53 protein-coding genes and 1 riboswitch (2 of these 54 running past the window's edge) are annotated in these 57671 nt (G+C 70.7%); of the genes, 22 read left to right on the forward strand and 31 right to left on the reverse strand.

Going from position 1 to position 57671, the window contains the following annotated elements:
* The 6 genes from OO54_RS14430 to OO54_RS14455 form a co-directional block, all read right to left on the reverse strand.
* Nucleotides 1-788, reverse strand: partial view of a shikimate dehydrogenase gene (locus OO54_RS14430; protein WP_033203276.1) — the 5' portion only. It extends 40 nt beyond the left edge of the window; 788 of the gene's 828 nt are visible here — the first part of the coding sequence; it begins with the start codon at nt 786-788; its stop codon lies off the left edge, out of view.
* Nucleotides 788-2563: an endolytic transglycosylase MltG gene (gene mltG, locus OO54_RS14435; RefSeq protein ID WP_033203277.1), complete on the reverse strand. Its 1776-nt coding sequence runs from the start codon at nt 2561-2563 to the stop codon at nt 788-790. Before mltG ends, OO54_RS14430 begins: the two co-directional genes overlap by 1 nt.
* A gap of 102 nt (nt 2564-2665) precedes the next feature.
* Nucleotides 2666-3130: a Holliday junction resolvase RuvX gene (gene ruvX / locus OO54_RS14440; protein ID WP_030693079.1), complete on the reverse strand. Its 465-nt coding sequence runs from the start codon at nt 3128-3130 to the stop codon at nt 2666-2668.
* 2 nt (nt 3131-3132) lie between these two features.
* On the reverse strand, nt 3133-5802 hold the full coding sequence (gene alaS, locus OO54_RS14445) for an alanine--tRNA ligase (RefSeq protein ID WP_033203278.1): 2670 nt from the start codon (nt 5800-5802) through the stop codon (nt 3133-3135).
* The gene (locus tag OO54_RS14450) at nt 5802-6158 is read right to left on the reverse strand and encodes a DUF6167 family protein (protein WP_033203279.1); all 357 of its coding nucleotides are present in this window, start codon (nt 6156-6158) and stop codon (nt 5802-5804) included. Before OO54_RS14450 ends, alaS begins: the two co-directional genes overlap by 1 nt.
* A gap of 6 nt (nt 6159-6164) precedes the next feature.
* Nucleotides 6165-6596, reverse strand: a complete 432-nt coding sequence (locus tag OO54_RS14455; RefSeq protein ID WP_026058769.1) for a DUF948 domain-containing protein — start codon at nt 6594-6596, stop codon at nt 6165-6167.
* A 169-nt stretch (nt 6597-6765) separates the two neighbouring features.
* On the opposite strand from OO54_RS14455, the gene OO54_RS14460 reads away from it, so the two are divergent.
* Complete coding sequence (locus OO54_RS14460; RefSeq protein WP_033203280.1) at nt 6766-8994, forward strand: ATP-binding protein; 2229 nt, start codon at nt 6766-6768, stop codon at nt 8992-8994.
* Nucleotides 8995-9043: 49 nt separating this feature from the next.
* On the opposite strand, the gene rpsD is transcribed toward OO54_RS14460, so the two are convergent.
* The 5 genes from rpsD to OO54_RS14485 all read right to left on the reverse strand — a co-directional run bounded on the left by rpsD (nt 9044) and on the right by OO54_RS14485 (nt 14156).
* Nucleotides 9044-9658, reverse strand: coding sequence for a 30S ribosomal protein S4 (gene rpsD, locus OO54_RS14465; protein WP_015032311.1), 615 nt, complete (start codon nt 9656-9658; stop codon nt 9044-9046).
* A gap of 363 nt (nt 9659-10021) precedes the next feature.
* Nucleotides 10022-11377, reverse strand: a complete 1356-nt coding sequence (locus OO54_RS14470) for a replication-associated recombination protein A (protein WP_033203357.1) — start codon at nt 11375-11377, stop codon at nt 10022-10024.
* Between the two features lie 42 nt (nt 11378-11419).
* Nucleotides 11420-12046, reverse strand: coding sequence for a vitamin K epoxide reductase family protein (locus OO54_RS14475; RefSeq protein ID WP_033203281.1), 627 nt, complete (start codon nt 12044-12046; stop codon nt 11420-11422).
* A gap of 131 nt (nt 12047-12177) precedes the next feature.
* Nucleotides 12178-13440, reverse strand: a complete 1263-nt coding sequence (hisS, locus tag OO54_RS14480) for a histidine--tRNA ligase (protein WP_033203358.1) — start codon at nt 13438-13440, stop codon at nt 12178-12180.
* An 8-nt stretch (nt 13441-13448) separates the two neighbouring features.
* On the reverse strand, nt 13449-14156 hold the full coding sequence (locus tag OO54_RS14485) for an MBL fold metallo-hydrolase (RefSeq protein ID WP_017242245.1): 708 nt from the start codon (nt 14154-14156) through the stop codon (nt 13449-13451).
* 164 nt (nt 14157-14320) lie between these two features.
* Here OO54_RS14485 and OO54_RS14490 point away from each other — a divergent pair, with 164 nt between their 5' ends.
* Both OO54_RS14490 and OO54_RS14495 read left to right on the forward strand, forming a co-directional pair.
* Nucleotides 14321-15121 carry a peptidylprolyl isomerase gene (locus tag OO54_RS14490; RefSeq protein WP_033203282.1) on the forward strand — a complete coding sequence of 267 codons (801 nt, stop codon included), beginning with the start codon at nt 14321-14323 and terminating at the stop codon, nt 15119-15121.
* 198 nt (nt 15122-15319) lie between these two features.
* Nucleotides 15320-16549, forward strand: a complete 1230-nt coding sequence (locus OO54_RS14495; protein WP_017242247.1) for a DUF349 domain-containing protein — start codon at nt 15320-15322, stop codon at nt 16547-16549.
* Between the two features lie 69 nt (nt 16550-16618).
* Here the strand turns inward: OO54_RS14495 and OO54_RS14500 are convergent, their stop codons facing one another.
* The 13 genes from OO54_RS14500 to OO54_RS14560 form a co-directional block, all read right to left on the reverse strand.
* A complete protein-coding gene (locus tag OO54_RS14500; protein WP_033203283.1) occupies nt 16619-19090 on the reverse strand; it encodes a RelA/SpoT family protein in 2472 nt (823 codons plus the stop codon).
* A 201-nt stretch (nt 19091-19291) separates the two neighbouring features.
* The gene (locus tag OO54_RS14505; RefSeq protein WP_033203284.1) at nt 19292-19843 is read right to left on the reverse strand and encodes an adenine phosphoribosyltransferase; all 552 of its coding nucleotides are present in this window, start codon (nt 19841-19843) and stop codon (nt 19292-19294) included.
* Nucleotides 19840-20916 carry a protein translocase subunit SecF gene (gene secF, locus OO54_RS14510; protein ID WP_033203285.1) on the reverse strand — a complete coding sequence of 359 codons (1077 nt, stop codon included), beginning with the start codon at nt 20914-20916 and terminating at the stop codon, nt 19840-19842. Before secF ends, OO54_RS14505 begins: the two co-directional genes overlap by 4 nt.
* Nucleotide 20917: 1 nt before the next feature.
* Nucleotides 20918-22678, reverse strand: coding sequence for a protein translocase subunit SecD (secD, locus tag OO54_RS14515; RefSeq protein WP_033203286.1), 1761 nt, complete (start codon nt 22676-22678; stop codon nt 20918-20920).
* Between the two features lie 145 nt (nt 22679-22823).
* Nucleotides 22824-23297: a preprotein translocase subunit YajC gene (gene yajC, locus OO54_RS14520; protein WP_033203287.1), complete on the reverse strand. Its 474-nt coding sequence runs from the start codon at nt 23295-23297 to the stop codon at nt 22824-22826.
* A gap of 165 nt (nt 23298-23462) precedes the next feature.
* Complete coding sequence (ruvB, locus tag OO54_RS14525; protein ID WP_051786951.1) at nt 23463-24563, reverse strand: Holliday junction branch migration DNA helicase RuvB; 1101 nt, start codon at nt 24561-24563, stop codon at nt 23463-23465.
* 53 nt (nt 24564-24616) lie between these two features.
* Complete coding sequence (ruvA, locus tag OO54_RS14530; protein ID WP_033203288.1) at nt 24617-25249, reverse strand: Holliday junction branch migration protein RuvA; 633 nt, start codon at nt 25247-25249, stop codon at nt 24617-24619.
* The gene (ruvC, locus tag OO54_RS14535) at nt 25246-25782 is read right to left on the reverse strand and encodes a crossover junction endodeoxyribonuclease RuvC (RefSeq protein WP_033203289.1); all 537 of its coding nucleotides are present in this window, start codon (nt 25780-25782) and stop codon (nt 25246-25248) included. The genes ruvA and ruvC overlap by 4 nt, the downstream gene beginning before the upstream one ends.
* Before the next feature lie 111 nt (nt 25783-25893).
* Nucleotides 25894-26646: a YebC/PmpR family DNA-binding transcriptional regulator gene (locus tag OO54_RS14540; RefSeq protein ID WP_017242256.1), complete on the reverse strand. Its 753-nt coding sequence runs from the start codon at nt 26644-26646 to the stop codon at nt 25894-25896.
* Nucleotides 26647-26708: 62 nt separating this feature from the next.
* Nucleotides 26709-27302 carry a pyridoxal 5'-phosphate synthase glutaminase subunit PdxT gene (gene pdxT, locus OO54_RS14545; RefSeq protein ID WP_033203290.1) on the reverse strand — a complete coding sequence of 198 codons (594 nt, stop codon included), beginning with the start codon at nt 27300-27302 and terminating at the stop codon, nt 26709-26711.
* Between the two features lie 6 nt (nt 27303-27308).
* A complete protein-coding gene (gene pdxS / locus OO54_RS14550; protein WP_026058774.1) occupies nt 27309-28223 on the reverse strand; it encodes a pyridoxal 5'-phosphate synthase lyase subunit PdxS in 915 nt (304 codons plus the stop codon).
* A 116-nt stretch (nt 28224-28339) separates the two neighbouring features.
* Nucleotides 28340-28882: a hypothetical protein gene (locus OO54_RS14555; protein WP_033203291.1), complete on the reverse strand. Its 543-nt coding sequence runs from the start codon at nt 28880-28882 to the stop codon at nt 28340-28342.
* An 11-nt stretch (nt 28883-28893) separates the two neighbouring features.
* Entirely contained in the window at nt 28894-29529 is a 636-nt protein-coding gene (locus OO54_RS14560) for an MBL fold metallo-hydrolase (protein ID WP_033203292.1), read from the reverse strand.
* Between the two features lie 358 nt (nt 29530-29887).
* Here OO54_RS14560 and ctaC point away from each other — a divergent pair, with 358 nt between their 5' ends.
* From ctaC to OO54_RS14580, 4 genes are all read left to right on the forward strand, one after another.
* Nucleotides 29888-30853 carry an aa3-type cytochrome oxidase subunit II gene (ctaC, locus tag OO54_RS14565; RefSeq protein WP_033203293.1) on the forward strand — a complete coding sequence of 322 codons (966 nt, stop codon included), beginning with the start codon at nt 29888-29890 and terminating at the stop codon, nt 30851-30853.
* On the forward strand, nt 30850-32586 hold the full coding sequence (gene ctaD, locus OO54_RS14570; protein WP_033203294.1) for an aa3-type cytochrome oxidase subunit I: 1737 nt from the start codon (nt 30850-30852) through the stop codon (nt 32584-32586). Before ctaC ends, ctaD begins: the two co-directional genes overlap by 4 nt.
* On the forward strand, nt 32583-32981 hold the full coding sequence (locus OO54_RS14575; RefSeq protein ID WP_033203295.1) for a cytochrome c oxidase subunit 4: 399 nt from the start codon (nt 32583-32585) through the stop codon (nt 32979-32981). The genes ctaD and OO54_RS14575 overlap by 4 nt, the downstream gene beginning before the upstream one ends.
* 122 nt (nt 32982-33103) lie before the next feature.
* The gene (locus tag OO54_RS14580) at nt 33104-34357 is read left to right on the forward strand and encodes a L,D-transpeptidase (RefSeq protein WP_033203296.1); all 1254 of its coding nucleotides are present in this window, start codon (nt 33104-33106) and stop codon (nt 34355-34357) included.
* A gap of 5 nt (nt 34358-34362) precedes the next feature.
* Here the strand turns inward: OO54_RS14580 and OO54_RS14585 are convergent, their stop codons facing one another.
* Complete coding sequence (locus tag OO54_RS14585; protein ID WP_017238855.1) at nt 34363-34764, reverse strand: DNA-binding transcriptional response regulator; 402 nt, start codon at nt 34762-34764, stop codon at nt 34363-34365.
* Between the two features lie 202 nt (nt 34765-34966).
* Between OO54_RS14585 and ctaE the strand changes: the two genes are divergently transcribed.
* The 6 genes from ctaE to OO54_RS14615 all read left to right on the forward strand — a co-directional run bounded on the left by ctaE (nt 34967) and on the right by OO54_RS14615 (nt 42169).
* A complete protein-coding gene (gene ctaE, locus OO54_RS14590; protein ID WP_033203297.1) occupies nt 34967-35587 on the forward strand; it encodes an aa3-type cytochrome oxidase subunit III in 621 nt (206 codons plus the stop codon).
* Nucleotides 35588-35662: 75 nt separating this feature from the next.
* Nucleotides 35663-36472, forward strand: a complete 810-nt coding sequence (qcrC, locus tag OO54_RS14595) for a cytochrome bc1 complex diheme cytochrome c subunit (RefSeq protein ID WP_033203298.1) — start codon at nt 35663-35665, stop codon at nt 36470-36472.
* Entirely contained in the window at nt 36469-37521 is a 1053-nt protein-coding gene (gene qcrA / locus OO54_RS14600) for a cytochrome bc1 complex Rieske iron-sulfur subunit (RefSeq protein ID WP_033203299.1), read from the forward strand. Before qcrC ends, qcrA begins: the two co-directional genes overlap by 4 nt.
* Nucleotides 37518-39140, forward strand: a complete 1623-nt coding sequence (qcrB, locus tag OO54_RS14605) for a cytochrome bc1 complex cytochrome b subunit (RefSeq protein ID WP_033203300.1) — start codon at nt 37518-37520, stop codon at nt 39138-39140. The genes qcrA and qcrB overlap by 4 nt, the downstream gene beginning before the upstream one ends.
* Nucleotides 39141-39270: 130 nt before the next feature.
* Nucleotides 39271-40335: an anthranilate phosphoribosyltransferase gene (trpD, locus tag OO54_RS14610; protein ID WP_033203301.1), complete on the forward strand. Its 1065-nt coding sequence runs from the start codon at nt 39271-39273 to the stop codon at nt 40333-40335.
* Between the two features lie 89 nt (nt 40336-40424).
* A riboswitch (SAM riboswitch) is annotated at nt 40425-40541 on the forward strand.
* Between the two features lie 227 nt (nt 40542-40768).
* On the forward strand, nt 40769-42169 hold the full coding sequence (locus OO54_RS14615; protein ID WP_017238850.1) for an aminotransferase class V-fold PLP-dependent enzyme: 1401 nt from the start codon (nt 40769-40771) through the stop codon (nt 42167-42169).
* Between the two features lie 72 nt (nt 42170-42241).
* Here the strand turns inward: OO54_RS14615 and OO54_RS14620 are convergent, their stop codons facing one another.
* Together OO54_RS14620 and OO54_RS14625 are read right to left on the reverse strand one after the other, a co-directional pair.
* Nucleotides 42242-42523, reverse strand: coding sequence for an Lrp/AsnC family transcriptional regulator (locus tag OO54_RS14620; RefSeq protein ID WP_017238849.1), 282 nt, complete (start codon nt 42521-42523; stop codon nt 42242-42244).
* A complete protein-coding gene (locus OO54_RS14625) occupies nt 42520-43254 on the reverse strand; it encodes a rhomboid family intramembrane serine protease (RefSeq protein ID WP_033203302.1) in 735 nt (244 codons plus the stop codon). Before OO54_RS14625 ends, OO54_RS14620 begins: the two co-directional genes overlap by 4 nt.
* Before the next feature lie 158 nt (nt 43255-43412).
* On the opposite strand from OO54_RS14625, the gene OO54_RS14630 reads away from it, so the two are divergent.
* The 5 genes from OO54_RS14630 to OO54_RS14650 all read left to right on the forward strand — a co-directional run bounded on the left by OO54_RS14630 (nt 43413) and on the right by OO54_RS14650 (nt 48841).
* The gene (locus tag OO54_RS14630) at nt 43413-43655 is read left to right on the forward strand and encodes a hypothetical protein (protein ID WP_017238847.1); all 243 of its coding nucleotides are present in this window, start codon (nt 43413-43415) and stop codon (nt 43653-43655) included.
* Between the two features lie 33 nt (nt 43656-43688).
* Complete coding sequence (locus OO54_RS14635; protein ID WP_033203303.1) at nt 43689-45053, forward strand: NYN domain-containing protein; 1365 nt, start codon at nt 43689-43691, stop codon at nt 45051-45053.
* Nucleotides 45054-45310: 257 nt separating this feature from the next.
* On the forward strand, nt 45311-46342 hold the full coding sequence (locus tag OO54_RS14640; RefSeq protein ID WP_033203360.1) for a C40 family peptidase: 1032 nt from the start codon (nt 45311-45313) through the stop codon (nt 46340-46342).
* 195 nt (nt 46343-46537) lie between these two features.
* Nucleotides 46538-47563 carry a C40 family peptidase gene (locus tag OO54_RS14645; RefSeq protein ID WP_033203304.1) on the forward strand — a complete coding sequence of 342 codons (1026 nt, stop codon included), beginning with the start codon at nt 46538-46540 and terminating at the stop codon, nt 47561-47563.
* 48 nt (nt 47564-47611) lie between these two features.
* Entirely contained in the window at nt 47612-48841 is a 1230-nt protein-coding gene (locus OO54_RS14650) for a lipoprotein (protein WP_033203305.1), read from the forward strand.
* A gap of 32 nt (nt 48842-48873) precedes the next feature.
* Here OO54_RS14650 and OO54_RS14655 read toward each other — a convergent pair whose 3' ends face one another.
* Both OO54_RS14655 and OO54_RS14660 read right to left on the reverse strand, forming a co-directional pair.
* On the reverse strand, nt 48874-50337 hold the full coding sequence (locus OO54_RS14655) for a DUF2079 domain-containing protein (protein ID WP_051786952.1): 1464 nt from the start codon (nt 50335-50337) through the stop codon (nt 48874-48876).
* Between the two features lie 54 nt (nt 50338-50391).
* Nucleotides 50392-51666: a glycosyltransferase 87 family protein gene (locus OO54_RS14660; protein ID WP_033203306.1), complete on the reverse strand. Its 1275-nt coding sequence runs from the start codon at nt 51664-51666 to the stop codon at nt 50392-50394.
* Between the two features lie 90 nt (nt 51667-51756).
* Between OO54_RS14660 and OO54_RS14665 the strand changes: the two genes are divergently transcribed.
* On the forward strand, nt 51757-52899 hold the full coding sequence (locus OO54_RS14665; RefSeq protein ID WP_033203307.1) for a glycosyltransferase family 4 protein: 1143 nt from the start codon (nt 51757-51759) through the stop codon (nt 52897-52899).
* On the opposite strand, the gene OO54_RS14670 is transcribed toward OO54_RS14665, so the two are convergent.
* Both OO54_RS14670 and OO54_RS14675 read right to left on the reverse strand, forming a co-directional pair.
* Nucleotides 52883-53419 (reverse strand): hypothetical protein, encoded by a 537-nt coding sequence (locus tag OO54_RS14670; RefSeq protein WP_063738285.1) that lies wholly within the window; start codon nt 53417-53419, stop codon nt 52883-52885. The genes OO54_RS14665 and OO54_RS14670 overlap by 17 nt on opposite strands.
* 116 nt (nt 53420-53535) lie before the next feature.
* Complete coding sequence (locus OO54_RS14675; RefSeq protein ID WP_033203308.1) at nt 53536-55332, reverse strand: AMP-dependent synthetase/ligase; 1797 nt, start codon at nt 55330-55332, stop codon at nt 53536-53538.
* Between the two features lie 255 nt (nt 55333-55587).
* On the opposite strand from OO54_RS14675, the gene OO54_RS14680 reads away from it, so the two are divergent.
* The 3 genes from OO54_RS14680 to OO54_RS14690 form a co-directional block, all read left to right on the forward strand.
* Nucleotides 55588-56355 (forward strand): metallophosphoesterase family protein, encoded by a 768-nt coding sequence (locus OO54_RS14680; RefSeq protein ID WP_078905203.1) that lies wholly within the window; start codon nt 55588-55590, stop codon nt 56353-56355.
* 89 nt (nt 56356-56444) lie between these two features.
* Nucleotides 56445-56885, forward strand: a complete 441-nt coding sequence (locus OO54_RS14685; RefSeq protein ID WP_017238840.1) for an SRPBCC family protein — start codon at nt 56445-56447, stop codon at nt 56883-56885.
* A 30-nt stretch (nt 56886-56915) separates the two neighbouring features.
* Nucleotides 56916-57671: the 5' portion of an ArsA family ATPase gene (locus tag OO54_RS14690; RefSeq protein ID WP_033203310.1), read on the forward strand. The gene runs 375 nt beyond the window's last position; only the first 756 of its 1131 coding nucleotides appear in the window; it begins with the start codon at nt 56916-56918; the stop codon falls past the right edge of the window.

Consider the following 57671-nt stretch of genomic DNA (forward strand, 5'->3'; position numbering starts at 1 on the left):
ACCGCGAGCGGGGCGGGCGTGCGGCCCGTGATCTGCTCGACCTGGAGGACGGCCTGGTGGACGAGGAGGTCGAGGCCGCCGACGACCTTGCCGCCGCGGTCGGACCAGGCGGCGGCGAGCGCGGTGGGCCAGGGGTCGTAGAGGACGTCGAAGAGGGTGCCGACGGCGTCCGGGACGGCGGCGGCGAGGGCGTCGGTGGTGCCGGCCGGGGTGGTCGCGACGACCAGCGGCGACGCGAAGGCCTCGGCCGCGCGCTCCCAGTCGGCGATACGGACGTCCACGTCGAGCCGCTCGCCCCAGCCGCGCATCTCCGCGGCGCGCGCCTCGCTCCGTACGTACGCGGTGACCGGGCCGCCGCAGATCCGGGCGAGCGCGGCGAGCGCTGAGGAGGCGGTGGCGCCGGCGCCGAGGATCGCCGCCGACTCCACCTTGTCCACGCCCCGCTCGCGCAGGGCTGCGATCATGCCGGGGATGTCGGTGTTGTCGCCGACCCGCCGGCCGTCCTCGCGGAGGACGACCGTGTTGACCGCCTCCACGGCGGCGGCCGTGTCGCTGACCTCGTCGAGGAGCGGGATGATCGCCCGCTTGAGCGGCATGGTCAGCGACAGGCCCGCCCACGAGCGGTCGAGTTCCGCGACGAAGCCCGGCAGGGCGGCCTCGTCGACCTCGAACCGCTCGTACGACCAGTCGTCGAGACCGAGCTCGGCGTACGCGGCCCGGTGCAGGACCGGGGAGAGCGAGTGGGCGATCGGCGATCCGAGGACCGCCGCACGGCGTGCTGCCGCCATCAGTTCTTCTTCCTCGACTCGTTGAACTTGTCGACCAGCTTCTGGTGCTCGGCGTTGGTCTTCGTGAACTGGGAGGTCTTGCCGTCGATCGAGATGAAGTAGTACCAGCCGTCGTTCGTCGGGCTGAGCACCCCCTGCACCGCCTCGACGCCGGGGTTGCCGATGGGACCGGGCGGCAGGCCCTTGACGAAGTACGTGTTGTACGGGTTGTCGTACTTCCGCAGCTCTTCGAGCGTGAGGTCGATCTCGCTCTGGTTCTTGATGTAGTTGTACGTCGAGTCGAACTCCAGCCCGCCGTAGGTCTGCGGGTTCGACGGCTTGAGCCGGTTGTAGACGACCTCGGCCATCTTGCGGAAGTCGTCGTGCGACACGCCCTCGGCCTGGACGAGGCTCGCGATCGTGACGAGTTCCCAGGGGCTCTCGACGCCGAGCGCCTGCGCCTTGGCCTCCAGGTCGAGCTTCCCGTACTCCTGGTTCGCGCGGCTCACCATCTTGCGGAGCACGTCCTCGGGCTTGTTGCCCTTGGCGACCGGGTAGCTCGCCGGGAAGAGGAAGCCCTCCAGCGGGTCCTTCACGTTCTTGTGGTTCTTGGCCCACTCCGGCAGGCCCAGGTCGTCCGCCTTCGCCTTCGCGACGCCCTGTGTCGTGCCCGGCTTGAGGTCGAGCTTCTTGTCGATCTGCTCGTACACCCAGACGTTCCGCCGACCCTCGGGGATGACGAAGTTGGTCTGGCTGGCCGGATCGAGCATCAGCGCGACCGCGCTCTCGGCCGACATCTCCTTCTTCAGCGTGTAGACGCCCGCCTGGATCGAGAGGCCGCGCGGGTTCTTCTGCTGCGCCGAGACGAAGGCGTCGACGCTCTTGACGACGCCCGCCCTCTTGAGGATGTTGCCGATCTCGTAGCCGCCGGCGGACTTGGGGATCTCGACCTGGACGTCCCCGCTGCCGCTACCCGTGTAGTCGGGTGCCGCGCCGAACTCGCCCTGCCAGAACTGGTAGCCGAAGTAGCCGATGCCGCCGACGCCGCCCGCGAGGACGAGCGCGACGACCAGGCAGGCCACGCCGTTCTTGCCTTTGCGCTTCTTCGCCTTGCTGCGGCGTTCGCGGTCGCCGCCGCGGGAGCCCCGGCCGGCCGGTTCCTCGTCGTACTCGTCGTCGTGGTCGTCCTCGCCGGTGAAGAAGGCGTGCTGCTCCTCCTCCGGCTCCGGGCTCGCCTCTTCCTCCGGGGCCCAGTCGATCACCGGCTCCGGCGGGGTCCGGCGGTGGCCGGGGGGCTGCGGCGGCGGGTAGGCCTCGGGGGTGCCGTAGAGGTCCGGGTTCTGGCCGCCGTACGGATCGGCCGGGGGCGCGCCGTACGCCATCGCCGCCTGGCCGGTCTCCCAGTTGCCGTCGTACTGCTGTCCGAGGCTCCCGGGCGTGTCGTAACCGCCCGGGTACCCCGTCCCGTACTGCTGCTGAGGCTGCTGCGCCTGCTGCTGGTGCTCCTGGTACTGCGACTGCTGCTGGTACTGCTGGTACTGCGGGTCCACGTAGCCCTGCGGCTGCTGCGACTGCTGCTGGTAGTGCTGCTGCTGCGACTGCTGCTGGTAGGGGTCGCCCTGGTAGCCCTGGCCCGCCTGGCCGTACGGGTCCTCGTAGCCGTGAGCGCCCTGGCCGTACTGGCTCGCCTGCTGCGGGTGCGGGTACTGCTGCTGGCCCTCCCACCCCTGGTCCCCGTACAGCGGGTCCCCGGGGTGCCACGGTTCGGAGCCAGGGCCCCGGCCATACTCAGTCATCGATCCCCAAAACAGCCGCGAGGCTTCCGGACGATCCGCCTCTACGTAGTGCGGCAACTATTCGAACACCGCCGCATCGCGCGGAACGTTACCGTATCGCGATCAGATGACCACTTCGACGCCCTCGCCGGGAGGATTACCTGATACCCGTTCGGACTCAAGAGCGTTCTGAAGGATGATCACAGCGGCGGCCTGGTCGATGACGGACCGCCCCTTCTTGGCCTTCACCCCGGAGGCCCGCAGCCCCTGGGTCGCGGTGACCGTGGTCATCCGCTCGTCGACGAGACGCACCGGCACCGGGGCGATGCCCTTGGCCATCTCCCGGGCGAACGCGCGGACCTTGGTCGCGGCCGGTCCCTCCCGCCCGCTGAGCGAGCGGGGCAGGCCCACGACGACCTCGATGGGCTCGTACTCCTCGACGATCTGGCGGAGCCGCCGGTGGGCGGCCGGGACGTCACGTCCCGGCACGGTCTCCACCGGCGTCGCGAGGACCCCGTCGGGGTCGCACGAGGCGACCCCGATCCGGGCGTCCCCGACGTCGACCGCGAGACGGCGGCCGCGGCGCATCGTCACGCCGTCTCCACCACGAGGCGCTCGACGGCGGCGATGGCCTCGCCGACGGCCTCCGGGTTCTGGCCGCCGCCCTGGGCGACGTCCGGCTTGCCGCCGCCACCGCCACCGAGGGTCTTGGCGGCGGTGCGGACCAGCTCACCGGCCTTGAGACCGCGCTCACGGGCGGCCTCGTTGGTGGCGATGACCGTCAGCGGCTTGCCGTTGACCGCGGTGAACAGGGCGACGACCACCGGGCGGTCGGACGGGAAGCGTCCGCGCACGTCGAGGACCAGCTTGCGCAGGTCGTCGGCGCCGGTGCCGTCCTGCACCCGGCCCGTGACCAGGGCGAGGCCGCGGATGTCCTGGGCGGAGTCGACCAGACCGGCGGCGGCCTGGAGGACCTTCTCCGCACGGAACTTCTCGATCTCCTTCTCGGCGTCCTTCAGCTTGCCGAGCATGGCGGAGACCTTCTCCGGCAGCTCCTCGGGACGGCCCTTGACCAGCTCCTGGAGCTGGGCGACGACCGTGTGCTCACGGGCGAGGAAGTTGTACGCGTCGACGCCGACGAGGGCCTCGATGCGGCGCACGCCGGAACCGATGGACGACTCGCCGAGCAGCTTCACCAGACCCAGCTGGGCGGTGTTGCCGACGTGCGTACCGCCGCACAGCTCCTTGGAGAAGTCGCCGATGGTGACGACGCGGACCTGCTCGCCGTACTTCTCGCCGAACTCGGCGATGGCGCCCTGGCGCTTGGCCTCGTTGATCGGCATGACCTCGGCGTGGACCTCGAGCTCGCGCGAGAGGACCTCGTTGATCTTCTGCTCGACGTCGGTGAGCACGGCGCCGGGGACGGCGTTCGGCGAACCGAAGTCGAAGCGGAAGCGGCCGGGCTGGTTCTCGGAACCGGCCTGGGCGGCCGTCGGGCCGAGGGCGTCGCGCAGCGCCTGGTGGGTCAGGTGGGTGGCCGAGTGGGCGCGGGCGATGGCCCGGCGGCGCTTGACGTCGATGGAGGCGTACGCGGTGGCGCCGACGGTCACCTCGCCGACCTGCACGGAACCCTTGTGCACGGAGACGCCGGGGACCGGCTGCTGGACGTCGCGGACCTCGATGACGGCGCCGCTGTGCAGCTTGATCCGGCCCTGGTCGGCGATCTGGCCGCCGCCCTCGGCGTAGAACGGGGTCCGGTCCAGGACGACCTCGACCTCGTCGCCCTCGGAGGCGGCCGGCGAGGAGACGCCGTTGACGAGGAGACCGACGACCGTGGTCTCGCCCTCGGTGTTGGTGTAGCCGGTGAACTGGGTGGCGCCGTTGCCGTCGGCGATCTCCCGGTACGCGGTCATGTCGGCGTGGCCGGTCTTCTTGGCCTTGGCGTCGGCCTTGGCGCGGTCCCGCTGCTCCTTCATCAGGCGGCGGAAGCCGTCCTCGTCCACGGAGAGGCCCTGCTCGGCGGCCATCTCCAGGGTGAGGTCGATCGGGAAGCCCCACGTGTCGTGGAGCAGGAAGGCCTTCTCGCCGGCGAGGATCGTGCCGCCGGCGGCCTTGGTCTCGGTGACGGCGGTGTCGAGGATGTTGGTGCCGCCCTTGAGGGCCTTGAGGAACGCGGCCTCCTCGGCGAGGGCGACGGTCTCGATCCGCTTGCGGTCGGTGACCAGCTCCGGGTACTGCTCGCCCATCGTGTTGATCACGGTGTCGACGAGGTCCTGGACGACCGGGCCGGTGGCGCCGAGCAGGCGCATGTTGCGGACGGCGCGGCGCATGATGCGGCGCAGCACGTAGCCGCGGCCCTCGTTGCCGGGGGTGACGCCGTCGCCGATGAGCATGACGGAGGTGCGCATGTGGTCGGCGACCACGCGCAGCGAGACGTCGCTGTCGTGGGCCTTGCCGTAGGCGACGCCGGTGAGCTCGGTGGCCTTGTCGATGACGACCTGGAGGGTGTCCGTCTCGTACATGTTCTGGACGCCCTGGAGGATCATCGCCAGGCGCTCGAGGCCGAGGCCCGTGTCGATGTTCTTCGACGGCAGCTCGCCGAGGATCGGGAAGTCGTCCTTGCCGGAGCCCTCGCCGCGCTCGTACTGCATGAAGACCAGGTTCCAGATCTCCACGTACCGCTCGTCGTTGACGGCCGGGCCGCCCTCGACGCCGAACTCGGGACCGCGGTCGTAGTTGATCTCGGAGCACGGGCCGCAGGGACCGGGGACGCCCATCGACCAGTAGTTGTCCTTCTTGCCGAGGCGCTGGATGCGCTCGGCCGGGACGCCGACGACGTCGCGCCAGATCTGCTCGGCCTCGTCGTCCTCCTGGTAGACGGTGATCCAGAGCTTCTCCGGCTCCAGCCCGTAGCCGCCGTGCTCCACCGGGGTGGTCAGCAGCTCCCAGGCGAGCTTGATGGCGCCTTCCTTGAAGTAGTCGCCGAAGGAGAAGTTGCCGCACATCTGGAAGAACGTGCCGTGGCGGGTGGTCTTGCCGACTTCCTCGATGTCGGGCGTGCGCACGCACTTCTGCACGCTGGAAGCGCGCGTGAAGGGCGGCTTGACCTCACCCAGGAAGTAGGGCTTGAAGGGCACCATGCCGGCGGGGACGAGCAGCAGAGTCGGGTCGTCCGCGATGAGCGACGCCGAAGGGACGACGGTGTGCCCGCGCTCCTCGAAGAAGCTCAGCCAGCGGCGGCGGATTTCAGCCGACTCCATCAGTGGTCCTCATTCCGGTTGTACGGGATCGTGGGAATTGAATGCGTGGTCTTGAACGGCGTGGTGCCGAGCGCGGCCCTGCGGCGGGGCTCCGGAAGCTCGCGGTCGAGGGCGGTGCCCTGGTCCACGGGGGCGTCGAGCCCGAGCGCCTCGCCCAGCTCGGCCTCGCGCTGGAGCATGCCCGCCCTCACGTCGAGGGCGAAGTCCTTGAGGCGGTGGCCGGTCTCGACGGCCTTGTTCGCCGCCTGGGCCGCGAGGCTCTCGGGGGTCAGCTGCTTCAGCTTGCGGTTGACCTTGGTGGTGGCCCACACACCGGCGGCTGCGCCGGCCGTGAACCAGAACGTGCGGCGGAACATCGCGGCTCAGCCCTTCTGCTTCCGGCGTCTCGAGGACGGCACGGTACGGCCGACGATCACAGTACGTCGCGCGGAGCCGCGCGGCGCGTCCTCTCCGTCCCGGCCGAGCGCCTTGCGCACGCCGTAGCCGAAGGCGGCCACCTTGACGAGCGGGCCCCCGAAGGTGGAGGCGACGGTGGAGGAGAGCGCGGAGGCGTTGGAGGTGACCTCCTGGACGTCCGACGCGATGGCGTCGACCCGGTCCAGCTGGGTCTGTGCCGACCGCACGGTCGCGGAGGCGTCGACCAGCAGGGGGACGGCCTGTTCGGTCACGTCCGCCACCAGCTTGGTGGTCGCCCTGAGCGTCTGCGCCAGCCTCACCAGCACGACGGCGAGGAAGGAGACCAGGATCGCCCAGAAGACGGCGACCAGGATGCCGGCAACCTCTCCACCGGTCACTCTGCACCGCTCTCTGTGTCGTCGGGTCTGTCGTCGGGTTCTTGCCAAAAGTAGTCCCCCGACCCTATCGCGCCCGTGCTGTCCCGCCGTACCGCATTACCGCTCGTGGGACGGGAGTTAAGGGAACCGATTGTACGGAGAGCGCGCGGATGGGTACGCTCCGTGTCCCATGCGACGGAGCAATCTCCCGGCGGAGCTGAACCGGTTCGTCGGACGGGCCGCGGAGCAGGCCGCCCTGGCGGCGCTCCTTGAGGCGTCCCGCCTGGTCACGGTCGTGGGTGTCGGCGGGGTCGGCAAGACCCGGCTGGCGCTGCGGGCTGCCGCCGGGGCGCAGAAACGCTACGTCGACGGAGTGCGCCTCGCCGATCTCGCGCCGCTTCGCGACCCGGACCTGGTGGCGTACGCCCTGGTCGAGGCCCTCGGCCTGACCGACCACACCCTGCGGGCTCCGCGCGAGGTGCTCGTCGAGCACCTCGCCGAGCGCCGGATGCTGCTCGTGGTCGACGGGTTCGAGCATCTCGTGGAGAGCTGCGCGCCGCTGGTACGGGACCTCCTGGCGCACGCTCCCGGGCTCACCGTCCTCGCGGTCGGGCGCCGGGCGCTGCGGGTGGCGGGCGAGGCCGTGTTCACGCTGGCGCCGATGGGCGAGGCGGACGCGGTGACGCTGCTCGCGGAGCGGGCCACGGAGGCCGGCGCCCCGATGACGCCGGCGCCTCCCGCCCCGGTCGAGCCGGCCCCGCCCACCCTGACGGCGCCGGGGGCTTCCCTCCTGCCGGGTCCTTCCGGGGCCGTGCGGGAGCTGTGCCGGCGGCTCGACGGCATCCCGCTCGCCCTCGAACTGGCGGCGGGGCGGCTGCCGCTCCTCTCCGTCGAGCAGATGCTGTGCCGTCTCGACGACCGGTTCCGGCTCCTCACGGACGGGGCGCGCGGGGCGCTCCCCCGCCACCAGACGCTGCGGACGGCGATCGGCTGGAGCCACGAGCTGTGCACCACCGAGGAGCGGCTCCTCTGGGCGCGGCTCTCGGTGTTCGCCGGCCCGTTCGACCTGGAGGCGGTGGAGTACGTGTGCGGGGGCCCGGAGCTCCCGCCCGAGCACATCCTGGACCTGCTCGGCGGGCTGCTCGCGCAGTCGCTGGTGGCGCGGGAGGACGGTCCCGCCGGTCCCGCCTACCGGCTCCTGGACACGGTCGCCGCGTACGGGGCGGAGTGGCTGGCCGCGCTCGGCGACACGGAAAGGATGCGTCGGCGGCACCGCGACTGGTACATGGGCCTGGCCACCTGGTGCGAGCTGGAGTGGTTCAGTCCGCGCCAGGCGGAGGTCGCGGCCCGCACGGACGCGGCGCTGCCCAATCTGCGGGCGGCCCTCGACCTGTGCCTCGAACTCCCGGAGGACGCGCATCTCGCCCAGCACCTCGCGGGCACCCTCTGGTTCGCGTGGGTGGGCTGCGGGCGGCTCTCGGAGGGCCGACACTGGCTGGACCGGGCGCTCGCCCTGGAGCCCGGTCACGAGGAGGCGCGGCTGAAGGCGCTGTGGGTGCTCGGGTACGTGGCCGTCCTCCAGGGGGACGGCACGGCGGCGGTGGCGGCGCTCCACGAGTGCGGGGAGCGGGCCAGGTCCTCGGGCAACGCGCTGGCGGAGGCGTACGCGACGCACCGGATGGGCTGTCTGGCACTGCTCTCGGACGACGTGCCGCGCGCCGAGGAGCTGATCGGGCAGGCCCTCGACGCCTACCGGGAGCTCGGCGAGCTGAACAGCAACGTGCTGATGGGGCAGGTCGAGCTGGCCATGGCACGGGCCTTCCGGGGGGACCTGGAGGGGGCGGTCGCGATCTGCCGTGAGGTGCGGGAGATCTGCGAGGAGCGCGGGGAGCGGTGGACCCGGGCCTACGCCCTCTACGTCCTGGGGTTCTCCGCCTGGACCCGGGGCGCGTACGAGGAGGCGCGGGAACTGCTCGACGAGTGCGTGTCGATCAACCACACCTTCCAGGACCTGGTCGGCCTCGTCCTGGCGATCGAGCTGCTCGCCCTGGTGACGGTGAGCGAGGGCGACGCGGCGGAGGCCGCGGTCCTCCAGGGGGCGACGGTGCCGGTGTGGGACACCGTGGGCATCCGGCTCTTCGGCTCGGCGACGTTCGGCGGGCCGAGGGCGCTGTGCGAGCAGCGGGCGGACGAGGCGCTGGGTGCGGAGGCGTACGGCGTCGCGTTCCGGGAGGGCCAGGGGCTCTCGCTGGACGCGGCGGTGGAACGCGCGCTCGCCGGCCGCCGGGATCCGGCGATCGGCGGCCCGGTCGGTCCCGTGGCCCCGCGCCCCTTCCGCACGGCCAGGTCGGCGGCGCTCCCGGGAACGCGGAAGCCCGCCGGCTCCCCCACCGGAAGGGGCGGGGAAGCGGCGGGCTGAACACCGCGTGGGTGGTACTACGTCCCCCGGCTGTCGCCGGGGGCCCGGATCAGCGGGCGTAGTACTCGACGACCAGCTGCTCGTCGCAGATGACCGGGATTTCCTTGCGGTTCGGGTCGCGGTCGAGGCGGAAGGCCAGGGCCTTCAGGTTGACCTGCAGGTAGCGCGGGGTCTCGCCGTCGGCGGCGAAGCCACCCTCACGGGCCATCTCGAACAGCGGCTTGGTGCGGCTGCGCTCGCGGACCATCACGACGTCGTCGGGACGGACGCGGAACGACGGCTTGTCGACCTTGCCACCGTTGACCTGGATGTGGCCGTGGACGACCATCTGGCGGGCCTGGTAGATGGTGCGGGCGATGCCCGAACGCAGGACCAGGGCGTCGAGGCGACGCTCGAGCTCGACGACCAGCGCCTCGCCCGTCTTGCCCTCGGCCTTCTTGGCACGGTCGTAGGCGCGCGCCATCTGGCGCTCGCTGATGTCGTACTGGGCGCGCAGACGCTGCTTCTCGAGCAGACGGACCTTGTAGTCCGAGTTCTGCTTGCGGCCACGGCCGTGCTCGCCCGGCGGGTAGGGGCGGGCCTCGAAGTACTTGACGGCCTTCGGGGTCAGCGCGATGCCGAGGGCACGCGACTTCTTGACCTTGGGACGGGACTGGTTCGGCATGAACCAACCTCTCTCATTGATACGAAAACGGCTTCACCAGGGTTAGGGGAGGTCGCATCCGCAGCCGGGAAACCCGCCGGGTCCTCACGGACCTGCCGGGCAGCCGCTCCCAGGTCTGGGCACATACGTGCAGCACGCGAACGACCCACCGCCGCTCCCGGGATCCGGGTGGTGATGGGTGGCCCGCGACACCTTCGAAGGTGCGCGACGCTCCTGGAAACCCCGCCCGAGGGCCGGGTCTCCGGCTGACTGTCCCGTTCTGGTGCGCCGACCGGAGTCGGACACGGGACGCAGCAATCCGCACCAGTGTACCGGTTCCGGAAGGTCCGCTCGCACGCAGGCCGCCCGCCCCCGCAGCGGGGGTCAGCCGCCCTCGCCCTTCAGGCGCTCGCGTACGCGCTCCACCACGTCCGCGTATCTGGCCTCGGCGCCGTAGCGGGTGGGTTCGTAGTAGTGGCGGCCGTGGATGGCGTCGGGGGCGTACTGCTGGGCGGCGATGCCGCCGGGGACGTCGTGGGGGTAGACGTAGCCCTGGGCATGGCCGAGTTTGGCGGCGCCCTTGTAGTGGCCGTCGCGGAGGTGGGGCGGGACGGAGCCGGCGAGGCCGTTGCGGACGTCGGCGAGGGCGGCGCCGATCGCGGTGGTGGCGGCGTTCGACTTGGGGGCCAGGGCCAGGGCGATGGTGGCGTGGCTGAGGGTGAGGGCGGCCTCGGGGAAGCCGATCATGGCGACGGCCTGGGCGGCGGCGACGGCGATCGGCAGCGCGTTCGGGTCGGCGAGGCCGATGTCCTCGCTGGCGGAGATCATGAGCCGGCGGGCGATGAAGCGCGGGTCCTCCCCCGCCTCGATCATGCGGGCCAGGTAGTGCAGGGCCGCGTCCACGTCCGAGCCGCGGATCGACTTGATGAGCGCGCTCGCCACGTCGTAGTGCTGGTCGCCGTCCCGGTCGTACTTCACGGCCGCCCGATCGACGGTCTCCTCGACGGTCTGGAGGGTGATCTCCCGCTCGCCCTTGGCGATCGCCGCGCCCGCCGCCGCCTCCAGGGCGGTCAGGGCCCGCCTGGCGTCGCCGCCGGCGACGCGCAGCAGGTGCGACTCGGCGTCCTCCGGGAGGGTCACGGCCCCGCCCAGTCCGCGCTCGCCGGTGAGGGCCCGGGCCATCAGGCCCTTGAGGTCCTCGTCGGTCAGCGGCTCCAGGGTGAGCAGCAGGGACCGGGAGAGGAGCGGGGAGATCACGGAGAAGTAGGGGTTCTCGGTGGTGGCGGCGATCAGCGTCACCCAGCGGTTCTCGACGGCCGGCAGGAGGGAGTCCTGCTGGGCCTTGGAGAAGCGGTGGATCTCGTCGAGGAAGAGGACGGTCTCCTTGCCGTAGCCGCCGACCGCGCGCCGGGCTCCGTCGATGACGGCCCGGACCTCCTTGACGCCCGCGGTGATGGCGGAGAGCTCCACGAACCGCTTGTTGGTCGCCTTCGAGACGACGTACGCCAGGGTCGTCTTGCCGATGCCGGGCGGGCCCCAGAGGATCACGGAGGAGGCGCCGGCGGGGCCGCCGTCGCCGTCTCCCACGAGCCGGCGCAGCGGTGAGCCCGGCTTGAGCAGGTGCTGCTGGCCCACCACCTCGTCGAGGGTGCGGGGACGCATCCGGACGGCCAGCGGGCTGCTGGCCGGGTCCTTCTCCTGGCGGTCTTCGGCGGCTGCGGTAAAGAGGTCGGGCTCCACAGTCATGAAGCCTAGGTCACCGCGCTGACAGCGCGGTCTCCGTCAGCTGGTCCAGAAGTCCCACCAGCGCGTCAGGATCAGCATGCCGATGATCCCGATGTGCAGGACGGGCAGGACCCAGGTGAACTCGTCGAAGAAGGTCCGCAGCCCGGCCGGGGCGGGGATGACGCCGTTGCGGACGTTGTGCGAGGTCACGTACCAGAACATGACGATGGTGGCGACCCAGGCCAGGCAGCACCAGAGGCAGAGCGAGTTGATCTCGTACAGCGACTGGTACATGAGCCAGGTGCAGAAGCCGACGCCGAACAGCGTGCCGGCGTTGAGGCCGAGCCAGTACCAGCGGCGGTAGCGCGCGCCGGCGAGCAGGCCCACGCCGATGGCGATCACCATGGCGTACGTGACGAGGCCGAGCATCGGGTTGGGGAAGCCGAAGACCGAGGCCTGCTCGCTCTTCATGATGTTGCCGCAGGAGACGATCGGGTTGAGGCTGCACCCCGGCGTGAAGTTCGGGTCCTCGAGCAGCTTGATCTTGTCGATCGTGATGACCCACGCGGCGAGCAGTCCGGCCGCTCCCGTGATCACGAGGAGCCAGGCGAAGGCCCGGCTCGCCCCGATCGTGCCGCCGCCGTCCCGGCCGGACGCGGTCTCGTCCACCGCTGCCTTCGTCATGTCGCCTGTTTCCCTCGCTCGCGGGCCTTGTGGGCACGGTCATTCTGCAACACCGACCTGTCGTCCGGCCGTTCGCCGGAGATAAGGACGGGCCCGGACCACGGTGTGGTCCGGGCCCGTCCTCACGACCGTCAGGCCAGCTTGGCCCGTACCGCGTCCAGGAGACCGTCCACGGGGACGGCCTGCTGCTCGCCGGACTCCATGTCCTTGAGCTGGACGACGCCCTCGGCGAGGTCGCGCTCGCCGGCGACGACGGCGAGACGGGCGCCCGAGCGGTTGGCGTCCTTCATGGCGCCCTTGAGGCCCTTGCCGCCGAAGGAGAAGTCAGCGGCGATGCCCTCCTTGCGGAGCTCGGTGACCTTGCCGAAGAGCAGGCGGCGCGCCTCGTCCCCGATGGCGACCGCGAAGACGCTGGTGGCGGCGGGGATGTCGAGCTCGACGCCCTCCGCCTCCAGGGCGAGGACCGTGCGGTCCACGCCGAGCGCCCAGCCCACCGACGGCAGCGCGGGGCCGCCGATCATCTCGGAGAGGCCGTCGTAGCGGCCGCCGCCGCCGACCGCCGACTGCGAGCCGAGACCACCGTGGACGAACTCGAAGGTGGTGCGGGTGTAGTAGTCGAGGCCGCGAACCAGCTTGGCGTCGTCCTCGAAGACGACGCCCGCCGCGGTGATCAGGGCGCGCACCTCCTCGTGGTACGCCTTGCACGCGTCGCACAGGTAGTCGCGCAGCAGCGGCGCGTCCGTCAGCTGCTTCTGCACGGCCTCGCGCTTGTCGTCGAGGACGCGCAGCGGGTTGATCTCGGCGCGGCGCAGGGTCTCCTCGTCCAGGTCGAGCCCGCGCAGGAAGGTCTGCAGGGCCTCGCGGTAGACGGGGCGGCACTCCTTGTCGCCGAGCGAGTTCAGCAGGATGCGGAAGTTCCGCAGGCCGAGCGAGCGGTACGCCTGGTCCGCCAGGATGATCAGCTCGGCGTCGAGCGCCGGGTCCTCCGCGCCGATCGCCTCGGCACCGACCTGCGAGAAGTGGCGGTAGCGGCCCTTCTGCGGGCGCTCGTAGCGGTAGTACGAACCGGAGTACCAGAGCTTGACCGGCAGGTTGCCCTGCTTGTGGAGGTTCGCCTCCAGAGCGGCGCGCAGCACGGAGGCCGTGCCCTCCGGACGCAGGGCGAGCTTGTCTCCGCCCTTGGTCTCGAAGGCGTACATCTCCTTGCTGACGATGTCCGTGGACTCGCCGACGCCGCGGGCGAAGAGGTTCACGTCCTCGAAGCCGGGGGTCTCGACGTAGCCGTAGCCGGACTTCCGCAGCGGTCCGGAGATCGCGTCCCGGACCGCCAGGTACTTGGCGGAGTAGGGCGGGATCAGGTCGTACGTGCCCTTGGGGGCCTTGAAGGTGCTCACGAAAGTCGTCACATTCCTCGTCGGGGAGCGTCCGTGCTCCCGAGGCCGGCCGCCACGTCCCGCAGATAGGGGTTGGTGGCGCGCTCCTGGCCGATGGTCGTCTGGGGACCGTGTCCCGACAGCACCACGGTCGAGTTGTCGAGCGGCAGGCACACGCGGGCCAGCGAAGCGAGCATCTCGTCCATGTCACCGCCGGGAAGGTCGGTGCGTCCGATGGAGCCGGCGAACAGCAGGTCCCCCGAGAAGAACACGGAGGGGATCTCCGTGGTCTCGGGCATCCTGAAGGTCACCGACCCCTTGGTATGACCGGGCGCGTGGGCGACGGAGAACTCCAGACCGGCGAGCTTCAGCTCGGCGCCGTCGGTGAGCTCGCGCACGTCGTCGGGCTCACCGACGGTCAGCTCGCCCATGAGGGGCATCCCGATGGAGCGGCCGAGGGCCTTCTCCGGGTCGCTCATCATGTAGCGGTCGGACGGGTGGATCCACGCGGGGACGTCATGGGCGCCGCACACCGGGACGACGGAGGCGACGTGGTCGATGTGTCCATGGGTGAGGACGACGGCGACGGGCTTGAGCCGATGCTTCTTCAGCGTCTCCTCGACACCCTGGGCGGCCTGGTGGCCGGGGTCGATGATCACGCACTCCTCGCCTGCGGCGGGGGCGACCAGATAGCAATTGGTCCCCCAGGCCCCGGCGGGGAACCCGGCAATCAGCACGTTCGTCCTTAGATGTCGTCCGGCACGGGGGCGCGGAACTCGTGGAAAACACGGAATGCGGCAGATCAGAGCCTACCGGCGGTGCCGCTTCCACAGCCAACCCGTATACGGTACGGGCACATCCGGCCCGGACAGGAACAGACGAGCGACAAGGAGCGGACCCGGTGGTCACCAGCGATCAGCGGCGGCGGCAGCTTGCCAGGGAGAAGTACGCACGGCAGCAGCAGCGGCGGGAGGAGAACCGGCTCAAGGCGAAGCGCCGCAACACCGTCATCGCGGCCTCCCTCGCCGTGGTGCTGGCCGCGGGCGGCGCCGTGTACGCCTCCGTGGCACTGACGGACGGCCCCGACAAGGGTTCGGACGACACGGCGAGCGACACGCCGACCACGGCCGCTCCCACGCCGACGCAGAGCGAGTCGGCGAGCCCGGAGCCGAAGCTGACCGTGGACACGAAGGCCACGTACGCGATGTCCCTGAAGACCGACGAGGGCGACATCACGATCACCATGGACGCGGCGAAGACCCCGCGCACGGTGAACTCCTTCGCGCACCTCGCGGGCAAGAAGTACTTCGACGGGACCAAGTGCCACCGCCTCACCACCCAGGGCATCTTCGTGCTCCAGTGCGGCGACCCCAAGGGCGACGGCACCGGCGGCCCGGGCTACACCATCCCGGACGAGAACCTGAACGCCCTGGGCAAGGCGGGCGCGGACGGCTCGGTGACCTTCCCGGCCGGCACCGTCGCCATGGCCAACACCGGGCAGCCGGGCACCGGCGGCTCGCAGTTCTTCCTGGTCTACAAGGACACGAAGCTGCCGCCGACGTACACCCCGTTCGGGAAGATCGACGCGGCCGGTCTCAAGGCCGTCCAGGACGTGGCCGCGGCCGGTGTCGAGGGCGGCGCCACGGACGGCGCCCCCAAGAAGGCCGTCACCATCGAGAAGGCGACCGTCGCGAAGAAGTGAGCCGGGCGTCCGCACACGCGTGACCGTCGAATCTCGGTCGCGCTGAGTGCGGACAGCCGGGGCGCGGTTCGCCTAGATTGGCGTTGTGCAGCGTGGGCCTTTCGGGCGCGCTGCGGAAGGCGGGCGAGGCCCGCCGGGAAACTGTGGACGATGCCCGGGGGGTACGCCCCCGCGACGGCATCATGGTGAGGAGGCGCTGTGAGCAGCGACCCGTGGGGCCGCGTCGACGAGACGGGCACCGTGTACGTGCGGACGGCCGAGGGCGAGAAGGTCGTCGGATCGTGGCAGGCCGGCACCCCTGAGGAGGCCCTGGCCTACTTCGAGCGCAAGTACGAGGGCCTGGTGGTCGAGATCGGCCTCCTCGAGAAGCGCGTGAGGACCACCGACCTGTCGGCGAAGGACGCCACCGCGGCGATCGAGCACATCCGGCAGCAGGTCGACGAGCACCACGCCGTCGGCGACCTGGCCGCGCTCGCCGCCCGGCTGGACAAGCTCGTCGAGACGGTCGACTCGCGCCGCGAGGAGCGCAAGGCCCAGAAGGCGAAGCAGACCGACGAGGCCCGCTCCGCCAAGGAGAAGCTCGTCACGGAGGCCGAGGAACTGGCCCAGAGCGAGCAGTGGCGCTCCGCCGGCGAGCGGCTGCGGGCGCTCGTGGACACCTGGAAGGGCCTTCCCCGGCTCGACCGCAAGTCCGACGACGAGCTGTGGCACCGCTTCTCGCACGCCCGCTCGGCGTTCTCGAAGCGCCGCAAGGCCCACTTCGCGTCGCTCGACGCCCAGCGCGAGGACGCCCGCAAGGCGAAGGAGCGTCTGGTCGCCGAGGCGGAGTCGCTGTCGAACTCCACCGACTGGGGTGCCACGGCTGCCCGCTACCGCGATCTGATGACGGAGTGGAAGGCTGCGGGCCGCGCCCAGCGCGAGCACGAGGACGATCTGTGGAACCGCTTCCGCGGCGCCCAGGACGTCTTCTTCGCCGCGCGTGGCGAGGTCTTCGCCGAGCGGGACGCGGAGCAGACCGAGAACCTCAAGCTGAAGGAGGAGCTCGCGACCGAGGCCGAGAAGCTGGTGCCGGTGACGGATCTGAAGGCGGCGCGCGCGGCCTTCCGTTCCCTCAACGAGCGCTGGGAGGCCATCGGTCACGTCCCGCGTGACGCCCGCCCCAAGGTCGAGGGCCGGATGCACACGGTGGAGCGGGCGATCCAGGAGGCCGAGGAGGCCGAGTGGCGCCGGACGAACCCGGAGGCGCGCGCGCGTGCCGCGGGCCTGACCGGTCAGCTCCAGGACGCCGTCGAGAAGCTGCGCAAGCAGATCGACGCGGCCCGTGCCGCCGGCAACGACTCGAAGGCCGACAAGCTCGCCCGCGAGCTGGAGGGCCGCCAGGCCCTGCTCGACCAGGCCCTGAAGGGCCTGGAGGAGTTCGGCGGCTGATGCCGTAGCTCTTCGCGTACGAGGAAGGCCCCCGGCATCGCGCCGGGGGCCTTCCTCGTACGTGCCCGGTTACGGGCGCCGGGCGCTGGTCACTCGGTAGACGTCGTACACGCCCTCCACGCCCCGCACGGCCTTGAGGACGTGGCCGAGGTGCTTCGGGTCGCCCATCTCGAAGGTGAAGCGGGAGGTGGCCACCCGGTCGCGGGAGGTCTGGACGGCCGCCGACAGGATGTTGACGTGCTGGTCCGAGAGGACGCGGGTGACGTCCGAGAGCAGCCGCGAGCGGTCGAGGGCCTCGACCTGGATGGCGACGAGGAAGACCGAGGACTGGGTGGGGGCCCACTCGACCTCCAGGATCCGCTCCGGCTCCCGGGAGAGCGAATCCACGTTGACGCAGTCGCTGCGGTGAACCGATACGCCGCTGCCCCGGGTGACGAAGCCGATGATCGGGTCGCCGGGCACGGGGGTGCAGCAGCGGGCCAGCTTCACCCAGACGTCCTCGACGCCCTTGACGACGACGCCGGGGTCGGCGCTGGAGCGGCGCTTGGAGCGGCCGCGGGTGGGCGGTGCCGCCTCTTCGATGTCCTCGGTGGCGGCTTCCTCGCCGCCGAGCGCCTGGACCAGCTTCTGCACGATGGACTGGGCCGTGACGTGCCCCTCGCCGATCGCCGCGTACAGCGAGGAGATGTCCGTGTAGCGCAGCTCGTGGGCGAGGGTGACGAGGGAGTCGCCGGTCAGGATGCGCTGGATCGGCAGGTTCTGCTTGCGCATGGCCCGCGCGATGGCGTCCTTGCCCTGCTCGATGGCCTCGTCGCGGCGCTCCTTGGAGAACCAGGCGCGGATCTTGTTGCGGGCGCGCGGGGACTTGACGAAGCCCAGCCAGTCGCGGGAGGGCCCGGCCCCGGCGGCCTTGGAGGTGAACACCTCGACGAGGTCGCCGTTGTCGAGGGTCGACTCGAGCGGCACGAGCCGGCCGTTGACCCGCGCCCCTATGGTCCGGTGGCCGACCTCGGTGTGGACGGCGTACGAGAAGTCGACCGGGGTGGCGCCGGCGGGCAGCGCGATGACGTCGCCCTTGGGCGTGAAGACGAAGACCTCGTTGCGGGAGAGGTCGAAGCGCAGGGACTCCAGGAACTCGCTGGGGTCCTCGGTCTCCTTCTGCCAGTCGAGGAGCTGGCGGAGCCACGCCATGTCGTTGAGGTGGTCGTCCTTGCCGGCCTTCTTGGGCACGTCGGCGCGGACCTTGGAGGCCCCGGCGACGGCCTCCTGCTTGTACTTCCAGTGGGCGGCGATGCCGTACTCGGCCCGGCGGTGCATGTCGAAGGTGCGGATCTGGAGTTCGACGGGCTTGCCGTTGGGTCCGATGACCGTCGTGTGCAGCGACTGGTACATGTTGAACTTCGGCATCGCGATGTAGTCCTTGAACCGGCCGGGGACCGGGTTCCATCGCGCGTGGACGGTGCCGAGGGCGGCGTAGCAGTCCCTCACCGTGTCGACGAGGACACGGATGCCCACCAGGTCGTAGATCTCCGCGAAGTCACGGCCGCGGACGATCATCTTCTGGTAGACGCTGTAGTAGTGCTTGGGGCGGCCGGTGACGGTCGCCTTGATCCGGGCGGCGCGCAGGTCGGCCTGTACCTCGTCGGTCACTATGGCGAGGTACTCGTCCCGCTTGGGGGCGCGCTCGGCGACGAGCCGGACGATCTCGTCGTACATCTTGGGGTAGAGGATCGCGAAGGCGAGGTCCTCCAGCTCCCACTTGATGGTGTTCATGCCCAGGCGGTGGGCCAGGGGCGCGTAGATCTCGAGGGTCTCGCGGGCCTTCTTCTCCTGCTTCTCCCGCTTGAGGTAGCGCATGGTGCGCATGTTGTGCAGGCGGTCGGCGAGCTTGATGACCAGGACGCGGGGGTCCTTGGCCATGGCGACGACCATCTTGCGGACGGTCTCGGCCTGGGCGGCCTCGCCGAACTTGACCTTGTCGAGCTTGGTGACGCCGTCGACGAGGAGCGCGACCTGGTCGCCGAAGTCACGGCGCAGGGTCTCCAGGCCGTACTCGGTGTCCTCGACGGTGTCGTGGAGCAGGCCCGCCATCAGGGTCGCCGGGTCCATGCCGAGTTCGGCGAGGATCGTCGTCACGGCGAGCGGGTGGGTGATGTACGGGTCGCCGCTCTTGCGCTTCTGGCCGCGGTGCCAGCGTTCGGCGACCTGGTAGGCGTGCTCGACCTGGCGGAGGGTCGCCGTCTCGATCTTGGGGTCGTTGGAGCGGACGATCCGCAGCAGCGGCTCGAGGACCGGGTTGTACGGGGAGGAACGCTGGACGCCGAGGCGGGCGAGGCGGGCGCGGACCCGGTTGGACGAGCCCCCCGAGCGGGTGGGGGCGGCCGGTGCCGGCCGGGCAGTCGAGGCCGGGGCCGGCGCGGGCGGCTCGGGCGCGGGCCTGGTCTCCGCGGGCTTGTTCTGGGGCGCGCCGGTTCCCGTCGCGGCCTTCTCGGCCTTCGGGTCGGGCTGCGCGGCGGAGAGTGACTGGGCCTCGTCTGGCAAGAGCGCTCCTCGTGCGGTGCCGGGTCCCCCGGTCAGGCCCGGAAAGGCCATGGTATCGAGCCAACAGTGCCCCTGCCCACGCGCCCGGGTTTCGGACGGCTCCCGAGGGGGCAGCGCCGTGCGGCCGGGGACCTACCAGGAGAACGCGAAGGGGCGCTCCGGGGATTCCCCGGAGCGCCCCTGTCAGGGCGAACCCCGATGTCAGACCGTGATCAGCGCCTTGAGCGGGGCGCCGCCCAGGGCCGGCTCCAGCCGGGCGCGGCCCGGGAGGAAGCTCAGCTCCATGAGGACGGCGACGCCCGCGACCTCGGCACCGGCGCGGCGGATGAGCTCGATCGAGGCCTCGGCCGTGCCACCGGTGGCGAGGACGTCGTCGATGACCATGACGCGGTCACCCGTGGCCAGGTCCTCGGCGTGGACCTCGATCTCGGCGGTGCCGTACTCCAGCTCGTACGCCTGGCTGAGCGTGGCCCCGGGGAGCTTGCCGGCCTTGCGGACCGGGATGAAGCCCAGGCCCGCGCGGACGGCCACCGGCGCGGCCAGGATGAAGCCGCGCGCCTCCAGGCCGACGATCTTCGTGGCGCCGTGCGCGGTGCACAGCCCGGCGAGGGTGTCGGTGAGGGCGGTGAACGCCTCCGGGTCCGCGAGCAGCGGCGTGATGTCCTTGAACAGCACGCCCGGCTTCGGGTAGTCGGGGACGTCACGGATGCGGCTGAGCAGGAGCTCGGTGACGTCCTGGGCCTCGGCGGTCATCCTCGGTGCTCCTGAGTGCCCCGACGGCTCGACCGGGGGCCCACGACGGCGGTCTCGGCCTCGACGGACAGCACGTCCGTGTCGTCCGCCGACTCGCCCTTGGCGGCGGCGCTCGCGCGCTTGGCCTGGATGCGCTTCCTCAGTGCCTTGATCGACGGCTCGCGTTCCTTGAGGTCGGCGACCAGCGGGGTGGCGATGAAGATCGAGGAGTACGCACCGGCGGCGAGACCCACGAACAGCGACAGCGAGATGTCGTTCAGCATGCCGGCGCCGAGGACGCCGCCACCGATGAAGAGCAGGCCGGCGACCGGCAGCAGCGCGACGACGGTGGTGTTGATCGAACGGACCAGGGTGCCGTTGATCGAGCGGTTGGCCAGCTCGCTGTAGGTGAAGCGGGTCTGCTTGGTGATGTCCTTCGTCTGCTCCTTGAGCGAGTCGAAGACCACCACCGTGTCGTACAGCGAATAACCGAGGATCGTCAGCAGACCGATGACCGTACCGACGGTGACCTCGAAGCCGACCAGCGAGTAGATGCCGACGGTGATCGTGAGGTCGTGGATGAGGGCGATCAGCGCCGCGACCGCCATGCGCCACTCGAAGGCGATGGCCAGGTAGATCACCACGAGGATCATGAAGACCGCGAGGCCGGTCCAGGCCTTGTTGGCGATCTGCTCACCCCAGCTGGGGCCGACCAGTTCCGCCGCGATCTTGTCCTCGGCGACGTTCAGGTCCTTGGCGAGCTCCGAGCGGACCTGGTCGGACTGCGCGGTGTCGAGACCGCCGACCTGGATGCGCAGGGAGCCGTTGCCGAGCTGCTGGACGATCGCGTCGTGGCCGGAGGCCTCTTCCGCGTACTCCTGCGCCTGGCTGACGGAGACTTCCGACTTCGGGGTCGTGAAGACGGCACCGCCCTGGAACTCGATGCCCATGTTGAGGCCGCGGACGGCCAGGGCCACGATGGCGGTGATGGTGATCAGGATGGACAGGCCGTACCAGATCTTGCGGTTGCCGATGAAGTCGTAACCGACCTCACCGCGGTGGAGCCGGGCGCCGAGATCGCCGAGCTTCGACATCTCACGCCTCCTTCGCGTCGACGGGGGCGTGGGCACGGCGGGTGCGGCGCAGCGGCGGCTTGGCGCCGAGCCGCTTCGGGTCCAGACCGGACCACGGGTGGCCGTTGCCGAAGAACTTGGTCCGCGCCAGGAGCGTCATGACCGGCTTGGTGAAGAGGAACACCACGACGATGTCGAGCAGGGTGGTCAGGCCGAGCGTGAACGCGAAGCCCTGGACCTTGCCGACGGTCACGATGAACAGCACGGCCGCGGCCAGGAACGACACGAAGTCGGAGACCAGGATCGTGCGGCGGGCGCGCGGCCAGGCGCGCTCGACGGCCGGGCGGAGCGTGCGGCCCTCGCGGAGCTCGTCACGGATGCGCTCGAAGTACACGATGAACGAGTCCGCGGTGATGCCGATGGCGACGATGGCGCCGCAGACGGCCGGCAGGTTCAGCGCGAAGCCGATGGCCGGGCCGAGCAGGGCCATGATCACGTAGGTGAGGAGCGCCGAGACGCCGAGGCTGAGGATGGCGATCAGCGACAGGCCGCGGTAGTAGGCGACCAGGTAGATGATGACCAGCGCGAGGCCGATGGCGCCCGCGATCAGGCCCGCCTCCAGCTGGTCGCCGCCGAGGGCGGCGGTGACGGTGTCGACGCTCTGCGTCTCGAACGTCAGGGGCAGGGCACCGTACGACAGGATGTTGCCGAGGTCCTGGGCCGTCTGCTGGGTGAAGTTGCCGGAGATCTCCGCGCTGGCGCTCAGCGTCTGGCGCACCGACGGGGCCGAGACGACCTCGCCGTCCAGGACGATCGCGAAGCGGTTCTGCGGGTCGGTCTGCGCCGACAGCTTGCTGGTGATCGCCTGGAACTTCTTCGCGCCCGCGTCCGTGAAGTCCATGGTCACGATCCACATGCCGCGCTGCTGGTCGAGGACGCCCTTGGCGTCGTCGACGTCACGGCCTCCGACCTCGGCCGGGCCGAGCAGGTACTTCGACCACACGCCGGGGGCGTCCTCGCCGCACGCGACGGTGGGCTGCTCGGCCTTGACGCCCTGGCCGGCGGCGGTGCGCTGCTTGGGGTCGAGGCAGTTCAGAGCGGTGAACTTCTGCTCCAGCGCCGCGGTGGCGGGGTCGGGCTTCGGAGTCGCCTGCGGGGTCCCGGTGGCCGTCGGCTTCGTGGAGGCCGAGGAGCTCGCGGTGGGCGTCGGGCTCGGAGCCTTGAGGGCTTCGGTGAGCGCCCGGCCCTGGGTGGAGGCGGTGGCCGTCGGGGTCGCCGACTTCTTCTCACCGGCGGTGGAGCCGGTGGCGGAGGCCGACGGCTTGGCCGAGGGGGAGCCCGAGGGCGTGGCGCTCGGGGCTGCCTGCGGCGCGCCGTTCGTCACGGCGAGAACGGGCCGGAAGTAGAGCTGGGCGGTGGTGCCGACCTGCTCACGGGCCTGCTTCTCGTTCGTCCCGCGAGGAATGTTGACGATGATGTTCTCGCGGCCCTGCGTCTGGACCTCGGCCTCGGAGACACCCAGACCGTTGACACGGCGCTCGATGATGCCGACCGCCGTGTTCATGTTGGTCTCGTTGACCGCCGACTCCTGGCCGGGCTCGGCCTTCGCCTTGAGCGTGATCGACGTACCGCCGGCGAGGTCGATGCCGAGGCGCGGGGTGGTGTGCCCCGACCAGAACATGCCGCCGGTGAGCGCGACCATGGCGATCAGGATGAGTGCCAGGGCGCGGCCCGGACGGCTCTGTCCCCCCGCCGGCCTTCGGCCCTTCTTCGGTGCTGCCACCTGTCGTATCTCCCTGTCCAACCGCCCCGCGCCGGGTGTGCGCGGGACGGCCACGAAGTGTGTGTGGGGACCTGCCCCCGCAGACGTGGAACCGTTCCGGGGGCCGCGCTCGCCCGTGGGCGTGCGCGGGGTCCCCCGGCCGCGACTACTTCGCGTCGGTCTCGCCGTCGGTCTTGCCGTCCTTCTGGACCTCGCCGGCGTCCTCGGCCACGTCCGACTTCTTCGTCAGATCGGCCTTCGGGGCCTCGGCGGCCTTGTCCGTGCCCTCGGCGTCGGCGGCCTCGGTCAGCGAGGACGCGTCGTCCGGGACGACGGTGTCGGAGTCGGACTCCTCCTCGTCGCCGTGGACGATGCGGTTGTACTCGGAGTCCTGGAGGACCGCGCCGATCGCGTTCTTCGCGTAGACGGCGTGCACGCCCGGAGCGACCTCGAGGAGGACGGTCTCGTCACCGATCTCCTTGACCGTGGCGTACATCCCCCCGATCGTGCGGACGCCGGTGCCGGGCTGCATCTCGTCGCGCATCTGCGCCGCCGCCTGCTGCTTCTTCTTGGCAGAGCGGGTCATCAGGAACATGGCCCCGATGAGGACGATGAAGGGGAGGAGGGTCACGATGTTCACGGGACGGGTTTCCTTCGCATGGTCGCGGAGAACCCGCGGCCTGATCTTCGGGGGTGGGCGCGCCGACCGGAAAGGGCGGCATCGGCGGAGTCTAGGCGAGTCCGCATCGATGGAACAACGTCCAGCATCGCACCCCGGTTCCTGTCCGGGCGAGTGTCGGCACCGTCACGCCCCGAAGAGCCCCTGTTGTCCCGATCCCGCGCCGTACCCTGCGCTCCCCGGGCCCGCTGCCTGCGGCGGAACGAGTCCGAGGTGCGCCCAGGCGGCCGGTGTGGCGACCCGGCCACGGGGTGTGCGGGCCAGCAGTCCTTCGCGTACGAGGAAGGGTTCGGCGACCTCCTCGACGGTCTCGCGCTCCTCCCCCACGGCGACCGCGAGGGTGGACAGACCGACCGGTCCGCCGCCGAAGAGCTTGAGGAGGGCCTCCAGGACGGCGCGGTCGAGCCGGTCGAGGCCGCGGCCGTCGACCTCGTACACGCTGAGCGCGGCCTCGGAGATCTCCCGGGTGATCGATCCGTCGGCCTTGACCTGCGCGTAGTCGCGGACGCGGCGCAGCAGGCGGTTGGCGATGCGGGGGGTGCCGCGGGAGCGGCCGGCGATCTCGGCGGCGCCGGCCGGGTCGATCTCGACGTCGAGGAGTCCGGCGGAGCGGTGGATCACGCGCTGGAGCTCGCCCGGGTCGTAGAACTCCATGTGGGCGGTGAAGCCGAACCGGTCGCGCAGCGGGGGCGGCAGGAGTCCGGCCCGGGTGGTGGCGCCGACCAGCGTGAAGGGCGGGAGTTCCAGCGGGATGGCGGTGGCGCCGGGGCCCTTGCCGACGATGACGTCGACGCGGAAGTCCTCCATCGCCATGTAGAGCATCTCCTCGGCGGGCCGGGACATCCGGTGGATCTCGTCGAGGAAGAGGATCTCGCCCTCCTGGAGGGAGGAGAGGATCGCGGCGAGGTCGCCGGCGTGCTGGATGGCGGGGCCGGAGGTGATGCGGATCGGGGCGTTCATCTCGGCCGCGATGATCATCGAGAGGGTGGTCTTGCCGAGGCCCGGGGCACCGGAGAGCAGCACGTGGTCGGCGGTGGCGCCGCGCTGGCGGGCGGCCTTGAGGACCAGGTCGAGCTGCTGGCGGACCTTCTCCTGGCCGACGAACTCGCTGAGGTCCTTGGGGCGCAGGGCCGCCTCGACGGCCTGGTCGTCCCCTTCGGCGGAGGCGCCGACGATGCGCGCCTCGGCCTCGGACGCCTCGGCGGTGATGTCGTCGTCCCAGTTCACGGTGATGCCTTCTCGTTCGTACGGTCTGGTCGGCGGGGCAGCGGACGGGTGGGTCAGCGGGTGCGGTTGAGGGTCTGCAGGGCCGCGCGGAGCAGCTGCGGTACGGGGGCGGTGCCGGTCTCGGCGAGGGCGGCCTCGGCCTGCGGGGTGACGGCGCTGACGGCCTCCTCCGCCTCGCGGCTCGCGTAGCCCAGGCCGATCAGCGCGGCGGAGAGCTGCTCGGTCCACGGCGCCGGGCCGGAGGCCGCGGCGCGCTGGGCGCCGACCAGGCCGCTGCTGCCGAGCGGGGCGCCCAGCTTGTCCTTGAGTTCGAGGAGGAGCTTCTGCGCGCCCCTCTTGCCGATGCCGGGGACGGCGGTGAGGGCCTTCTCGTCGCCGGTGGAGAACGCGATGCGCAGGGCGTCGGGGCTGTGCACCCCGAGCATGGCCTGCGCGAGGCGGGGGCCGACGCCGCTGGCGGTCTGGAGGAGTTCGAAGACCTGCCGCTCGTCGTCGTCGGCGAAGCCGTACAGGGTGAGGGAGTCCTCGCGGACGACCAGGGAGGTGGCGAGCCGGGCGTCCTGGCCGACCCTCAGCGCGGAGAGGGTGTTCGGCGTGCACTGGACGGCCATGCCGACGCCGCCGACCTCGATCACGGCGGTGGTGGGGGCGAGTGCGGCGACCGGGCCGCTGACGAAGGCGATCATCGGGTTCGGCCTTTCTCTGCGGACGTCTGCTGGGCGACCGCCTGCTGGAGGCGGTTCTGCGCGGGAGCCCGCCAGATGTGACAGATGGCGAGGGCGAGGGCGTCGGCGGCGTCGGCGGGCTTGGGCGGGGCGGAGAGCCTCAGGAGCCGGGTCACCATGGCTCCGACCTGGGCCTTGTCGGCGCGGCCGCTGCCGGTGACGGCGGCCTTGACCTCGCTGGGGGTGTGCAGGGCGACGGGAATGCCGCGGCGCGAGGCGCAGAGCATGGCGACCGCGCTGGCCTGGGCCGTGCCCATCACCGTACGCACGTTGTGCTGGCTGAACACCCGCTCCACAGCGACCAGTTCGGGCGAGAAGCGGTCGAGCCACTCCTCGATGCCGCGCTCGATGCCGACCAGGCGCACGCCGATGTCCGCGTCCGCCGCCGTCCGCACCACACCCACGCCGAGCATGGTCAGGGGCCGGCCGGCGACGCCTTCGACGACGCCGACGCCGCAACGGGTGAGACCGGGGTCCACCCCGAGTACGCGCACTGTGCCCCCTCCCTGATCGCAAGTCTGTTTGTGCAGGCTATCGGGTGGCACTGACAACGCAGCGGGCCGACGGGGTGTGTCCCGTCGGCCCGCTGCGTGGAAGGACCGCGATCAGGCGTCGACCTTCTCCATGACCTCGTCGCTGACGTCGAAGTTGGCGAAGACGTTCTGCACGTCGTCGCTGTCCTCCAGCGCGTCGATCAGCTTGAACATCTTGCGCGCGCCGTCTTCGTCGAGCTCGACCTGCATGGTCGGAACGAAGCTGGACTCGGCCGAGTCGTAGTCGATGCCGGCCTCCTGGAGGGCGGTACGGACCGCGACCAGGTCGGTGGCCTCGCTGATGATCTCGAAGGACTCACCGAGGTCGTTGACCTCCTCGGCACCGGCCTCGAGCACCGACTCCAGGACGTCGTCCTCGGACAGCTCGCCCTTGGGGAGCACGACGACGCCCTTGCGGTTGAACAGGTACGAGACCGAACCCGGGTCCGCCATGGAGCCGCCGTTGCGGGTCATGGCCACGCGCACGTCGGAAGCGGCGCGGTTGCGGTTGTCGGTGAGGCACTCGATGAGCACCGCGACACCGTTCGGGCCGTAGCCCTCGTACATGATCGTGGCGTAGTCGACGCCGCCGGCCTCGAGGCCGCCGCCGCGCTTGACCGCGGAGTCGATGTTCTTGTTCGGGACCGAGCTCTTCTTCGCCTTCTGGATGGCGTCGTAGAGCGTCGGGTTACCGTCCGGGTCGGCACCGCCGGTGCGGGCCGCGACCTCGATGTTCTTGATCAGCTTCGCGAAGAGCTTGCCGCGCTTGGCGTCGATCACGGCCTTCTTGTGCTTCGTCGTAGCCCATTTAGAGTGGCCGGACATCTGCCTGTCTCCTTCGCGTAACCCATTTCTGAACGAACCCCAGAGATCCTACCGGGATCCGATCAGCCCGAAGCGCGCACCATGTCGACGAACAGGGCGTGAATCCGGTGGTCCCCCGTGAGCTCGGGGTGGAACGAGGTCGCGAGGGCGTTGCCCTGCCGTACGGCGACGATGTGACCGCCGTGCTCGGCCAGGACCTCGACCTCGGCACCGACGGACTCGACCCACGGGGCGCGGATGAAGACGCCCTCGACGGGGCCGTCCTCGATGCCCGTGACGGTGACGCCCGCCTCGAACGACTCGTTCTGACGTCCGAAGGCGTTGCGGCGGACGATCATGTCGATGCCGCCGAAGGTCTCCTGGCCCGAACGCGGGTCGAGGATCTTGTCGGCCAGCATGATCAGACCGGCGCAGGTGCCGTAGACCGGCATGCCCGCGGCGATGCGCTCGCGCAGCGGCTCCATGAGGCCGAAGAGCACGGCCAGCTTGGAGATGGTGGTGGACTCACCACCGGGGATGACCAGGCCGTCGACCTCGGCGAGCTCCTCGGGGCGCCTCACCGGCCTGGCCACGGCGTCAGCCGCGGCCAGGGCGATCAGGTGCTCCCGTACGTCACCCTGGAGAGCCAGGACACCAATGACGGGAGAGGGGTTCATCGGTGCTTACCAGCCCCGGTTGGCGTAGCGCTCGGACTCGGGGAGGGTGTCGCAGTTGATGCCGACCATGGCCTCGCCCAGGTTGCGGGAGGCGTCCGCGATGATCTTCGGGTCGTCGTAGAAGGTGGTGGCCTTCACGATGGCGGCGGCACGCTTGGCCGGGTCGCCCGACTTGAAGATGCCGGAGCCGACGAAGACGCCCTCGGCACCGAGCTGACGCATGAGAGCGGCGTCGGCCGGGGTGGCGACGCCACCGGCGGAGAACAGCACGACCGGCAGCTTGCCGAGCTCGGCGACCTCCTTGACGAGCTCGTACGGGGCGCGCAGCTCCTTGGCGGCGGCGAACAGCTCGTTGTTGTCGAAGCCGCGCAGCTTGGCGATCTCGTTCTTGATCTGGCGCAGGTGGCGGACGGCCTCGACGACGTTGCCGGTGCCGGCCTCGCCCTTGGAGCGGATCATGGCCGCGCCCTCGGCGATGCGGCGCAGGGCCTCGCCCAGGTTGGTGGCGCCACAGACGAAGGGGGTCGTGAAGGCCCACTTGTCGGAGTGGTTGACCTCGTCGGCCGGGGTCAGGACCTCGGACTCGTCGATGTAGTCGACGCCGAGGGACTGGAGGACCTGGGCCTCGACGAAGTGACCGATGCGGGACTTGGCCATGACCGGGATGGACACCGCGCCGATGATCTCTTCGATCATGTTCGGGTCGGACATGCGGGCCACGCCGCCGTCCTTGCGGATGTCCGCGGGGACCCGCTCCAGGGCCATGACGGCCACGGCGCCGGCGTCCTCGGCGATCTTCGCCTGCTCGGCGTTGACCACGTCCATGATCACGCCGCCCTTGAGCTGCTCGGCCATGCCGCGCTTCACACGGGCGGTGCCGGTCTCGGGGGACTGGGGGGAGGGGGAAGGCGTGGTGGACACAAGTACCTCACTCGTGACAACAGCGATTGACGACAAGAGCGAGGAAACAGTCCACCTGCGGTCCACAGCAAGGGCCAATGTGGACCCGGTGGATCGTTTTCGCAGGTTACGGGGCGTCAGGCCGGACGATCGGCAAGGGCCACCGGCGGCTCGTCGTCCATTTCGAAGGCCAGCGGGAACGGCGCGTGGCCCGCAAGCCGGAACCACCGGACCTTGCGGTGGCGGCGCAGGGCGCGGGCCGCCCGCACCGCGTCGTTGTGGAAGCGCCGGGCCATCGGCACCCGGCGCACGGCCTGCGCGAGCTCCCCCGCCGCCTCCTCGCCGCCCGGTGCCTGCCGTACGAGCTCCACCTGCTCGGGCTCCCCGAACACGGCCCGCAAGGCCTGGCTGAGTTCGCTCTCGGCGACCTCCCGGTGATCCTCCTCTGCCTGCCGGGCCGCGTGCGCGGCCTCGTACAGCACGATCGACGCGGCCGGATCGAGGACACCGGACGTGGCGAGCTCCTGGGTGACCGAGGCCCGCCGCAGCAACTGCGCGTCCAGGGCCGCGCGGGCCGCGTCGATGCGAGAGTGCAGCCGGTCGAGCCGCCCGGCGGTCCAGCTCAGGTAGACGCCGATGAAGATCAGCGCGACGACGGTCCAGATCAGGGTTTCGGTCACGGGCGCACAGGCTACCGGGGCGGCGGCAGCGTCCCTTCCCAAACCCCCCGGTCATGGGCGAACAGGACACGTGCGGGACGACCGCCGGCGAGCTCGCCGAGCCGGTCGAGCCAGGGCCGGTACGGCCTCGCGAACTCGTCGGCGAAGTCGTACGCCTGCCCCGCCAGGACCGTGACCCGGTCACCGTGGTCGAGGACCAGCGACTGATGGCCCTCCGTGTGGCCCGGAGTCGGCACGATCAGCACGCCCGGCGCGATCTCGTGCTCGCCGTCCAGCTCCTCGTACCGCACGCCCGGCAGCAGCGAGTCGATCGTGTAGCCGCCGGCCCGGGCGACCGCCAGCTCCGTCCGCTGCACCAGGACGGGCGTCTGCGGGAACCTCTGGTTCCCGCCGATGTGATCGAAGTGCAGGTGGCAGTTGACCACGACGTCCACGTCGGCCGGGCCCACGGGCAGGGCGTGCCGCACCGGCCGGTAATGGGCGTCCGTCTCCGGGGAACCCGTTCCCACGCCGGTGTCGAACAGCAGCCGGACGCCGGAGTGCCGCACGACGTGACCCAGGACCGGCTCGACCCGTACGCCCGGGCCTCCCCACTCCTCCGCCGGCCGCCGCAGCTCCCCCAACTCCACCCTCACGACCCCACCCATCCCCCTACCCTTCCCCCACCCCACAGGGCGCAACCGCCCCCTCGACCCCCCACCCGCGGCCTTCGCCTACCGCGCACGGGCCTCCGCCCCGCGTGAGCCCCCGTCAGGAGTGGTGTCCGGGGCGTCGGCAGACGGCCGAACGGAGGTGTGCGACACACCTGCGGAAGGCTGGAGTCCACCCCTTCGGGGGCCCGGACGGCGCGTTGGGCACCCTCCCCGCGCGACCCCAAATAGCGTCCAGTAGGGTTTGGTCCGCATAAACATCCAAACCCCTGCCCGCGGCCGGGGCGGCGACCGACCAGCGAGACGGACGGCCGTGGCCGACCAACGCGGGCCGAGACTCTCGGGAAGGCGCTACGTGAGTCCCAACGGCTCCGACCGCTCGTCGCGGCGCCCGATGCGGCGGAAGCTGCCGCAGGTGCTGACTGCGGGCCTGATCCTGGCGACAGCCACCGGCTGCTCGTACAACTGGGAAGACTTCCCCCGCCTGGGTATGCCCACTCCGGTCACGGAAGAGGCACCTACGATCCTCTCCCTCTGGCAGGGCTCGTGGGCGGCTGCGCTCGTCACGGGCGTCCTGGTGTGGGGGCTGATCCTGTGGTCCGTCATCTTCCACCGGCGCAGCCGCACCAAGGTAGAGGTACCCCCGCAGACGCGGTACAACATGCCCATCGAGGCGCTGTACACGGTGACGCCACTCATCATCGTGTCGGTCCTCTTCTACTTCACCGCGCGCGACGAGTCGAAGCTCCTTTCGCTCGCCGACAAGCCGGCCCACACCATCAACGTGGTCGGCTATCAGTGGAGCTGGGGCTTCAACTACATCGAGAACGTGCCGGGTGTGACGGGTGACGCGCAGACGGCCCCGAACCTCGACGCCATCCCGGACAAGTTCCAGGACGACTTCCCGGCCAACGCCGGCGGTGTCTACGACGCCGGTATCCCCGGCGACCGGAACCCGCAGACCGGCAACCCGGGCCCGACCCTGTGGCTGCCGAAGGGCGAGAAGGTCCGGTTCGTCCTGACCTCCCGTGATGTCATCCACTCCTTCTGGGTGGTCCCCTTCCTGTTCAAGCAGGACGTCATCCCGGGGCACACCAACGCCTTCGAGGTGACCCCGAACCAGGAGGGCACCTTCCTCGGCAAGTGCGCCGAGCTGTGCGGTGTCGACCACTCCCGGATGCTCTTCAACGTCAAGGTGGTCTCCCCGGAGCGCTACCAGCAGCACCTGAAGGAGCTGGCCGAGAAGGGGCAGACCGGCTACATCCCGTCTGGCATCGAGCAGACGGACCCGGCCAGGAATGCGGAGAAGAACCAACTGTGAGCATCCACAACGAAACCCAGGGTGCCGCCGCAGCTGAGGACTCGTACGAGAACGAGCTGCCCGTACGGCGCAAGCAGCCCGGCAACGTCGTGATCAAGTGGCTGACCACCACCGACCACAAGACGATCGGCACGCTCTACCTGGTCACGTCGTTCGTCTTCTTCTGCATCGGCGGACTCATGGCGCTCTTCATGCGCGCCGAGCTGGCCCGTCCGGGTACGCAGATCATGTCGAACGAGCAGTTCAACCAGGCGTTCACGATGCACGGCACGATCATGCTGCTGATGTTCGCGACGCCGCTGTTCGCCGGATTCGCGAACTGGATCATGCCGCTGCAGATCGGCGCGCCCGACGTGGCGTTCCCGCGGCTGAACATGTTCGCCTACTGGCTGTACCTCTTCGGCTCGATCATGGCGGTCGGTGGCTTCCTCACCCCGCAGGGTGCGGCCGACTTCGGCTGGTTCGCCTACTCCCCGCTGTCGGACGCAGTCCGCTCGCCGGGTGTCGGCGCCGACCTCTGGATCATGGGTCTGGCCTTCTCCGGCTTCGGCACGATCCTCGGCTCGGTCAACTTCATCACCACGATCATCTGCATGCGCGCCCCCGGCATGACGATGTTCCGCATGCCGATCTTCACCTGGAACGTGCTGCTGACCGGTGTCCTGGTCCTGCTCGCCTTCCCGGTGCTGGCGGCCGCGCTGTTCGCCCTGGAGGCGGACCGCAAGTTCGGTGCCCACGTCTTCGACGCGGCCAACGGCGGCGCCCTGCTGTGGCAACACCTCTTCTGGTTCTTCGGACACCCAGAGGTGTACATCATCGCCTTGCCCTTCTTCGGCATCGTCTCCGAGGTCATCCCGGTCTTCAGCCGCAAGCCGATGTTCGGCTACATCGGTCTGGTGGCCGCGACCATCGCGATCGCCGGTCTGTCCGTGACGGTGTGGGCGCACCACATGTACGTCACGGGCGGCGTGCTCCTGCCGTTCTTCTCCTTCATGACGTTCCTCATCGCCGTACCGACCGGTGTGAAGTTCTTCAACTGGATCGGAACGATGTGGAAGGGCTCGTTGTCCTTCGAGACACCGATGCTCTGGACGATCGGCTTCCTGATCACCTTCACCTTCGGTGGTCTGACCGGCGTCATCCTGGCCTCGCCGCCGATGGACTTCCACGTCTCCGACTCGTACTTCGTCGTCGCGCACTTCCACTACGTCGTCTTCGGCACCGTGGTCTTCGCGATGTTCGCCGGGTTCCACTTCTGGTGGCCGAAGTTCACGGGCAAGATGCTGGACGAGCGGCTCGGCAAGATGACGTTCTGGACGCTGTTCGTCGGCTTCCACGGCACCTTCCTGGTGCAGCACTGGCTCGGTGCCGAGGGCATGCCGCGTCGTTACGCGGACTACCTCGACGCCGACGGCTTCACCGCGCTGAACACGATCTCGACGATCTCCTCCTTCCTGCTCGGTCTGTCGATCCTGCCGTTCCTCTACAACGTCTGGAAGACCGCCAAGTACGGCAAGAAGATCGAGGTCGACGACCCGTGGGGCTACGGCCGTTCGCTCGAGTGGGCGACCTCCTGCCCGCCGCCGCGGCACAACTTCCTCACCCTGCCGCGGATCCGTTCGGAATCCCCGGCGTTCGACCTGCACCACCCTGAGATCGCAGCTGTCGACCAGCTCGAGAACAAGCCGCACGAGGCCGCGGCCCTCACGGGCAGCAAGGAGGCCGGCAAGTGAAGATCCAGGGCAAGATGTTCATCTGGCTGAGCGTCTTCATCCTTGCCATGGCGATCCTCTACGGCGTCTGGTCCAAGGAGCCGGTCGGCACGACGGCGCTCTTCCTGGCCTTCGGCCTGTCCATCATGATCGGCTACTACCTGGCCTTCACGGCCAGGCGTGTCGACGCGATGGCGCAGGACGACAAGGAGGCGGACGTCGCGGACGAGGCCGGCGAGGTGGGCTTCTTCGCCCCCCACAGCTGGCAGCCGCTCTCGCTGGCGGTCGGCGGCGCGCTCGCCTTCCTCGCCATCGCGATGGGCTGGTGGATCCTGTACTTCTCCGCCCCGCTGATCCTCGTCGGCCTGTTCGGCTGGGTCTTCGAGTTCTACCGCGGCGAGAACCAGAACCAGTAGCAGTACCCCGCTCCGCACCGGAGCACACCGAGGGGCCCGGACACTTCGTCACCGAAGTGTCCGGGCCCCTCTTTTGCAGCACTCGGCGCGCTGGTCGTGAGGAATGTCCTTAGCGTGAAGTCATGAACGACACGCCGCGCATTCGGACCTTTCTGAGCTGCACTCTTCTGGTCGTCACCGTCACCGCGGCCGCCACCGCGTGTGCGGGCTCCGACGGCCATCCGCTGTCCGCGAAGGCGTACGACGCGGCGGACCAGCTCGCGGTCAACGCCCCCGCCGACGGAGCCAAGGCGGACCCCGAGAAGCCCCTGGAGATCACCGCCAAGGGTGACGACGGCCGGATCACCGACGTCACGGCCACCGACGCCTCAGGACGCCACCTCGCGGGCGAACTCACCGCGGACGGGCAGCGCTGGCGCTCCACGGTCGCCCTCGCGGCCGGCGCCCGCTACACCGTCCGGGTGGCCACGGAGGACGGTGACGGCGCTCCAGGCGCCCGTACGTTCACCTTCGAGACGGCTCCGGCCAAACGGGGCCTCACCGCGACCTTCGGGCCGCAGGCGGGCACCTACGGAGTCGGCCAGCCGATAACCGCCGACCTCAGCCTCCCCGTCAAGGACCCGAAGGCCCGCGCGGTCGTCGAACGGGCCCTCAAGGTCCGCTCCACGCCCGCCGTGGAGGGCGCCTGGTACTGGGTGGACGACAAGAAGCTGCACTTCCGCCCGAAGGAGTACTGGCCCGCCGGCGCCCTCGTCACGGTCACCGGCAACCTGGACGGCCTGAAGGTCGGCGACAAGCTCTACGGCGGCGCCTCCAAGCCCCTGAAGCTCACCATCGGCGACCGCATAGAGGCCATCGCCGACGCCGGGTCCCACTACATGACGGTGAAGCGCAACGGAGAAGTGATCAACACCATTCCGGTGACCACCGGCAAACCGGGATTCTCCACCCGAAACGGTGTCAAGGTCATCCTCGGCAAGGAGTACTACGTCCGCATGCGCGGCACGAGCATCGGCATAGCCGAGGGCAGCTCGGAGTCGTACGACCTGCCGGTCTACTACGCCACCCGGGTCACCTGGAGCGGCGAGTACGTCCACGCCGCGCCCTGGTCGGTCGGCTCGCAGGGCGTGGCGAACGTCAGCCACGGCTGTGTCGGCATGTCGACCGGGAACGCGGCCTGGTTCTACGAGACCGTCCGCCCCGGCGACATCGTCCGCGTCGTCAACAGCATCGGCGAGACGATGGACACCTTCGGCAACGGCTTCGGCGACTGGAACCTGTCCTGGGACAAGTGGCGCGAGGGCAGCGCCCTGGTGGAGGCCGCCGGAAGCCCGGTCGCCCCCACCGAGAAGGCCCGCCTACGCCCGTCGATCTGACCGGCTCACGCGTCGATCGACAGGCGCGAGCGCAGCAGGGACGCCAGGGACGCCGCGAACTCCACCGGTTCCACCGGAAGGGTCACCGCGGCGTCCGCGCGGCTCCAGGTGGCCAGCCAGGCGTCCTGCGGGCGCCCGATCAGCAGCAGCACCGGCGGGCAGCGGAAGACCTCGTCCTTGATCTGCCGGCAGACGCCCATGCCGCCCGCGGGCACCGCCTCGCCGTCCAGGACGCACACGTCGATGCCGCCCTCCTCCAGGCGCTTGAGCACCGCCGGGAGCGTCGCGCACTCCACGAACTCGACCGGGGGAACGTCGGCCGCCGGCCTGCGCCCGGCCGCGAGGCGTACCTGCTCGCGGGTGTTCGCGTCGTCGCTGTAGAGCAGGACCGTGGCACTCGACTGCATCGTTCCTCCGCGTGGAAGTCCGTGGGATGGTCGTCGATCGATGCGCCGGATGCTACTCCGCTCCACACCCCGTCAACACCCGTTCAACACCTGTTCGAAGGGTGCTCCGGGGCCCTTCCACTGGGCCGTTCGGGCTGGACACGCACCCCGGACACTCCGAACGGCACCCCCCGGAGTGAGGGCGGGATAAGCGACCGACATAATGTCGGTCGTGGCGACAGTAACGACAGTAGAAACAGGGCACGCGCACCCGTCGGTCAATCGACCGAACCTCACCAGCGTCGGAACCATCATCTGGTTGAGCTCCGAGCTGATGTTCTTCGCGGCCCTCTTCGCGATGTACTTCACCCTGCGATCGGTGATGGGTGCCGAGTTCTGGGAGGAACAGGCCTCGGCCTTGAACTTCCCGTTCTCGGCGACCAACACCACGATCCTGGTGCTTTCCTCCCTCACCTGTCAGCTCGGCGTGTTCGCCGCCGAGCGGGGCGACGTGAAGAAGCTCCGGACGTGGTTCATCATCACGTTCGTGATGGGTGCGATCTTCATCGGCGGCCAGGTCTTCGAGTACACCGAGCTGGTCAAGCACGAGGGCCTCTCGCTCTCGTCCGACCCGTACGGCTCCGTGTTCTACCTGACCACCGGCTTCCACGGCCTGCACGTGACGGGCGGTCTCATCGCCTTCCTGCTGGTCCTCGGCCGGACGTACGCCGCCAAGAGGTTCACTCACGAGCAGGCAACCGCCGCCATCGTCGTGTCCTACTACTGGCACTTCGTCGATGTCGTCTGGATCGGCCTCTTCGCCACGATCTACATGATCAAGTAATCGGCGCCGCCGACACCGGCGGACCGAGACATCCAGCAAGCATCGACGCAGAAGATCCTGACACCGGGGTAATCCGTGAAAAAGCTCTCCGCACGACGACGCCATCCGCTGGCGGCGGTCGTCGTCCTACTTCTCGCGCTGGCGGCCACTGGGGGGTTGTACGCCGCGTTCGCGCCCGCGGGCACGGCGAAGGCCGATGAAACCGCCCAGTCCCTCGCCATCGAGGAGGGGAAGAAGCTCTACTCCGTCGGCTGCGCCAGCTGCCACGGAACCGGCGGTCAGGGCACCTCTGACGGCCCCTCCCTCGTCGGCGTCGGTTCGGCCGCCGTCGACTTCCAGGTCGGCACGGGTCGTATGCCGGCCCAGCAGCCGGGCGCCCAGGTCCCGAAGAAGAAGGTCATCTACTCGCAGGCTGAGATCGATCAGCTCGCGGCGTACGTCGCCTCTCTCGGTGCCGGCCCGATCACGCCGACCGAGGGCCAGTACAGCCCTGAGGGTGCCGACATCGCCAAGGGTGGCGAGCTGTTCCGCACCAACTGTGCCCAGTGCCACAACTTCACCGGTGAGGGTGGCGCGCTGACCTACGGCAAGTACGCCCCGAACCTCGAAGGCGTGAGCCCGAAGCACCTCTACGAGGCCATGCAGACCGGCCCGCAGAACATGCCCTCCTTCCCGGACACGACCATGCCGGAGAAGGAGAAGAAGGACATCATCGCGTACGTCCAGGCCGTCAACAGCGACGAGGCCGACAACCCGGGCGGCCTCAAGCTCGGTGGCCTCGGCCCCGTCAGCGAGGGCCTGTTCGCCTGGGTCTTCGGTCTGGGTGCGCTGATCGCAGTTGCCATCTGGGTCGCGGCCCACACCGCTAAGGCCAAGAAGTCATGAGTAGCCAAGAGATTCCAGAAGAGAACCTGCCGGCAGGGCAGGACACCGCGCACGGCGCGGTGAAGGTCGCCGACGACCCGTTCGCCGACCCGGGCCTCCCGCCCCACAAGCCCCGCATCCAGGACATCGACGAGCGGGCCGCGCGTCGGTCCGAGCGCGCGGTGGCGTTCATGTTCACGCTGTCGATGCTGGCCACGATCGGCTTCATCGCCTCGTACGTGATCTTCCCGGTCGACAAGATCGTGTACATCTGGCCCTTCGGCCGGGTGTCCGCGCTCAACTTCGCCCTGGGCTGGACCCTCGGTCTCGCGCTCTTCTTCATCGGCGCGGGCGCGGTCCACTGGGCCCGCACCCTGATGTCCGACGTCGAGATCGCGGACGAGCGTCACCCGATCGCGGCCGACGCCGAGACCAAGGCGAAGGTCATGTCGGACTTCGCGGCCGGTGCCGCCGAGTCGGGCATGGGCCGTCGCAAGCTCATCCGCAACACGATGTTCGGTGCGCTGTCGCTCGTCCCGCTCTCCGGCCTCGTGCTGCTGCGTGACATGGGCCCGCTGCCCGAGAAGAAGCTCCGGACCACCATGTGGGCCAAGGGTCTTCAGCTCATCAACATGAACACCAACGAGCCGCTGCGTCCCGAGGACGTCGCCGTCGGTTCGCTGACCTTCGCGATGCCCGAGGGCCTCTCGGAGCACGACCACGACTTCCAGGTCGAGATCGCCAAGGCCGCCCTGATGATCGTCCGGATCCAGCCGGAGGACATCAAGGACAAGCGCGAGCTCGAGTGGTCGCACGAGGGCATCGTCGCCTTCTCGAAGATCTGCACCCACGTGGGCTGCCCGATCTCCCTGTACGAGCAGCAGACGCACCACGTCCTCTGCCCGTGCCACCAGTCCACCTTCGACCTCTCCGACGGCGCCCGCGTCATCTTCGGCCCGGCCGGTCACGCCCTCCCGCAGCTGCGGATCGGCGTGAACGACAAGGGCTTCCTGGAGGCGCTCGGCGACTTCGACGAGCCCGTCGGCCCTGCCTTCTGGGAGCGCGGATGAGCACCGTGACCGATACCAAGAAAGCACCCGCCGGTGAGCGGGTCGCCGACTGGGCCGACGGCCGCCTGGGGATCTACACGCTGGCCAAGGCCAACATGCGGAAGATCTTCCCGGACCACTGGTCCTTCATGCTGGGCGAGATCTGCCTCTACAGCTTCCTCATCATCATCCTGACGGGCGTCTATCTGACGATGTTCTTCCACCCGTCGATGAACGAGGTGGAGTACGTCGGACCGTACGTCCCGCTCCAGGGACAGCTGATGTCCGAGGCGTTCAACTCGACGATGCACATCTCGTTCGAGGTCCGCGGTGGTCTGCTCATCCGGCAGATCCACCACTGGGCGGCGCTGATCTTCCTCGCCGGCATGTTCGTGCACATGATGCGCGTCTTCTTCACGGGCGCGTTCCGCAAGCCGCGTGAGATCAACTGGCTGTTCGGCTTCCTGCTGTTCTTCCTGGGCATGTTCACCGGCTTCACCGGTTACTCGCTCCCGGACGACCTGCTCTCCGGCACCGGTGTCCGCTTCATGCAGGGCGCGATCCTGTCCGTGCCGGTCATCGGCACGTACCTGTCGATGTTCCTGTTCGGCGGGGAGTTCCCCGGCGGCGACTTCGTGGCCCGGTTCTACTCGGCCCACATCCTGCTGCTGCCCGGCATCATGCTCGGCCTCGTGGTGGCCCACCTCATCCTGGTGTTCTTCCACAAGCACACGCAGTTCGAGGGCCCCGGCCGCACGAACAAGAACGTCGTGGGCATGCCGCTGCTGCCGGTCTACATGGCCAAGGCCGGAGGCTTCTTCTTCCTGGTCTTCGGTGTCATCGCGGTCATCTCCGCGATCGCCTCGATCAACCCGATCTGGGCCCTCGGCCCGTACCGCCCGGACCAGGTGTCCACCGGCGCCCAGCCCGACTGGTACATGGGCTTCGCCGAGGGTCTGATCCGTGTCATGCCGGGCTGGGAGATCAACCTCTGGGGCCACACGCTCGTCCTGGGCGTGATGATCCCGCTGGCGATCTTCCCGGCGGTCCTGGCCGCGATCGCGGTCTACCCGTTCATCGAGTCCTGGATCACCGGCGACAAGCGCGAGCACCACATCGCGCAGCGCCCGCGCAACGCTCCGACGCGCACCGCCTTCGGTGTCGCCTGGATCACCGCGTACATGGTCATGCTCGTGGGTGGTGGAAACGACCTCTGGGCGACCCACTTCCACCTGTCGCTGAACTCGATCACCTGGTTCGTGCGGATCTTCTTCTTCCTCGGTCCGGTCATCGCGTTCATCGTCACCAAGCGGATCTGCCTCGGCCTCCAGCGCCGCGACAAGGACAAGGTGCTGCACGGCCGCGAGTCCGGCATCATCAAGCGCCTGCCGCACGGTGAGTTCGTCGAGGTCCACCAGCCGCTCAGCCAGGGCGAGCTGCACCGCCTCACCGCGCACGAGCAGTACGAGGCCGCGGAGCTTCCGCCGGCCGTCGACGAGAACGGCGTGGAGCGCAAGGTCGGCGCCATGGAGAAGCTCCGGGTCAAGCTCAACAAGGGCTACTACGGCGGCGACAGCCAGATCGCCAAGCCGACGGTCGAGGAGTACAAGGAGATCCAGAGCGGCCACGGCCACCACTGATCACCTTGACCTCCTGACTTCCTGAGAGTCGCCACGGCAAGAGCCCCGTCCATTCGATGGACGGGGCTCTTTGCCGTCCTTCCGGCTCGATAGGGTGGGACCGTATCCGTCACGATCACCAGGAGCTGCCATGAGCGCTGCGACCCCCGCTGGAGGACCTACGTCGGCGGGCCGCTCCTGGCCCGTCCTGCTGAACGGACTGCTCGACGGCAAGGACCTCACCGCCGACGACACGGCCTGGGCGATGGACCTGATCATGAGCGGCGAGGCGACTGACGCCCAGATCGCCGGCTTCATGGTGGCGCTGCGGGCCAAGGGCGAGACCGTGCAGGAGATCGCCGGCCTCGTACGGACCATGTACGCGCACGCGAACGTGATCGAGGTGCCGGGACCGGCCGTCGACATCGTCGGCACCGGCGGCGACGGCGCCAAGACGGTGAACATCTCCACGATGGCGTCGATCGTGGTCGCCGGCACCGGGACGAAGGTCGTCAAGCACGGCAACCGCGCCGCGTCCTCCGCCTCCGGCTCCTCCGACGTCCTGGAGAAGCTCGGCATCAACCTGAACCTCACCCCGCGGCGGGTCGCCGAGGTCGCCGAGGAAGCCGGCATCACGATCTGCTTCGCGGTGAAGTTCCACCCGTCGCTGCGGCACGTCGCCGCGGCGCGCGGCCAGCTGGGCATCCGGACGACCTTCAACGTGCTCGGCCCGCTGACCAACCCGGCCAAGGTGCGTGCCCAGGCCGTCGGGGTCGCCGACCCGCGCATGGCGCCGATCGTCGCCGGCGTCCTCGCCGACCGCGGCAACTCGGCCCTGGTCTTCCGCGGCGACGACGGCCTGGACGAGCTGACCACCACCGGCACCTCCCGCGTCTGGGTGGTCAGGGACGGCGCCGTCACCGAGGAGCGCTTCGACCCGCGGGACGTCGGCATCGACTTCGTCCCCCTGGAGGCGCTGCGGGGCGCGGACGCCTCGTACAACGCCGACGTGGCACGGCGGCTGCTCGCGGGGGAGACGGGGCCGGTCCGGGACGCGGTGCTGCTCAACGCGGCGGCGGCGCTGACCGCCCTGGAGCCCGGCACGGGCGGCCTGGCGGAGCAGCTGTCCGCGGGCATCGCGAAGGCGGCCGAGTCGATCGACTCCGGCGCGGCCCGCCGGAGCCTGGAGCGGTGGATCGCCGCCAGCAACGCCTGACCCCCCTGCCCCCTTCGCCCGTACGGCCCCGGTCCATCATGCGGACCGGGGTCTTGCGCATCGGCGATCATGTGGCAGGATGCTTTCCAGGTCACGAGTGACAGCGTTTAGGCCCCGGCTTGCTGTCCGGCAACCCTCCGTCCGTGGCGGGGTGCCCCGGGTGATGACCAGGCCGTAGGCAGCGAGGTCTACGGCAAGCGCGGACCCCTCGAACACCAGGGGTCCTGGTCTCTCGAGGAGCTTTTTCCGTGAGCAAGCGAATGCGATAGGGCGACTCCGCCCCTTCTTCACCCTCGGAACAGGGTCACTTCCGCGTACCCGTGTACCGGCGTACGCCCCCGTCGTCTCCGAGGCATCACCCGTACCCCGCCGCATCCGGCCGCGTACGGGATTCACCGAAGCCATTCCGCACCGCCCGCCGGGAGATTCCGCCATGTCCGCACGCCCGAACGCCGCCACCACCACCGTCGAGACCGCCGTCGCCGAGTCCGCCGACCCCTGCTGCGCCGCCCCGCTGCCCGTCCTCGGCCGGGACGTCACCGTCCCGCTCGTCACCGGCGGCGAGGTGACCTACGCGGCGCTCGACTACGCGGCCAGCGCCCCGGCCCTGCAGCGGGTCTGGGACGACGTCGCCGCGTACGCCCCCTACTACGGCAGCGTCCACCGCGGCGCCGGCTACCTCTCCCAGCTCTCCACCGACCTCTTCGAGAACAGCCGCGTCACCGTCGCCGAGTTCCTCGACTGCCGCCCCGGCGACCAGGTCGTCTTCACCCGCTCCACCACCGACTCGCTCAACCTGCTGGCCGCCACGATCCCGGCCGGCTGCGAGGTCTTCGTCTTCGAGACCGAGCACCACGCCTCGCTGCTGCCCTGGCGCGACGCCCGCGTCACCTACCTCAACGCGCCGCGCACCCCGGAGCAGGCCGTCGCCACCCTGGAGCGGGCCCTCGCCGACCGCGAGCCCTACGGCCCCGCGCTGGTCTGCGTCACCGGCGCATCCAACGTCACCGGCGAGCTGTGGCCGGTGAAGGAGCTCGCCGCCGCCGCGCACGCCCACGGCGCCAGGATCGTGCTCGACGCCGCCCAGCTCGCGCCCCACCACCCGGTCTCCGTAAGGGAGTTGGACGTGGACTGGGTCGCCTTCTCCGGGCACAAGCTGTACGCGCCCTTCGGCTCCGGCGTCCTCGCCGGCCGCGCCGACTGGCTTCAGGACTCCGAGCCCTACCTCGCGGGCGGCGGCGCCTCCCGCAAGGTGGCCCGTCGGGCCGACGGTGGTGTGGACGTGGAGTGGCACACCACCGCGGCCCGGCACGAGGCCGGTTCGCCGAACGTCATCGGCGTCTACTCGATCGCCTCCGCCTGCAAGGCGCTCACCGAGGCCGGCTTCGACTCCCTCGTCGCCCGCGAGCAGCACCTGATCGACACGGTCCGCGCGGGCCTCGCCGAGGTGCCCGAGGTGCGCGTGCTCTCGCTCTTCGGCGACGACGCGCCCCGGGTCGGCGTGATCTCCTTCGTGGTGGAGGGCTGGAACAGCTCCCACTTCGCCGCCGCGCTGTCCGCCGAGTACGGCATCGGTGTCCGCGACGGCCTCTTCTGCGCCCACCCGCTGGTCCGCACCCTGCTCGGCAGCGACCCGCAGGACCCGGGCGAGTGCGGCGCCCCCGAGGCCGCGCCCGGCGAGCGCTCCCTGAACGCCATCCGGGTGAGCTTCGGCGCCGGTACGCCGGACGAGCACGTGGAGCGGTTCGTCGGCGCCGTGAAGGAGCTCGTCCGGGACGGCGCGCAGTGGAAGTACCGCACGGAGGACGGCCGCTGCGTCCCGGACCGCGGCTGACCGGTCACTCGTACGGGTGAAGGGGGCCTCCCTGTCGGGAGGCCCCCTTCACGCGTCTCGCGGTCCCGGGTCTCAGGACTCCAGACCGATGGCGAAGGCCGCCTCCAGGTCGTGCTGGGAGTACGTGCGGAACGCCACGTGGGTGTCGGTGGCCTCGACGCCCGGGATCTTGCTGATGCGGCCGGGGATCACGTCCGCCAGGTCGTCGTGGCGGGGCACCCGGACCATGGCGATGAGGTCGTACGTGCCGGTCACCGAGAAGACCTCGCTGACGCTGTCGAGCGCGGCGATCGACTCGGCGATCTCGGGGATGCGGTCCACGCTGGTCTTGATGAGCACGATCGCGGTGATCACGGCTGGCTTTCTCCCTCGGTCGCCGCGGCTGGAGCCTTCACTCTATCCCCACCCCGGTAGCACCCCCAGGCGTAGAGGAAGCCGACCGAGAAGCCCACGACATGGGCCAGGTAGGCGACCCCCGGACCCGGTCCGGCCGCGCGCGCGGCCAGCCACTGGAGCACGAACCAGAAGATCAGCACGATCCAGGCGGGAAAGCGCAGCGGCAGGAAGAGGAGGAAGGGGAAGAGGCTGGTGACCCGGGCGCGCGGGAACAGGAAGAGGAAGGCCCCGAGCACCGCGGAGATCGCGCCCGACGCCCCCACGAGGGTCTGCTCGCTGTCCGCGTGCGCCACCGCGTACCCGAGGAGCGCCAGGTAGCCGGTGGACAGGTAGAAGAGGGCGAAGCCGGCCGGGCCCATGCGCTCCTCGGCCATCGCCCCGAAGACGTACAGGAACAGCATGTTCCCGAGCAGGTGGAGCCAGCTGCCGTGGACGAAGAGCGCGGTGAGCGGGGTGAGCAGGGCATGCGGCTCGCCGCTCATCAGCTCGACGGGGACGACGCCCCAGCGGCGGAAGTGCTCCCCCTGCGCGGCCAGGAGCGCGTCCCCGGTGCCGTACACCGGATTGACTCCGGAGACGGGACTGACGACGAAGAGGAGGCAGCAGGCGGCGATCAGTCCGTAGGTCACCGTGGGCCCCTTGCGCGTGCCCTGCCAGGCGCCGCGGGCCGCTCCTCGCCAGTCGATCATGGACAGATCATCGCGTACCGGGGCCGATGAGGACAGAGTGCCTCGCCGTGCCCCGGGGTACCGGCAAGGCCGTAGGGTTACGGGCACGACGACCGCAGTTCGACGGCGCACCGCGGCTCCCGCACCTGGTACCACGCAACAGGAAGAAGGACGGCACGATGACGACGGTTCCCCTGCCGACCGCCGAGACCCGCTGGCGCTGCACCCTCTGCGGCAACCTGACCCGCTTCGACGTGACGCGCTCCTCGAAGGTCGTCGAGTACGTCCATCTGGACCTCGCGGGCGATCCGACGGTCGAGGAGCGACAGGTGGTCAGTGAGACCATCGAGTCGGTCCGCTGCCGCTGGTGCAACGCGGTGGACCAGATCGAACTGGTGGACAGGCCGGGCGCCGCCTCCTGAGGGACGGCGCGGACGACATAGGGGTGACGGATCGTGGAGCAGCCCGCGCACGGTGGAGAGCCGGCCGGCGCGGCAGGTGACGCTGCCGAGACGCTCGACCACCCACTGCCGGAAGGCGTACGGCGGCGGGTCGTCGCGCTGGTCGCGGACGCCTTCGGCGGACTGACCGTCGCGGAGCTCCCCGCACCCCTGCGGCAGTACGCCCGCTTCACCGCCAGCCGGCGGGCCAAGTTCGCCGGCAACGCGATGGCGGCCGCCCTGGAGAGCGACCCGCTCTTCCGGCAGCGGATCGGCGAGCGGTTCAAGCAGGGCCAGCCCGAGCTGGCCGGTGCGGTGGAGACCGGCACCCCGCCCGCCGCCGCCGACCCCGTCGACGTGGCCGCCGCCGCCTACGTGCTGCGCCCGCCCGGCTGGGTCAAGCTCGTGGCCGCGGCGGGCGAGGAGGCCCAGCGCGTCGACGCCGAGCGCGCCGACGAGGCCGGCCGGCGGGAGCTGGAGCGGCTCCGCGAGGAGCTTGCCGCCGCCCGCGACCGCTCCCGGAGCGAGACCGAGCAGCTGCGGCAGGACCTGGAGGCGGCCCGCAAGGAAGCGGAATCGCTTCACCGCAAGCTGCGCAGCGCCCAGAGCGACGTGAAGCGCGGCGAGGCCGCGCTGCGGCGCGCCCAGGGCGAGATCGACGTCGTGCGCGCGGAGGGGGCGGCCCAGCTGTCGTCCGCCGAGAGCGAGGCCCGCCGGCTCAAGGCGCGGCTCGGTGAGGTCGAGGCGGCCCTGGAGGCGAGCCGCCGGACGGCCCGTGAGGGGCGCTCGGTGGAGGACATGCGGCTGCGGCTGCTCCTGGACACCGTCCTCGACGCGGCCCAGGGTCTGCGCCGCGAACTCGCGCTGCCGCCCGTGTCGGTGCACCCCGCGGACACCGTGGACGCGGTGGAGCCGGGGCGGATGTCCCCGAAGGACATCGCGGCGCGGGCCCTCTCCGAGACCGATCCGGCGTTGCTCGACCAGCTCCTCGCGCTGCCGCAGGCGCATCTGGTGGTCGACGGCTACAACGTCACCAAGACCGGTTACCCGACCATGCCGTTGGAGAAGCAGCGGCTGCGGCTGCTCGGCGGTCTCTCGGCCCTCGCGGCCCGTTCGGGCGCCGAGGTCACCTGTGTCTTCGACGGGGCGGAGCTGGCGGCACCGGTGCTCCTGGCGCCGCCGCGCGGGGTGCGGGTGCTGTTCTCCAAGCCCGGTGTCACGGCCGACGAGTTGATCCGACAGCTGGTGCGGGCCGAGCCGCCGGGGCGGCCGGTCGTGGTGGTCTCCACCGACCGCGAGGTGGCCGACGGGGTGGCGAAGGCGGGTGCGCGGCCGGTGGCGTCCGTCTTGTTGCTGAAGCGGCTTTCGCGTCTCTCGTGACACATCACAACCCATGGGCGCTTTGCCTGAATTATGGATGGCGGACCGTCAAGTCGCCATCACTGCCGGTGCGGTACGTGTAAACAAAGTGCTGCGTGAGCAATATTTTTGCCGGTGGGATTTGAACTGATCACAGCTTGGTCACTAGGGTCGGGCATCGAACCTTCGCGCGGTTGATCACCCATCCGGGGTGGCGGCGGAGGAACCGCCTGCCCCTGACCGGTTGGGCGGCTCTGAGGAAGAAGGAGATCGCCTTCGTGGCGTCCCACCGTCGACCCAAGCAGCCGAGCCGCGCCCGTGTGACCGTGCTCACCGTCACCGCCGCCGCCGCCGTGGCGTTCACCGCCCAGTCCGGAGCCCAGGCGGCCCCCGCGAAGCCCAAGATCGACGAGGTCAAGTCGAAGGTCGACAAGCTGCACCACGAGGCCGAGGAGGCCACGGAGCAGTACAGCCTCGCCGAGGAGCGGCGCGGCAAGCTGCAGACGGAGATCGGCAACCTCCAGGACAAGGTCGCCCGCGGCCAGCAGGAGCTCAACACCCTGCGCGACCAGATCGGTTCGGTCGCCAGCGCCCAGTACCGCTCCGGCGGCATCGACCCGGCGCTCCAGCTCTTCCTCTCCGCCGACCCGGACACCTACCTCGACAAGGCGTCCGCGATCGACCAGTTGAGCGCCCAGCAGGCCGACGTGCTCACCTCGATCCAGGCCAAGCAGCGCACGCTCGCCCAGCAGCGGGCCGAGGCCACCACGAAGCTCGCCGACCTCGAGGACGTCCGCAAGACCCTTGGCGAGAAGAAGAAGAAGTTCCAGGCCAAGCTGGCCGAGGCGCAGAAGCTCCTCAACACGCTCACCGCGGCCGAGCGGGCCAAGATGCAGGAGCAGGAGCAGCGGGCCAGCCGCGACGCGGGCGAGCGGGTCAACCTGGGCAACGAGGTCCCGGCCTCACAGCGTGGCGCCGCCGCCCTCGCCGCCGCCGCCACCCAGCTCGGCAAGCCGTACGTCTCCGGTGCCGAGGGCCCCAACGCGTACGACTGCTCCGGTCTGACCATGTGGGCCTACGGTCAGGCCGGCGTCGACCTCACCCGCACCACCTACACCCAGCAGAACGACGGCGTGAAGATCGGCCGCAGCCAGCTCAAGCCGGGCGACCTGGTCTTCTTCAACAGCCTGTCGCACGTGGCTCTGTACGCGGGCAACAACACGATCCTGCACGCTCCCAAGCCGGGCGCCGTGGTCCGCTACGAGTCCATGAGCTACATGGGCACCTTCCAGTTCGGCGTCCGCATCTGACGGACACGACCCGCGCCGGCATGCCGCCCAATCGGGTGGTTTCGCCACCACGCACGCTGACCTGACGCCCCGCCGGTGACCTGTGTTCTCCGGCGGGGCGTCACTTTGTGTGCCCGGCGCCTTCGTTGGACGCGGAGTGATCAGCGGCTACTGTCTGCCGCGCCAGTCTGCGTCGAGCCGAACGGAGCGCGATTAGTGGCGTCCCACCGCCGACCCGTCAGGGTCACCGTCCTCACCGCCGCCGCGGCGGCCACCGCGGCGGCGTCCCTCGGGGCCGTCCCCGCGAGCGCCGACCCCGGAGCGGGACCCGCGGCCACCCGTGCCACGGTCGACCGCCTCTTCGAGGAGGCCGAGAAGGCCACCGAGGGCTACAACCGCGCGGACGAGAAGACGGACGCGCTGCGCCGCACGGTCGCCGAGGTCCGGGACGGCCTCGCCCGCGGCCAGGAGCGCATCAACCGCATGCGGGGCGCGCTCGGCTCGGTCGCCGGGGCCCAGTACCGCTCCGGCGGCATGGACCCCGCCCTCGCCCTGCTGCTCTCGTCCGACCCGGACAGCTACCTCGACCGCGCCTCCGCCCTCGACCGGGTCACCGCCCGCCAGGGCGCCGCGCTCGGCGAACTCCAGCGTGAGCAGCGCCGGCTGAACCAGAAGCGGTCCGAAGCCCGCACGGCCCTCGGCGAACTGGAACGCAGCCGCGCCGAGGTCGCCCGCCACAAGCTCGCCGTCGAGCGCAAGCTCGCCGAGGCCCGCCGGTTGCTCGCCTCCCTCACCGCGGAGGAGCGCGCCGACTACGACCGCGCCTCCCGTACCGGGGGACGGGCCGGAGGGCCCGCCGAGGAACTGCCGCCCCTCGCCGACCTCGGCCCGGCCTCCTCGCGGGCCGCCGCCGCGGTGATCGCCGCCCGCAGCGCCATCGGCAAGCCGTACGTGTGGGGGGCGACCGGCCCCTCCGCCTTCGACTGCTCGGGCCTGATGGTCTGGTCGTACCGCCAGGCCGGCATCAGCCTGCCGCGCACCTCGTCGGCGCAGCGGTACGCGGGCCGCCAGGTGCCGCTGTCCCAGGCACAGCCCGGGGACCTGGTCACCTACCGGGGCGACGCCAGCCACGTCGCGATCTACGCGGGCAACGGGCAGGTCATCCACGCGCCCTACCCGGGCGCACGGGTCCGCTACGACCCGGTGAACATGATGTCCCACGTGACGGTGACCCGGGTCTGACACCCGGCCGGACGCGGGGCCCGCCGTTTCGACCGTACGATCGGGGGCGTGGCAGGTCAGGGAAGCAGAGCGGCGCGCGGCGCGGTCGCGTGTGCGGCGGCGTCCCTGCTGGCCCTCGCCGGGTGCACGGCGCCCGAGCCGGCCGACCCGTCGCCCCGGGAGATCCAGAGCCTGCTCGACCGGCACGCGCGGGCGCTGCTCGACCGGGACGAGGCCGGCTACCTCGCGGCCGTCGACCCCGCGCTCGCACCGGCGGCCCGCACCGAGTTCGACCGGCTCGCGAAGATCCCGCTCGGCGGCCTGGACTACCGGGTCACCGACGTCGACCGGACCGGCGGGAACCGGGCGACCGCCGAGGTCGAGCTGGGGTACCGGATCAAGGGGTACGACTCCGGGCCCGCCACCAGCGAGCGGATCCTGGACCTCGTCGAACGCGACGGCCGCTGGTACGTCACCGGTGACCGCGGCGCCGAGGGCGCGCCGCAGCAGCTGTGGCAGCAGGGCGAGGTGGAGACGGTGACCGGCCGCCGCAGCCTCGTCCTCGGCGTGGGGCAGAGCGCGGAGCGGCTGCGGGAGATCGCGGCGGCGGCGGACCGCGCGGTGCCCGCGGTCGGCGACGCCTGGGGCGGGAGCTGGGCGGGCCGGATCGTGGTCCTCGTGCCCGCGTCCGTCGATGCGATGGGCCGGCTCCTCGGCGGGTCGGCCGCCGACTACCGGGGCATCGCGGCCGTCACGACCGGCGAGACGGGCGGCGGCCCACTGGCGCCCGCGGACCGGGTGATCGTCAACCCGGACGCGTACGCGGTGCTCGGCGCCTTCGGCCGGCAGCTGGTCCTCACCCACGAGACCACCCATGTCGCCACCCGCGTCCAGACCACCAAGGCCACTCCCGTCTGGCTCTCCGAAGGCCTCGCCGACTGGGTCGCCTACCGGGGCACCGGCCGAACCCCCGCCCAGGCCGCGCCCGAACTCCGCCGTGCGGTCCGCGCGGGCGAGCTGCCCGCCCGGCTGCCGGACGACGCCGACTTCGCCTTCGGCGGCGACGCGGACGCCCTCGCGCGGGCCTACGAGGGCGGCTGGCTCGCCTGCGAGCTGATCGCCGAGCGCTGGGGCGCCGGGAAGCTGACCGCGTTCTACCGTGCCGTGGGCGCCCACCCGGGCCGCGAGGGCGCGGTGGAGAAGGCCCTCCACGACGTGCTGGACACGACGCCGGAACGGTTCACCGCCGACTGGCGCGCCTATCTGACGGACCGGCTCGGCGGCGCGGACACCGCTTAGGGCCTGTCCGGCCGATCAGGGTCGGACACCGCTCAGCCCTCGTCCGTGACCCTGGTGAAGAGGGAGATCCCGTCCTGCCGGTCGGCCAGGCGGTAGCCGGGAACGTCCGGTGTGGCCGCTTCCATCGCCTTGCCGGCCGCGCAGTCGGGGTCGGTCATGTCCTTGTCGTCGTAGATCAGCCACTGGGGCGGATCGGACGGGGGGAACGACCGCGGGAACAGACAGATCTCGCTGACGGTGGCGCGGTCGACGAGCTGCGCGGCGAGCTGGTTCGAGGCGGCCACGGTCGCGCCGTCGGGGATCTTCGCGAGCAGCTCGTCCGCCGTCCTGACGTGGGCGGACTCGGCCCACGTCCGCGGGAGTACGAGCTCGTGCAGCGGGTGGGTGAAGAAGGTGACGCCCGTGACCACCGCTCCGACGACACAGGCGGGCACGAGCCGGCGCGCGGTCACGCGGCCCGAGGCCACGGTGTGGACGACGGCGGCGAAGGCGATGGGCATGAGCACCGCGCTGTAGTGGAAATCCGTTCCCCAGTGGAAGGGGTTCGGCGAGGTGAAGCGCCATGCCAGGGTCGGAAGCGCGATCAGCACGATCGGCGAGCGGAGGGCGAGGAATCCGGTGGGCGCGACGATCATGAGGACCGTGAGCCACTTGACCGGAGGCCAGAAGGCCTCGGCGGCCTGCATCAGCAGGCCCGTCTCCTCGGGCGTCGGGGCCGGCCAGTAGGCGAACTTCCCGACGGGGTTGAAGTACGGCAGGATCACCAGCATTTCCAGGGCCGTCGCGGCGGCCCCGAAGGCGGCGACGGCGAGCCCCGCGACCCGTGGTCCCTTCCAGGCCGCGTAGGCGCCGATCGCGGCGACCGTGAGACCGAGGTCCTCCTTGACCAGCACCAGGGGAAGCGACCACAGGAGGGCCGCCCGCCATCGCTGCCGTCCGGCGGCGCAGAGGGAGAGCGACAACAGCGGCACGGCGACGGCGACTTCGTGGAAGTCGAAGGAGATCAGCTTGGCGAGTCCCCAGGAAGCCCCGTACGACACCCCGACCCAGTAGGCGAATTTCCGGCCCCGGACGTCGTGCGCCCACTTCATCAGGGGAATGACGGAGAAGGCGACCAGGGCCGCCTGGCAGACCAGCAGCGTATAGCTGGAGGGAAATGCCCTGTAGGCCGGCGCGAGCAGCGCGAGGACCGGATGGAAATGATCCCCGAGCGTGTTGTAGTCGGGCCCCTTGAGAGGCGAATACGGAGCGGAGAGCTCCGAGTAGGACTTCACGATCTGCGTGAAGATCCCCAGGTCGTAGCCGGTCGAGAGGTTGGCCGCGTGGCGTCGCGCCGACAGCAGCAGATAGACCGTGAAGAAGGCGCCGGCAATCAGGTAAGGGGACTTCCGGAACTTCCCTGCCGCGACTTCCGCGGATATCCCTGCGGCCTCCTCGGTACCCCCTGTCGAGGTGCGCCGCTGAAGCGTGTCGACCGAGAGGTTCGGGTTGTTCATGTCAGCAGGAGAACCTAACAGGGAGGCAAAGGTCCATCAGGGTAGCACCGGCGCCTATCCGTGGGACCGGGCCGAACCGGTCAGCACCTTCTCCCGTTCCGGCAGGTCCGCCGGGACGGGGATCCGCACCACTCCGGCCTCCGTCACCGTGTGCCGCCACAGGGTGCGGCAGGCGGCGAACGCGGCGGCCACGAGCAGGCCGTTGCGCAGGAACAGGACCGCGATGCCCAGGGGATCGCTCTCGGTCACGTGCCAGAACCAGACGGGGTACTCGAACTGCGTCACGGCCGTCGCCCACAGCACCAGATGGGCGGGGCGCCGCATCCTGCTCGACCGGTAGGCGAGGCAGACCGCGGCGAGCCCGACCAGCCAGATCATGTACTGCGGCGAGATCACCCGGCTCGTCACGGTGAAGAGCAGCACCGCCACGAAGGCCGCGTCCGCCATCGTCGAGGAGACGAACCGGCGGGCCTTGAACCGCCACACCGCCAGCCAGCCGAAGGCGGCGACCGTCATCCCCATCGCGCCGGCCGACACCCACGGGACGTACGGGCCGATGAACTCCATCGATCCGTAGTTCATCCGCGCCTCGCCGTCCCAGCCGAAGTTCCGGGCCAGGTGGAACACCATCGCGCCCAGGGACTCGACCTCCGTGCCCCGCTCGCCCTGATAGGAGAGGAAGGCCAGCGAGCCCGGCATCCACGCCGCGCACAGCAGCAGGGCCGCGCATCCGGCGCCCGCCGCCACCGGCCAGGAGCGCCAGGTGACCGGCCCCTTCGGGGTGCCCGCGAGCAGCAGCGCCGGCCACACCTTGAGCACCGCGCCGAAGCCGGCGAGCACACCGAGCGTGCGCGGGCTGCGGACGGCCGCCAGCAGGGCCGCGGCGGCGACGGCCGCCACCATGATGTCGTAGCGGGCGTACGCGGTCGGGCCGAGCAGGGGCACCGCCGCCAGCCACAGCCAGGCGCCCCGCATCGACCGGCCCGGACGGCGGCCGGTGCGCACCAGGAGCCCGAAGACGAAGGCGTCGCACAGGAACGCCAGGACGAAGAAGGCGGTCGCGTAGTCGAGGAACGGCAGCAGCGCGGGCGCGAGGATCGCGAGGGCGGCGCCCGGCGGATACTGCCAGGTCGAGTCCTCCAGGGGATACGTACCGGACCTCAGGACCTCGAACCAGCCCCGGTAGATCTCCTCGACCTCGCGCGTCGTCTCCGGGCCGGGGACCGAGACGACGTCGAAGGCGCACAGCAGCAGGACGATCCGGGTGAGGCCCCAGAGGACGAGCGGCAGCCGCAGCCGTATCCGGTCCTTGCCCGCCGAGCCCGTCATGACCGTCCTGGCTCCTGTCCTGTCGGCTCGCTCGCGGGAGGAAGTGGTGGGTGCCGGGCGGGGGGTGCGCTCGCGGTACTGTCGGCCACGATGCACAAGACCCTGATCGTAACCAACGACTTCCCGCCGCGTCCCGGCGGAATCCAGGCGTTCCTGCACAACATGGCGCTCCGCCTGGATCCCGACCGGGTCGTGGTCTACGCCTCCACCTGGAAGCGCAGCCGCGAAGGGATCGAGGCGACGGCCGCGTTCGACGCCGAGCAGCCTTTCACGGTCGTCCGGGATCGCACCACCATGCTGCTGCCGACCCCCCGGGTCACCGCCCGCGCCACCGCGCTGCTCCGCGAGCACGGCTGCACGTCCGTGTGGTTCGGCGCGGCCGCGCCGCTCGGTCTGATGGCCCCCGCGCTCCGCCGGGCGGGCGCACGGCGACTGGTCGCCACCACCCACGGCCATGAGGCGGGATGGGCCCAGCTCCCCGCCTCCCGGCAGCTGCTGCGCCGCATCGGCGAGGGCACGGACACGATCACCTACCTCGGCGAGTACACCCGCTCCCGGATCGCGGGAGCCCTCACGCCCGCCGCCGCCGACCGGATGGTCCAGCTGCCGCCGGGTGTGGACGAGAAGACCTTCCATCCCGGTTCGGGCGGCGTGGAGGTCCGCGCCCGCCTCGGACTCAGCGACCGTCCCGTCGTCGTCTGCGTCTCCCGGCTCGTCCCGCGCAAGGGTCAGGACACCTTGATCAGGGCGATGCCCCGGATCCTCCGACGGGTCCCGGACGCGGTCCTCCTGATCGTCGGCGGCGGCCCGTACGAGAAGGACCTGCGCCGTCTCGCCGCCGAGACCGGCGTGGCCGGTTCCGTACGCTTCACCGGCGCCGTCCCCTGGTCGGAACTCCCCGCCCACTACGGGGCGGGCGACGTCTTCGCCATGCCCTGCCGGACCCGGCGCGGCGGCCTCGACGTCGAGGGCCTCGGCATCGTCTATCTGGAGGCCTCCGCCACCGGCCTGCCGGTCGTCGCCGGCGATTCCGGCGGCGCCCCGGACGCCGTCCTCGACGGCGAGACCGGCTGGGTCGTGCGCGGGGACGCCCCGGAGGACACCGCCGACCGCGTCACCACCCTGCTCCTCGACCCCGAGCTGCGCGCGCGCATGGGGGAGCGGGGGCGGGCCTGGGTCGAGGAGAAGTGGCGCTGGGACCTGCTGGCGGAGCGGCTCAGGGAGCTGCTGTAGCGGACGGTTCGCGCGTCAGGACGTAGGTGCTGCCGGCGTCGGGGTCGCCGAAGAAGAAGAACAGGACGAGCCTGCGCTGCTCGTCGCGGTCCACGAAGAAGCGCCAGCTGTAGGTCGTGGGGGCGTCCCCGCCGTCCGGCGGGGGCGTCGTCGCGTCGGCGCGCTTGTCGACCTTCGTGCGGGTGGTGAGTTCCAGGCGCACGTCCTGGCCGTTCGCGTCGTCGGCGAGGGACCAGGTGCCGGTGCCGGAGAGCCGCCAGCCCTCGTCGAAGTCGAAGTCCCCGCCGTCGAGCCGGGTGACGGTCGCCGTGCCGTCCGGGCGCAGCGTCATCGCGGTGCCCTCGGTGGACTTCCACGTCCCGGCGACCTCGGCCGCTGTGGCGTCGTGGACGTCCGTGCCCTCGTAGTACTGGGCCGGTCCGGCGAGGCAGCCGGTCAGGGCGGCCAGCAGGGCCGCCACCGCCCCGTACCGGCGGAGCCCGCGGAGCGCGTTTCCCCTCGTGGTCTTCACGGTACGCATCCTGCCACCTGGAGTTGAACGCGTTCAAGTCTGGGTGCCGGGCAGGGTGCGGAAACGGCCGGAGGCCCGGAGTGATGTCGCCCCGGGCCTCCGGCCGTATGGTCCGCCTGCGGGCCTCAGCCCTGGTAGATCGCCTCGATCTCGTCCGCGAAGTCCTTCGCCACCACGTTCCGCTTCAGCTTCAGCGACGGCGTGATGTGACCCGCCTCCTCGGTGAACTGGGCAGGGAGGATACGGAACTTGCGGACCGACTCGGCCTTGGAGACCGCCGCGTTGCCGTCGTCGATCGCCCGCTGGACCTCCGCCACGAGCTCCGCGTCCTCGCGGAGCGAGGCCGCCGTCGAACCGGCCGGCTTGCCGTGGTCCGCGGCCCACCGGCCGAGGAACTCCTCGTCGATGGTGACCAGCGCGCCCACGAACGGACGCCCGTCGCCGACCACCATGCACTCCGCGACCAGCGCGTGCGCCCGGATCCGGTCCTCGATGACCGCCGGAGCGACGTTCTTGCCGCCCGCCGTCACCAGGATCTCCTTCTTGCGGCCGGTGATCGCGAGGTAGCCGTCCTCGTCCAGCGTGCCGATGTCGCCGGTGTGGAACCAGCCGTCCGCGAGCGCCTCGGCCGTCGCCGTCTCGTTGTTCCAGTACCGCGTGAAGATGTGCTCGCCGTGCAGCAGCACCTCGCCGTCGTCGGCGATCCGCACCACCGAGCCCGGCAGCGGCTGACCGACCGTGCCGATCTTCTGCCGGTCCCACGGGTTGAACGCGGTCGCCGCGCACGACTCCGTCAGGCCGTAGCCCTCCAGGACCGTGAAGCCGATGCCCCGGAAGAAGTGGCCGAGCCGCTCGCCGAGCGGCGCGCCGCCCGAGATGGCGTACTCGCCGCGCCCGCCGAGCACCGCCCGCAGCTTGCTGAAGACCAGCTTGTCGAAGACCTTGTGCTTCAGCTTGAGGCCGAAGGACGGGCCCTGCGGGGTGCCGATCGCCCGGCTGTACGCGATCGCCGTGTGCGCGGCCTTGTCGAAGATCTTGCCCTTGCCGTCGGCCTGGGCCTTCGCCCGCGCCGAGTTGTAGACCTTCTCGAAGACCCGCGGCACGCCCAGGATCAGCGTCGGCCGGAACGAGGCCAGCTCGTCGGTCAGGTTCTTGATGTCCGGTACGCAGCCGAGGCGGATCGGCGCCATCACGGACGCGACCTCGACGAGCCGCCCGAAGACGTGCGCGGCCGGCAGGAACAGCAGCACCGAGCACTCGCCCGTACGGAAGAGGGGCTTGAGCCGCTCCACGATGTTGCCGCACTCGGCGAAGAAGGCCCGGTGGGACAGGACGCAGCCCTTGGGGCGGCCCGTCGTGCCCGAGGTGTAGACGATCGTCGCCGGGTCGTCGGCGTTCGCCGCCGACATGCGCGCGTCGAGCAGCTCGTCGGAGACGTCCGCGCCGGTCGCCGTCAGCCGCGCGACCGCGTCGTCCTCGATCTGCCAGACGTCCTTGAGCTCCGGAAGGTGCTCCCGTACGGACTCCACCGACGCCTGGTGCGCCGCGCTCTCGACGAGCGCCAGGGTCGCGCCCGAGTCGCCGAGGATCCACTGGATCTGCTCCGGCGAGCTCGTCTCGTACACCGGCACGGTGACCGCGCCCGCGCTCCAGATCGCGAAGTCGAGGAGGACCCACTCGTAGCGCGTGCGGGAGAGCAGCGCGACCCGGTCGCCCGGCTCCACGCCGGCGGCGATCAGGCCCTTGGCGGCGCCGCGGACCTCCGCGAGGAACTGGGTGGCGGTGACGTCGGTCCAGACGCCGTCGACCTTGCGCCCCATGACGGCGACGTCTGGGTGCTGGGAGGCGTTGCGGCGGATGAGATCCGTCAGGTTGCCGTCCGCGGGGACCTCGTACAGGGCCGGAAGGCTGAACTCGCGCAAGACTGCTGCTCCTCATCGGGCGCCGGCGCCACGGCTCTGTGTGATGCACCGGTGAAGTCCATGATCGGGCAGGTGCTCAGTGGGGGTGAGCACGACTGGACTGCCCGGACGTTACCCACCAGTACATGGTTCCCGATAGGGGGTCCCGGCCAGATGTTCCGTGCGTCACACATGCGTGACGGTGCTCTGCGCACAGTAATCCACTGGTTTCGCGACTCCCAAGTAACCGCAGGTGACACCCCCTAAGGTGGCCTCATGCGAGTCCATGTGGTCAGTGACGTACACGGCAACGCCGGAGACCTCGCCAAGGCGGGGGAGGGCGCCGACGCCCTGATATGCCTGGGGGACCTGGTCCTCTTCCTCGACTACGCCGATCACAGCCGAGGCATCTTCCCCGACCTCTTCGGCACCGAGAACGCCGACCGGCTGGTCGAGCTGCGCACCGCCCGCCGCTTCGACGAGGCCCGTGACCTGGGGCGCCGCCTCTGGGCCGGACTCGACGTCGACCGGGACACCGCCATCGAGGCAGCCGTGCGCCGCCAGTACGCCGAACTCTTCGCCGCCTTCCCCACCCCCACCTACGCCACCTACGGCAACGTCGACATCCCCCGGCTCTGGCCCGACTTCGCCGGACCCGGCACGACCGTCCTCGACGGCGAGCGGATCGAGCTCGGCGGCCTCACCGTCGGCTTCGTCGGCGGCGGCCTGCGCACCCCCATGCGCACCCCGTACGAGATCTCCGACGAGGAGTACGCCGCGAAGGTAGAGGCGCTCGGCGACATCGACATCCTCTGCTCCCACATCCCGCCGGACGTGCCGGACCTGACGTACGACACCGTCGCCCGCCGCTTCGAGCGCGGCAGCCGGGCCCTGCTCGACGCGATCCGCCGCGTCAGGCCCCGCTACGCCCTCTTCGGCCACGTCCACCAGCCGCTCGCCCGCCGCATGCGGATCGGCTCGACCGAGTGCGTGAACGTCGGCCACTTCGCCTCGACCGGCAGACCCTTCGCGCTGGAGTGGTGACGGGGCCGCAGTCGCGGCGCGATAGCCTGCCGTAGGCACGTCTGTGCCCTTTCACTTCCGCCGGAACACACCGTGGAGGAGCCACCGCGATGGCCGAACACACCAGCTCGAGCATCACCATCGAGGCGGCGCCGGCCGACGTCATGGGTGTGATCGCCGACTTCGCCCGCTACCCCGAGTGGACCGGCGAGGTGAAGGAGGCCGAGGTCCTGGAGACCGACGCCTCCGGCCGCGCCGAGAAGGTCCGGCTCCTCCTCGACGCCGGCGCGATCAAGGACGACCACACCCTCGCCTACACCTGGACCGGCGCCAACGAGGTCAGCTGGACCCTGGTCAAGTCCCAGATGCTCCGCTCCCTCGACGGGTCCTACCGCCTGGCCCCGCTCGCCGGCGACCGCACCGAGGTCACCTACCAGCTCACGGTCGACGTCAAGATCCCCATGCTCGGCATGATCAAGCGCAAGGCCGAGAAGGTCATCATCGACCGCGCCCTCGCCGGCCTCAAGCAGCGCGTCGAATCCCGCGCGTGACCCCCGGAGGGCGCAGGTAACGTCCTCCGCATGCGGATCATCCTTGTCACAGGTGTCGGGGGCGCGGGGCGGAGCACCGTGGCGGGTGCGACGGCCGTCGCGGAGGCGCGCGGCGGAAAGCGGGTGGTGCTCGTCTCCGAGGAGCGCGATCCGCTGAGGGGCGGGGACGGGCCGAGGGTGCTGCGGCCGGAGCCCGCCGCGGACTTCCGGCGGGAGTTCCTCGGGTTCCAGGCGAGGGCGGGCACCGCGCTGGACCTGCTCGGGGCCGCGCCGTTCGAGGACGCCGAGCTGACGGAGCTGCCGGGAAGCCGGCAGTTCGCGCTGCTCAGGGCCTTGCGCGAGGTGGCGCGAGGGGACGAGGACGTCGCCGTCGTCGACCTGCCGCCGCTGCCGGAGGCGCTCGCCGTGCTCGCCCTGCCCGAGCAGCTCCGCCGCTACCTGCGCCGACTGCTGCCGCCCGAGCGGCAGGCCGCGCGCGCCCTGCGCCCGATGCTGGCGCAGCTCGCCGGGGTCCCGATGCCCGCGCAGTGGCTGTACGAGACGACCGCGCGGTGGGAGGCGGAACTTGCCGCCGTCCAGGCCGTCGTCGAGGCCCCCGAGACCACCGTCCGGCTCGTGCTCGAACCCGGCCCCGCCGCCGCCCCCGCCCTGCGCGCCGCCCGACTCGGGCTCGCGCTCCAGGGCCGCGCGCTGGAGGCGGTCGTCGCCAACCGGCTGCTGCCCGCCGACTCCGAGGACCCCTGGCTCGCCGGACTCACCGCCGAGCAGCACCGGCACCTGGCGGAG

The organism is Streptomyces wedmorensis, from assembly GCF_000716445.1.
GTDB lineage: Bacteria > Actinomycetota > Actinomycetes > Streptomycetales > Streptomycetaceae > Streptomyces > Streptomyces wedmorensis.

What these genes read in the sequence shown, in the direction of transcription:
- mltG (WP_033203277.1), bottom strand. Translation starts at nt 2,563, where the DNA reads ATGACTGAGTATGGCCGGGGCCCTGGCTCCGAACCGTGGCACCCCGGG.
- ruvX (WP_030693079.1), bottom strand. Translation starts at nt 3,130, where the DNA reads ATGCGCCGCGGCCGCCGTCTCGCGGTCGACGTCGGGGACGCCCGGATC.
- alaS (WP_033203278.1), bottom strand. Translation starts at nt 5,802, where the DNA reads ATGGAGTCGGCTGAAATCCGCCGCCGCTGGCTGAGCTTCTTCGAGGAG.
- OO54_RS14450 (WP_033203279.1), bottom strand. Translation starts at nt 6,158, where the DNA reads ATGTTCCGCCGCACGTTCTGGTTCACGGCCGGCGCAGCCGCCGGTGTG.
- OO54_RS14460 (WP_033203280.1), top strand. Translation starts at nt 6,766, where the DNA reads ATGCGACGGAGCAATCTCCCGGCGGAGCTGAACCGGTTCGTCGGACGG.
- rpsD (WP_015032311.1), bottom strand. Translation starts at nt 9,658, where the DNA reads ATGCCGAACCAGTCCCGTCCCAAGGTCAAGAAGTCGCGTGCCCTCGGC.
- OO54_RS14475 (WP_033203281.1), bottom strand. Translation starts at nt 12,046, where the DNA reads ATGACGAAGGCAGCGGTGGACGAGACCGCGTCCGGCCGGGACGGCGGC.
- OO54_RS14505 (WP_033203284.1), bottom strand. Translation starts at nt 19,843, where the DNA reads ATGACCGCCGAGGCCCAGGACGTCACCGAGCTCCTGCTCAGCCGCATC.
- secF (WP_033203285.1), bottom strand. Translation starts at nt 20,916, where the DNA reads ATGTCGAAGCTCGGCGATCTCGGCGCCCGGCTCCACCGCGGTGAGGTC.
- ruvA (WP_033203288.1), bottom strand. Translation starts at nt 25,249, where the DNA reads ATGATCGCCTTCGTCAGCGGCCCGGTCGCCGCACTCGCCCCCACCACC.
- OO54_RS14540 (WP_017242256.1), bottom strand. Translation starts at nt 26,646, where the DNA reads ATGTCCGGCCACTCTAAATGGGCTACGACGAAGCACAAGAAGGCCGTG.
- pdxT (WP_033203290.1), bottom strand. Translation starts at nt 27,302, where the DNA reads ATGAACCCCTCTCCCGTCATTGGTGTCCTGGCTCTCCAGGGTGACGTA.
- OO54_RS14560 (WP_033203292.1), bottom strand. Translation starts at nt 29,529, where the DNA reads ATGGGTGGGGTCGTGAGGGTGGAGTTGGGGGAGCTGCGGCGGCCGGCG.
- OO54_RS14580 (WP_033203296.1), top strand. Translation starts at nt 33,104, where the DNA reads ATGAACGACACGCCGCGCATTCGGACCTTTCTGAGCTGCACTCTTCTG.
- OO54_RS14585 (WP_017238855.1), bottom strand. Translation starts at nt 34,764, where the DNA reads ATGCAGTCGAGTGCCACGGTCCTGCTCTACAGCGACGACGCGAACACC.
- ctaE (WP_033203297.1), top strand. Translation starts at nt 34,967, where the DNA reads ATGTCGGTCGTGGCGACAGTAACGACAGTAGAAACAGGGCACGCGCAC.
- qcrA (WP_033203299.1), top strand. Translation starts at nt 36,469, where the DNA reads ATGAGTAGCCAAGAGATTCCAGAAGAGAACCTGCCGGCAGGGCAGGAC.
- qcrB (WP_033203300.1), top strand. Translation starts at nt 37,518, where the DNA reads ATGAGCACCGTGACCGATACCAAGAAAGCACCCGCCGGTGAGCGGGTC.
- trpD (WP_033203301.1), top strand. Translation starts at nt 39,271, where the DNA reads ATGAGCGCTGCGACCCCCGCTGGAGGACCTACGTCGGCGGGCCGCTCC.
- OO54_RS14615 (WP_017238850.1), top strand. Translation starts at nt 40,769, where the DNA reads ATGTCCGCACGCCCGAACGCCGCCACCACCACCGTCGAGACCGCCGTC.
- OO54_RS14625 (WP_033203302.1), bottom strand. Translation starts at nt 43,254, where the DNA reads ATGATCGACTGGCGAGGAGCGGCCCGCGGCGCCTGGCAGGGCACGCGC.
- OO54_RS14630 (WP_017238847.1), top strand. Translation starts at nt 43,413, where the DNA reads ATGACGACGGTTCCCCTGCCGACCGCCGAGACCCGCTGGCGCTGCACC.
- OO54_RS14655 (WP_051786952.1), bottom strand. Translation starts at nt 50,337, where the DNA reads ATGAACAACCCGAACCTCTCGGTCGACACGCTTCAGCGGCGCACCTCG.
- OO54_RS14660 (WP_033203306.1), bottom strand. Translation starts at nt 51,666, where the DNA reads ATGACGGGCTCGGCGGGCAAGGACCGGATACGGCTGCGGCTGCCGCTC.
- OO54_RS14665 (WP_033203307.1), top strand. Translation starts at nt 51,757, where the DNA reads ATGCACAAGACCCTGATCGTAACCAACGACTTCCCGCCGCGTCCCGGC.
- OO54_RS14670 (WP_063738285.1), bottom strand. Translation starts at nt 53,419, where the DNA reads ATGCGTACCGTGAAGACCACGAGGGGAAACGCGCTCCGCGGGCTCCGC.
- OO54_RS14680 (WP_078905203.1), top strand. Translation starts at nt 55,588, where the DNA reads ATGCGAGTCCATGTGGTCAGTGACGTACACGGCAACGCCGGAGACCTC.
- OO54_RS14685 (WP_017238840.1), top strand. Translation starts at nt 56,445, where the DNA reads ATGGCCGAACACACCAGCTCGAGCATCACCATCGAGGCGGCGCCGGCC.